This is a genomic window from Pseudomonas sp. Pseusp3, assembly GCF_047304225.1.
GTDB lineage: Bacteria > Pseudomonadota > Gammaproteobacteria > Pseudomonadales > Pseudomonadaceae > Aquipseudomonas > Aquipseudomonas fluorescens_CD.
The window spans coordinates 1-53760 of the sequence record NZ_JBGLYV010000030.1 but is presented as its reverse complement, the minus strand read 5'-3'; the positions used below and the strand labels follow the sequence as shown (position 1 = coordinate 53760).

The window sequence follows — 53760 nt, the reverse complement described above, 5'->3', positions numbered from 1 at the left end:
GAGCTTTCACTTTGGCCTGCCGGAAAAAGCCCTGCTCGACCGGGTCAAGGCCACGGGTGCCAAAGTGCTGTCCTCGGCCACTACCGTCGCAGAAGCGGTGTGGCTGGAGCAGCATGGCTGCGATGCAATCATTGCCATGGGCTCCGAAGCCGGGGGCCATCGCGGGATGTTTCTCAGCGATGACCTGAGCAGCCAGGTGGGGACGTTCGCCCTGGTGCCTCAGGTCGTCGATGCAGTGAAAGTGCCGGTGATTGCCGCCGGCGGCATCGCTGATGCACGAGGTGTCGCCGCCGCCTTCATGCTGGGCGCTTCGGCGGTACAGGTCGGCACGGCCTACCTGTTCACGCCAGAGGCCAAGGTCAGCCCGTCCCATCACAAAGCGTTGCGTACCGCCAAAGAAAGCGAAACGGCGATTACCAACGTGTTCACCGGTCGCCCGGCCCGGGGCATCCTCAATCGGGTGATGCGTGAACTGGGCCCCATGAGCGCCAAGGCACCGGCCTTCCCCCTGGCCGGTGGCGCGCTGATGCCGCTGCGGGCCAAAGGTGAAGCAGACTTCAGCAACCTCTGGGCCGGCCAGGCATTTACCCTCGGGGTCGAATTGACCACCGCGGCACTGACTCGACAACTGGCTGAAGGAGGATTAGCGAGACTGCTGCGGCGCCCCTGAGCATCACTTTCGTTAAAATTGTATACAATTTTTTCGACAGCACATTCCGTTTAAAGGCAATTCGCTATATATTTCTGTACATAACGATTCACCCCTGCTGCAATTGCCTTTAACGGAGCCGTTTCATGACCATTCGTGCCTCACGTTTTGCCCCTGCCTGCCTGGCAAGCCTTGTCGCTGTATTTGCCTTCGGCTCAGCCCAGGCGGACGAAGTCCAGGTGGCGGTCGCTGCCAACTTCACCGCGCCTATCCAGGCCATCGCCGCTGACTTTGAAAAAGACACCGGGCATAAACTGGTCACCTCGTTTGGTGCTACCGGCCAGTTCTACACCCAGATCAAAAACGGCGCGCCGTTCGAAGTGTTCCTCTCGGCAGACGACAGCACCCCGCAAAAACTTGAAGCCGAAGGCGACTCCGTCAAGGGCTCGCGCTTCACCTACGCGGTCGGTACCCTGGCGCTGTGGTCGGCCAAAGAAGGCTACGTCGATGCCAAGGGCGATGTGCTGAAAAAGAACGAATATCAGCACCTGTCCATCGCCAACCCGAAAGCTGCGCCTTATGGCCTGGCGGCTACCCAGGTGTTGGCCAAGGAAGGGCTGAGCGACAAGGTCAAGGACAAGATTGTTGAAGGCCAGAACATCACCCAGGCCTACCAATTCGTCTCCACCGGCAATGCCGAGCTGGGTTTTGTCGCCCTGTCGCAGATCTACAAGGACGGAAAAATCACCAGCGGTTCGGCCTGGATCGTTCCGGCCAGCCTGCACGACCCGATCAAACAGGACGCCGTGATTCTCAACAAGGGCAAGGACAACCCGGCCGCCAAGGCATTGGTTGACTACCTCAAGGGGCCGAAAGCGGCAGCTGTCATCAAGTCCTACGGCTACGAAATCTGATGTCGCTATCGAGTGCCGATTATTCCGCCATTTGGCTGACCCTGAAACTGGCGTCCCTGACGACCGTTATCCTGCTGATTGTCGGCACTCCGATTGCGTTATGGCTTGCGCGCACCCGCTCCTGGTTGCGCGGCCCGGTCGGGGCGATTGTCGCCCTGCCCCTGGTGCTGCCACCGACGGTGATTGGCTTTTATCTGTTGCTGGCGCTCGGCCCTCACGGGTTCATCGGCCAGCTCACCCAATCACTCGGCCTTGGCACCCTCACTTTCAGTTTTGCAGGGTTGGTCATCGGTTCGGTGTTGTATTCGATGCCATTCGTAGTCCAGCCGCTGCAGAACGCTTTTTCCGCAATCGGCACGCGCCCGCTCGAAGTCGCCGCGACATTGCGGGCAAACCCCTGGGACACCTTTTTCAGCGTGACACTGCCACTGGCCCGCCCCGGTGTCATTACCGCCACCATTCTCGGTTTCGCCCACACCGTCGGCGAGTTCGGCGTGGTGTTGATGATCGGCGGCAATATTCCCGAAAAGACCCGCGTGGTCTCGGTGCAGATCTACGATCACGTCGAAGCCATGGAATACGCCCAGGCCCATTGGCTGGCCGGGGCGATGCTGGTGTTCTCGTTTGCCGTCCTGCTGGCGCTGTACTCCAGCCGTAAAACCAAAGCGGGCTGGAGCTGACCGATGATTCAAATGCGTCTGAAACTACGCTACCCGGGCTTCGCCCTGGACGTCGACCTGCAACTGCCGGGCCGTGGCGTCACGGCACTTTACGGTCATTCCGGCTCGGGCAAGACCACTTGCCTGCGTTGCATCGCCGGCCTGGAGCGGGCCGATCATGGCTTTATCCAGGTCAACGATGAAGTCTGGCAAGACAGCGAAAACAAGGTTTTCGTCGCGCCGCACAAACGCGCGCTGGGCTACGTGTTTCAGGAAGCCAGCCTGTTTCCTCATCTCTCGGTGCTGGCCAACCTGGAGTTCGGTCTCAAGCGCATCCCGAAGCCGCAGCGCCGGGTCGACATGGCTCACGCCACCGAGTTGCTGGGCATCAGCCATTTGCTGGACCGGCACCCACACAACCTTTCGGGCGGTGAGCGGCAGCGCGTCGGCATCGCCCGCGCCTTGCTCACCAGCCCGAAACTGTTGTTGATGGACGAGCCGCTGGCCGCGCTGGATGCCCAACGCAAAAGTGAAATCCTGCCCTATCTGCAACGCCTGCACGATGAGCTCGAGATCCCGGTGCTGTACGTCAGCCACTCCCAGGATGAAGTCGCGCGGCTGGCCGACCATATCGTGCTGCTGAGCAACGGCAAGGCACTGGCCAGCGGCCCGATCGGCCAGACTCTGGCGCGCCTCGACTTGCCGCTGGCGATGGGGGATGACGCCGGCGTGGTGATCGAAGGTCGCGTCAGCGCCTATGACGCCGACTATCAATTGCTGAGCCTGCAATTGCCCGACACCACCCTCAACATTCGTGTGCCTCATACGCCGCTGGATCCGGGCCAGGCACTGCGCTGCAAGGTCCAGGCGCGGGATGTGAGCCTGAGCCTGCACGGTGCCGGGCAAAGCAGCATCCTCAATCGCCTGCCGGTCACCGTGGTCAGTGAAATGAACGCCGACAACGCCGCCCATGTGCTGATTCGCCTGGATGCCGCAGGCACGCCACTGCTGGCGCGCATCACGCGTTACTCGCGCGATCAACTCAACGTCCACCCTGGCCAGCAACTCTGGGCGCAAATCAAAGCGGTTGCGGTACTGGCGTAAATCCGGCGACACGCCTGCACCGGGGCCGGCAGCGCCTGAACCGACGAATTGACCTGCCTGTTTTTTTGCACGATCACCAATGGCTTCTATAGTTGATCTGAACAGGAATCCGCTACGGAGTCGCCATGGAAGACATTTTCGTCGTGAAGCGTTGTAACAAGATCATCATCCATGCTCGCCGTGCGGGTGAAATTGGCCACCTGCCACCGGATACCGCGGCCTGGTATCGCATCGCCGATACCCGCACCCAAGGCTTCATCGGAGATGGCTATGCTGTTGAAGAGGACGCACTGCGTGTTTGCCGGCAGTTGAATGCCAGATCACGAGTGACAGCCCTGCAAGGTTGACGGCCTGTCACCATTTTTTAACGGGTCTATACTGAAAATGCCTGAAGGATCAGCGACCCCATCGGCAGATAGCTCGCTCCAGGCGGGCTTTTTGCTGCCACACCCAGGTTTCTTGAACGGAGGTGTCTCCCATGTCCGAAAAAGAGTCCATCACCACCCTGCTCACCTTGCTGGACTCCCGTCAGGTACGCTTGGCTGCGGCTTGCAAGGAAATCGCCGACTGGGTCGATCATCAAGGCGGGCATCCCACCGCCCTCAGAATTCGTGATCGCCTGAACGACATCGAGAAGGACACGCCGCTGATCCGGCACACGCTGTCGTCTCTTAAGCCTGACGACCGACCTCTGCCTCGGTTCAGATGATCCGTCACGGATTTGCGGTGCGAGGACAGGCCCGATTCGGGCAGCATGATCGGTGACGGTGACGTCTCCGAACGTTTGGCTGCCTGCCAGTTTTTCACCCTCTCCCACAACCCGGCCTGACGCCGGGATTTTTTGTTGCGCGAAACCTGCCGTCCACACCGCCAATAACTGGCGTTCAGCCTGGACCGAGCGACTGACCGCTTGCCCGCGCGAGGACTCAATCGGAGGAAAAATCCATAAACAGAGGCGTCATTTTATTGCCTGTCGGTGCCCTTGCGAGCCGGCTCCATGATCTCGCGCAGGGACATGCGCTTGAACGCCTCGACCAGTGCTCGCCCTTCCTCCGGTGCACAAGTGACCGCCAGGCGCATGGTCGCCTCGCCCAGGTGCCAGATCAAAAACGCCGACTCCTGAACCTGTTGTTCATCGATGTCGGGATACACGCGAAACATCGCCTGGGCCAGTAGTGCGCTGGCCACCCGGCTCTCCACCAGCTCCAGTTGCAACAACTGCTTGTCAGCCTGCATGCCGGACCAGATGTCACGCATCACCGGTGTCGCCATCACGATCTCGTAATACAGATCGAGCAACTGCGAATAGGCGGCACGCAAGCCCTGGGCATCCTCGACAGCTTCTATCGCCTCTGTAATGCAGCGACGACTCTCAGCGTTGTAGCGTTCGGCCAGCGTGCGGATGACGGAACTCTTGTCGGGAAAATACTGATAAAGAGAACCGATCGAGATCCCGCAGCGCTCGGCGATTTCACTCATCTTGAGTTGATCGCTGCCCTTTTCCGCGATCAATTGAGTCGCCGTCGCCAAAATCCGCTCCTGACGTTCGCGGCTGCGCTGTTGCGTGGGATTGCGTCGAACCGCTTGTGCAGCAGGCTGTTCGAGGGCTTCAGGAGTCTTTTTGCGCACGAGTGAATTTCCCGATCAATAACGTGACATGTACTCACCTTAGCATCGCCACTCCCAACGCCCAATAACAGATACCACACGTCGGGGAACTCGAACTGACGGGTTGACGGAAAAACATGAGGATCTATCATCTTTTAAACATGAGCATCACTCACATTAACCGATGGAGATGAACGCGATGAAAACCGATCAACCAATCACACTGGTCCTTGGTGCCACGGGCAAAACCGGGCGGCGAATCACACAACGACTCGAAGCTGCCGGCCTGGCCGTCCGCCGAGGCTCCCGTAACGCGAATCCCCCTTTCGACTGGGAAGATCGATCAACCTGGGACGCAGTGATAGATGGCGTGCATGCGGTCTACATTTGCTTTCAACCTGATCTCGCCGTTCCTGGCGCTCTGGAATCCATCCAGGCTTTCACCGACCTGGCGGTCAAAAGCGGAGTCCGCAAACTGGTTCTGTTATCCGGGCGCGGCGAAATCGAAGCGGAACAGGCTGAGCGTGTTGTACAGAACAGCGGGATTGACTGGACGATTCTGCGGGCCAGCTGGTTCTGCCAGAACTTTAGCGAGGCGCACTTTCTTGAACCCATTCTGCAAGGTGAACTCGCACTCCCCGTCGGCCAGGTCGCCGAGCCCTTTGTCGATGCAGAAGACATCGCCGAGTGTGCCATCGCTGCACTGACCCGACCCGGACACACCAACCAGCTCTATGAATTGACCGGCCCTCGGGCATTGACCTTTGCCGATGCCGTGACCGATATTGCCCGCTCCACCCGTCGCAACATCGAATTCGTGGCCGTACCAGCGGACGCCTATCGACAGGCCATGGAACAGGAACAACTTCCCCAGGAGTTGATCGACCTGGTGCTCTATCTCTTCACGACTGTGCTCGATGGCCGCAACACGCCAATTGCCGATGGCGTACAGCGGGTACTGGGGCGGCCGGCACGCGACTTCAGCGACTATGTGCAACGCACTGCCGCTACGGGCATCTGGGGAGATGGAAGCCCGACGTAACGCATTGGCGAGAACAGGATTCCTCGGCTAGGGTCTCTTGCGTATCGAACTGCGGCGCCTTAATTGGCAGGAGCCTGATCAAGGAGGAACCCATGTCACTCAATCGTAGTGCCGAACAAATCTACCGCCAGTGGTCCACCCCGATCCTGCTGGAGCTCAAGGAGCGAGAACATCAACTGACCCCGTCAGACCGCCAGGCACTGGAAAACGAATTGCTGGAAAGAAGGCTGATCAACACCGGCAATCCGACCGGCAGCGATCGCCGCAAGGCAGACCCGGCGTCCTGAATAGCATCAGGCAACCACGATCAAGAAAGAAATGATGGAGCAGAAACAAACAAGGGCTTGCATCCACTTTCGCTGCAAGCCCTTGATTTTTAGTTGACGCCCGACAGGCCTGTCAAACACATCAAAAGTCCAGATCGACGCATCCAGTCCGGTCGTACGAACTCACGTCGGGGCCGTCACTTTTTACCGCGCTAAAACCACCCACCACGATCATCTTCCAGTTCCTGGCGACACTGCTTGAGTTGGGCGTTGTAAATCTCTGACTGCTTTTGCACTTTCTGGGCAACCTGCATCAGCCACGGTTTACTGCGATAGGAATTGCGGCTAAAGCCCCCACGCCCCTCGTGATAAGCCAGGTACTGATTGTAGGTGTCCCATTTGGAGATTCCGAGCTGACGCTGAGTGCCAGCGGTGTACCAACCGATAAACATGATCGCGTCGTCGAAGCTGTCACGCGAACCGCCGTTGGCAGTATCGTTCTTGTACTCGCCCCACACCGGATCCTGAGCCTGCGCATAACCGTAAGCCGAGCTGACCCGCCCCCAGGGGATCACCCAGAGCAGGTAGTCACGAGGCGGCAATGCGTCAGCCACGAAGCTGCTTTCCTGCTTCATGATCGCCATGGCCACATGCAGAGGCGTCCCATATTCACTCTGCATCTCTAGCGAGTCCTCATACCAGTCGGGATACTCACGGTAAATGCTGCAGAGATTGCCTTGATCCCTTGGTGGTGTAGTCGTGCAACCTGTCAAAAAAGTAACCAACAAAGCCAACAGTAAAACTTGTCCTTGTTTCATTCATCATCCTCAAAAACAAGGGCATAAGGTGCCCTCCGTTTACTGCAAGGCGCCTGAGTCAGGCAGTTGCAGGCAAAAACCTCAGAAGACATCTTTCCTGGTGGCGTCACCCTTATTGAGGGACTGCTTTGTAAGTGCCTGTTGCAGACATTCGGATGTAGAACGGGATGAGTTGCGGGGCAGACTTTTGATTTTGCGATGCAAAGAAATAAGGACCACCGTCTGACTAGCTGCCTACTTCAGCGCCAGGGCCAGGGTCAGGCCGGGGTCCATGACGAACTATAATTTAGTGTTGGGGGACCGTCGGAGGTAGCGCTATGCGTATCTTCAAGCAGCTCCTGCTCCTGGTCGCGGGGCTTCTGGCAAGTAGCCTCTCGCTGGAGGCAATCAGCAGTGGCGGCCTAGGTCAAAATCCTCACCCGGCCGTTCTGGTCAGTGGGCAGCCACAGCAATGCGGGCAATTCCACCATTTCCACAGTGGCTCGTTTCATATGGGAAACCGGCATTTCGTGCCAATGGGAAACCGGCATTTCGTACAAATGGGCAACCGGCATTTCGTACCAATGAACAACCGGCATTTCGTACCAATGGATAACCGGCACTTCGTACTGATCCACCGGATAAACAGCTTCGAGGTGATCAGAGGGCCCGGGGTCAGCAATCAGCCCTTCGATTCCAGGCACGTTCACTTTGTGCGCCGCTTCGATCCGCGGACGGGGCTATTTCTGATTCAACCGGCAACATTCGGGAAGTAATGGACCAGCTTGGTCAAACCACTGTCGTGATGACTGAGCAATACATCCGCAACCGCAAGGGGAAGAAGGTGAAATCTACAAAATAGGGCGTGCGGCAAAAAAACTAAGGGCCTGAATGAGGTATCTCACGCAAGCCCTTGATATTCATGGTGCCCGAAGCCGGAATCGAACCGGCACGCCCTTACGAGCGGGGGATTTTAAGTCCCGAAAGAAAATCAATCAAACTGCGCCTTCTAATAGGTTTTTCGGACCGCAATCATCTCCTCAACGGTGCCATGCAGGCCAATGTTTTCAGATACCCCTAGAGGATTGCGGCCCGGAAAAGCCCCCTCCATAATGCTTGAAAATACGCGCACTGCGCAGCGTAAAACCATCGTCGGTATGCCGATCCTGCATACCTAAACGGAGCCATACTCGCACTATTGCGATGTGTGCAGTGCACCCTCTCCCGGCGTTCTGCCATTCATAAAAAATCCCTCATAGAACCTGGTGCTACGCTGACTTCATAGCTGAGGACTCGCGATGCCAAATTCAGATCTACTTCCTTCCTTACTGTTCAAGATCAACGAAAACCAACTCGCCCTCGAAGCCGCCATCATGGAGCTTTCGAACTGGGTCGAGCAGCGCGGGTCAGCAGAGGTCGCCGACAACGTGCGCAGCGCCCTGGAAGCAATCGATAAGAATGAAGAATTCATCAAAATGACCCTCGCAGTAATGATGACGCCGGAGTGACGGCTATCGGCTGTGGTCGTCAATGGCGGAGGGCTGCAATCGGCCACAAGCAGCCATCGATACATTCAGAAAATAGCCACTTCTTCCATTCCGATCACCCCGCACAATCGCACCCTGTATTGGGGGGGTATTCCCCATTATCGGGGGTCTTCACCCAGCTTTTGATACGCCCGCACAAAGCCCGCAGCAAGGGGAATGTGGCGTAGAGCCATTAATCATCTCCTTTCACTTTTGGCAAAAAAGTTGCCTCGTAAAAATCCCGGCTCGAAATAGAACCTTTCGCCAGCCGACCCGGAAGCCGTGGCCAGTTACCCAGGTATGCCACGCGCTCCGGGGGAATCCGTCAGAGGTGTTTGCGATGAAACTAGATACCGGAAGGTTGACTCCTAGTCCATTGTTCAAAACCAGGCTGGCGCTGAGCATCTCTGCTGCCGCGATCATGCTGGGGTTGGGCTTGTCCCACACCCAGGCAGCCCCTCTCGACAACACCGATCAACCGCCTCCTACCGATCCATCGGCGTTCACCAATCCACCCGCCGACCCCAATGCAGCCTTGAGGGACTTGCTCAAGCTGCCTCCGGCAAACGTCGGCGCCTTCGACTTGCCCAATGGAGTGGTCGGTAACCGAAAGACACCCTTGGCCGACAATGTGCTGCCACCCAATCTGCAGACCAGCTTCAATATCCCCACTAACGGTAATGCCAGCCCATTGTTCGGGGCTCAACCGTTTATACAGAAGCTATTACTTTTCGAGGAGTTCGGCCCAAACAAGCTGGATGCGACTGACCCGCCATCACCCGTGCCGTTTCCAGTCCCGACGGTAGGCCCCGCACCGGCGCAAGATCCATTGAATGTGGCGCGTAGCGGCCCGGCGCCGGATGCGCTGGATGCTTTTCTCAAGCAGCCGGCATTGACGCCCTTCCCCTCCGAGTTCTCCAATGTGCTGGACTTCAACCCCTGGAAGGCGCAGATCGAGGCCTTCCTCAATCGCCGGGTCGGTTCGCCCGCAGAAGGCCGGCCACCGGGAAAAGGCTGGTCGCACCAGCGCTTCAATGAGTTTTTCCCGCGCAACGCCTTCAAGACTGCGCAAGCCGGCGCGCACGTCAACAGCGGCTTGCGTGATCGAATGCAACGACATAACTACGCTGTAGGGGAATTTGCGCCAGGCGGACTCTATTACAACACCAATGGCAACCCGGCCAACAACGGTACAACCAAGGGTATCCAAGCGCAGTTTCACCCCAACCTCCCTGTCCAGGACCACAATGCGCTGTGGACCTTCGACGGCACCTTTCCGCCCAAACTGCTCCAGGTACGCTATGGCCAGGCGATGCTGATGCGTCATTACGATGCCTTGCCGATTGACCCGTCGGCCAACCGCGGTTTTGGCCTGCATACCCTCACCACCCATGAACACAACGGCCACACCCCGGCGGAAAGCGACGGCTTTACCAATGCGTTCTTCTTCCCGGGCCAGTACTACGACTATCGCTGGCCGATCCAGTTGGCCGGTTACGACACCATCAATACCAAGGCCGAGGACCCACGGGCAGCGTTCCCCTGCGACCCCGGTGAAACCCTTTTCGTCAATGACACCAGCCCCGGCTTCAAGACGTGCAACAACGGCACCATCAAGATCCGTGGCGACTGGCGCGAAACCATGAGCACCCACTGGTTCCACGACCACATGCTCGATTTCACCGCACAGAACGTCTACAAGGGCAACGCGGTGATGATGAACTACTACAGCGCCCTGGACCGTGGCAACGAGGCGGTCGACGACGGGGTCAACCTGCGCTTGCCCAGCGGTTCGGCGCTGGGCTGGGGCAACCGCGACTACGACGTCAACCTGCTGGTGGCCGACAAGGCCTGGGACCAGACCGGCCAGTTGTGGTTCAACCCGTTCAACACCGACGGTTTTCTCGGTGACCAGATACTGGCCAACTGGGAGTACAAGCCCTACATGGACGTACGTGCCCGCCGTTACCGTTTCCGCATTCTCGATGGATCGGTATCTCGCTACTTCAAGTTCGCACTGGTGCGTCAGGTCAGTGGTAATGGTGGTGAGTTCCCCGGCCCGGCAGGTTCCGGCGTGTCTTATAACCGCGTGCCGTTCCACATGATTGCCAACGACGGCAACCTCATGGAACACGCGGTGCCCTTCGATGGCAGCCTGGACCTCGATGGTGACGGCGACACACAGGACAACAACGCCATTCTGCCCATCCTGGGCATTGCCGAGCGCTATGACATCGTCGTCGACTTCGCGGCAAACGGTATCAAGCCAGGCGACAAGATTTACTTCGTCAACATCGAGGAGCATCAAAACGGCAAGCGTCCGAATCGTGACATTCCATTGGCGGATGTACTCTCCGAGAGGTACCTGCCCGTCGTCAGGCAAACCAGCCACGGGCCACAGTGGGTCAACGGTGACCCGGGCGTGGGCGTGTTCCTGCAACTGAACGTCCAGCCTTACAGCGGCCAGGATGTCAGCCTGAATCCGGTCGACTACGAGCCCGCCAAGCCTGGCAAGCCCGAAGGCAAGTTCATGATCCCCCTGCCCTTGCACCGTGATGACCCTGCCGATATCGCCCGGCTTGCCCAGGCGCGGCACCGCACCTTTATCTTTGGTCGCTCCGACGGCACCGATGAGACGCCCTGGACGATCAAGACCGATGGCGGCCTGGGCTTCAACATGGACCCGCGGCGGATTTCAGCCCCGCCACAACTGGCCAATGGCCCGACACCGGCCGGGTTCAAGGGTGAAGGCACGCTGGAAATCTGGAAGATCCAGAACGGCGGCAATGGCTGGAGTCACCCGGTGCATGTGCACTTCGAGGAAGGGGTCATTCTCAGTCGCGGTGGCAAACCACCACCCGAATGGGAAAAAGGCGCACGTAAAGACGTCTACCGTATAGGCGACAGCGCTGACAGCCTCGACAATGTCGAAATGGCCATACGCATCCGTGAGTTTGTCGGTACCTACATGGAGCACTGCCACAACACACAACATGAGGACACCTCGATGCTGCTGCGTTGGGACTCCGAGCACCCGGGCCAGTTCCAGTTGATGCCCACACCGTTGCCCAGCTGGGACGGCGTGAAATTCGTGAACTCGGTTGCGTTGCCAACCTTCCGTACCGGAGATGCCATCGGTCCACAGGTCAAGGTCAACAACAACTCGGGAGGCTAGCGTCGTCTATCAAACGGCTGATCATGTCGTCAGCAAACGCAAGGAACCACTTGCATGACCGTTTCAACCCAAAGCCGACATCACAGTCGGCTTTGGGTCGACTACTGCCCTTCGTCACGGGCAGCAAGCGGCCAAAAGCTGCCTCTCATATGGGCTCTACGATATCGGGACCGATTCATCCTGATCTGCCAGGCCATCGACTCCAATCTGGTGGTTCGTAAAGCTAGACTATGCTCGTGGAATCGTTCAATTAGGAGATATTCGTGGGATATCTTTTGAGAGGCCAGAGAATGTCTTCTATTGGCCGATTCTGCAGTTAAGAAAGGCGCTCCGAAGAGCGCCTCGTTTGCTGCTATCAGTTGATTTGTTTCAGATCAGACTTCCCCGAGCCATCAATGTTGATGCGCCGAGGCTTGGCTTCCTCTGGTACAACCCGCAGCAGATCAATGCTCAACAGTCCATTGGACAACGATGCATTTTGAACCTCAATGTGATCCGCTAAACGGAAAGACAGTCGAAATGCACGTTGAGCGATTCCCTGATGAAGGTAAATCGTCTCCTGATCGCTTTCTCGCTTGCCACCGGCGATGGTCAAAACCTCCTTCTCGACTTGAATGTCCAAATCCTCCTCACTCAGACCCGCCGCAGCTATGACGATTCGATAATGATCGTCACCGTGCTTCTCGACGTTATGAGGTGGGTAGGTAGTCGAGGCCGCCTCGCTGCGTAGCGCGGATTCAAAAAGGTCGTTGAAACGATCAAAGCCTACCGACTGACGGAACAGTGGGGCCAACGAAACGGTACTAGCCATAGCTAAATCTCCTGAGTTTTCTCCAAGTGATTTATGGCGCGACCCGGTTTCGGCATCGCGTACAAAAATATATAGCGATGTGAGAAAAACGATTCAAGAGGAGCAAAAATAATTTTTTATTCTCAAAAGACGAAGGCATCAACGAGGTCATTTATATTGGCCAAAGGCATCGGCTTGGCACGCCCTTTATCGCTTCGAAAGCTGACTGGTTGCCGGAAGGGCAAACACTACAACCGGGACGACCTCAATAAACAATACAGAGCTAGACAACTTACTGAGAAACGAAAGCCCCAAAGTCGCAGTTAAAGTTATTGACGTTTGCCAATCTGGACCCCCTACATAAAAGATGAATCGCCCCTGACTTTGTAGACGCAAATGACTGGCAGCAATGGGTCGGATGCTGCCCTTTGCGACAGGCAGAAAACAGCCAATAGCAGTCCTCAATCAATGTCACGGTATATAGCCGGTGGATATCCTGCATTTGCTACCTGCATCCGCTTGTCGATTCCATTCATCGGATGGTTGATGTAGCGGACATATGAACCACAATTATAAAGTATTGAGAAATCAAGGTGATGTGATGGCGTCGAGGTTTGTTGTCGTTCCGGCGATACCGACTGAGACGGGGGGATCGGTCCGGATAGGTGGCCGCTACTACTCCAGCATGGCTCCTTGTGGTTTCGATATTTTTGACGACAAGGAGAAATGCCGTCTTGGTCGGTCGTTTCCAACACGTGCGGAAGCGGAAGCGGAGTGCGATAAGAAAAATGCAGTGCGGCAGCCAACTCAATCTTTCGAACGTGGCCGTCACTCGGAAAACACTAAATTACGATGCGCCCGCTGAACGATTCAGCCGATCTGTTGCATCGACCGGTTGAATCCACAAGCGAAAGCAGTCATTTCAAAACAGACCTCCCAATGCTGCAGGCTCCCAGTTCATGATCACCAGTTCGCCACTGACCTCAGCTTTGCCCTGCCGCTGATTGGTCGTGGTGTAGCGGATGTCCAGCATCTCGAAGTGAAAGCCTTCGAACACCCGGCGGATGTCCGGGTGGTCGTTGATGCTGACCATCACCCTGCCCTTGCAGCGTCGCATGAAGTCGGCCATCCGCTCATAGTTCTCAAATGGAAAGTCCACCCCATAGCCGGCGGTCTGCCAATACGGCGGATCCATGTAGTGGAAGGTATGGGCACGGTCGTAGCGCTCGGCACATTCAAGCCAAGGCAGATTCTCGACGTAGGTGCCGGACAGGCGTTGCCAAGCGGCCGAAAGGTTTTCCTCGATGCGCAACAGGTTGATCGACGGGGTGGTGGTCGCGGTACCGAACGTCTGCCCGGAGACCTTACCGGCGAAGGCATGGTGCTGCAGGTAGAAGAAACGGGCGGCGCGCTGGATGTCGGTAAGGGTTTCGACGCGGGTCATTTTCTGCCACTCGAACACTTGGCGCGAACTGAGCGCCCATTTGAATTGGCGCACAAACTCTTCGAGGTGGTTCTGCACCACGCGGTACAACGTCACCAGGTCGCCGTTGATGTCATTGAGCACTTCGACGGGCGCTGCCTGGGGTCGCATGAAGTACAGCGCGGCGCCGCCGGCAAAGACTTCGACGTAGCATTCGTGTGGCGGAAAAAGCGGAATGAGGCGATCGGCCAGACGGCGTTTGCCGCCCATCCAAGGGATAATAGGGGTAGACATGGATAGCAAGACCTTTACTGTATAAATAAACAGGTGCTAGGCTCGCTCTGCTTTGTGCACAGAGCAGGAGCCTTGGCGGGACTTGCAGGGACAATCTGCGGGGACGGTGGCCAGTCTGGATGTTGACGCATCCAGACTGGCCGCTCCTTTACGTGATTAGTAATACTGTTTGGATGCAACCTACTTGCGTAAATGACGTTGAACCCTATGCTCACCCTTCTCATAGCGAAGGAGTCTGCACGATGTCTAACGGGATTTTTTCTGTGAATTTCAAGGCCAGCACAGGTGATTACGGTAGCGGTCTTGTTGTGGTGAAGGAAGGAAAAGCCAATGGTGGTGACCCCCATTATCTTTATCAGGGGGATGTTCCTAAGCAATCAGGTGCGTTCAAATCTCAATTTACAATCAGTAAATGGAGAGAAGGAAACACCAACGTTGTAGGAATAGACAACTACACATTGAATGCTGCCGGAACGGTGAATTATGAAGCCGGAACAATTGAGCTCAAAGGCTCGGTTGTCGGTGCATCTCATCTCTCAATGGAGATTATGGGCATCAAAATTTCGGATGCCGTTTAACCTTTACCCGCAGTCCCCGAACGCCATGAAGTAACAGGCGTTCGGATCACCATGCAGCGCTCTAAACGACCGACCCGGTGGCCTTATGTCCCTTAGGGCAATCAACCTGGCACTTCAAGCACGACTTTATGCGGCTTGCCGGAGGCCTTGGCCTTACCCTCCTTGCCGCCATTGCACTCGACCGACACCGTCCACCCGGACGGCGTGAACGTGTGATCGACCGACTCCACCAAGTATTCGCTATCAAGGCCGCGCTTGAAGCCTTCCGTCTTAATCATGATTTCGGCAAACAGATCGGTCCGGCCCGGCAGGTCGAGGCGCACCGAGGCGGTGGATCGGTTGAACGCGGCCAGACGTGCCTTGGCGGCCTCATCGGCTGCCGTGCGGTCCGGGTAGATATGGCGATCGGTGTGCACCGGTGGCATGCCTTCGGGCACGTTGGGATTGTCCAGGTGCGAGACCAGCAGTTCCCCGCTGGCGGGGTCCTGATACTGGGTGCTGACGCCTTGATGCGTACTGCGGTCGCTCAAGCGAAACTGCCAGCGGGTCACGTCATTGCGTTGCAAGGTGATCACACCCAAGGCCTTGCCACTGGCGCTTTGCCCTCCCTGGCGCGGCAGGACCAGCAGCTTGCCGTCGGCCACCTTGGCCGTACAGTCATGTTTCTTGGCCAATCGGGTGATGAAGTTGAAGTCGGATTCATTGAGCTGATCCGTGCGTGGCACCCGGGTGTCGACTGGGCACGACGGCTGCCAGCCATTGCGCGCGGCCACGTCACCAACGATCTGCGCCAGGCTGACGTCCTCCCAACTGCCGCTGCGCGTGGTCTTGCCGCTGCCGCGCATGTCGCTGGCCTTGCCGCTGATCACCAGCGTGTCCGGCGGGCCGGAAACGGCCACCTCGTCCACGGTATAGCGGCCCATGCGCGTCAGATCGGCGCCGGCATAACCCAGGTAGACCTCGATACTCGCGCCACGCACGGGCAGCGACACCGCGCCGTCGCGGTCATCAATGCGCAGCTCAAACGAATCCGAGGCCATCCCGGGCCGGTCGGATAGCTGCAGCGACACCAGCCGATCATTGATCAAAGTGGTGATGTCGGCGCCATCGGCGACGATGCGGAAAAGTGGTTGCATGGCGGCACCTCAGACAAGAAAAAGCCCGCACGCGGCGGGCTGGGTAACGGGATTACTCCCACAAAGAAATGACGCTGTCAGTTTCCACCACCAGTTCCGGCAGCGTGATCAGCACGCCGGCCCGAAACGGTTGTGGCTCATCCGCCAGGCCCTGATTGGCCGCCAACACCGCCTCAACGCTGCGGTTCAGGTGGCCGTAATAGTGGTGGCACAGAGTATCGAGCAGATCCCCATCAGCCGTTCTGCAGGTCATCGCCATAACGGACAAACTCCAATGAAAAGCCCTGCTTGCGCGGGATCGCCCCGGGCAGCAACGCGCTTTGTTCCTCGTCGATATTGGTCAGGCACCAGTTGCCCAGCACTTCGCCGTAACCGGTGGTGAGGTTCAGGGGCAGCAACTTGGCACCGATGCTGCGCAGCCGATCCAGCTGCTTCAGCCCACCTTTGAAGCTCGGGTAGATCGCGCCCTTGATGGTGATTTTTTCCTCACCCAGGCCCACCGCCTGCTGTGCCGGGCGCCGGGTCAGGCGCTCCTGCGCGGCCCAGCGAAACGCCGTCTGCCGGCGCAGTTCGTCAAACGCGGCGGTGTCCAGGTTGAAGTAGTACGGCCGCTCATTGGCTTTCAGCGGGTAGAGGATCAGCAGGTGCGGGAATGGCTTCACCGCGTCGGGAATCGGCGACATGTCACCGGCAAACCATTGCGTGGGGAAGATGTTGCCCAGCGCGGCATTGGCCTTGCCGGCGACCTTGTTGAACGCCGCACCAAAGCGGCCAATCTGCTCAGTCAACGCGGAAAAATGCTCATCAAACTGTGCCAGGGCGCGCTGGGTCTGGTTGTAGTAGCTGGCCACCTTGCCGATCTTGGCCTGCGCCGAGTTGATTGCACTTTGCAGGCGGCGGGTCTTGTCGCTCAGGTCCTCGCTGAGAAAGGGCAAGCCTTCCAGCGCATCGGCCGCCCCGCTGATTTCATTGAGCGCGCCATTCATGGGTCCGGTCATCGACTCGATGTCCGTGCGGCCGGCTTCGCCGGCGTCGACCATGTACTTCAGGCCACCCTGCAGCTGCTCCAGGTAGTTTTTTTCATCCGCCATAACACTTCCTTAGCCCACGTGGGGCGCATCAAACAACTGGCGGTCACGCGCCTCCCGGGCAAAGTCGTCAAACTGGCGCCGCAGGTACGGCATCATTTCCTGAACGAACTGCGCCGGGTCTTTCACATCGCCATGCACCTGAAAAACCGGGGCCGGGGCGAAGGTGAATTGCTGATCGACCTTCGGCCATTCGGGCGTCTTTGCCACCGTGGTCGACATCAATGCCGCCGCCGTGACCGGCACAGCGGGGGCGTTTTCCATCGAGCGCACGACCGCGCCCACCCCTTGGCCGGCGGCCATGGGCAAGATGCCGATCGGTGCTTTGGCCGGCGTGTCCGGCCCGCCAAACAAGGCCTTGCCCATGGTCGCGCCCACGTCACCGCCGCCCCACGCGCCGACCATGCCACCGATCGCTCCGCCAATCGCGGTTCCAATTAGTGGGATGATCGAACCGATGACCATGCCGGCCGCTGCACCCGCCATGCCTCCGGCCAAGCTACCCGCCGCCCCGCCGTAACCTTCAGCCTTCTCATCGCGCGTGGTCGCATTCTGATAAGTATCCAATACCTGAATGCCGGCGCCGACCGCCGCCAGCGCCCCACCAACTTTCATAAAGCGGGAACCACGGGACACCCGACTTCCGGCACCTTTTCGTTTTCGACCTTTATCTTGATCCAGCCCGTCGTCATCAACGTCATCCGCGTTGGTCACGAACACCCGCTGTACGATGTTGGACCGGTCGCCGGCCGAACCACGGGCGATGTTCACCAACCCCCGCCCGATCTTCAGTGCGGCCCAGGCCTTGCCCAGCATTAACGCTCCGGCAGTGAGTGCCGCCAGGCCCAGCACCGCTTTGGGCGTTTCCTCAGACAACGCGGTCAAGCCACGCGCTGCCGCACCAATCCCGGTGGCCAACGCATCCGTCGCCGGACGCAAGGCATCCCCGATGGCCCGCAGCGAATCGTTGAACGCCTGACCGGTTTCGGCCCAGCGTTGTGATGAGGCTTCGCGACGCTCGCTCAGGTTTTTGTCGAGAATGTCCTTGCGTTGGCCGTTGGGGTTCGCAGCATCCCTTTTCAGGTCCGCATAGAGTTTCTTGTTCTGGGTGTAGGCCATCAGCGCGGTCTTGACCTGCATGTCGGCAAACAGATCGCCGGTACGCAGGGTCGCAGCCAGGGCATCGGCCATCGCTTGTGCCTTGGCCGGGTCGGTCTCCTGGCTGATGTTGGTCAGGCCCTGATCCAGCTGTTTGGCCTTCTTCGGGTCGGTCTTTTCCACGTACCGGCGAGCCAGTTCAAAACTGGCTTCAAAGGTCGACAGGCCTTTGCCAATCGCGGCATTCATCGAGCCCTGATAGTCAATCCCGGCATCGGCATAACCTTTGACCGTTTCCCCTGAACCGATTTTCGCGATCCAGTTTTTCAGGTTGTTCGCCGCCTCATCCGCACTGCCGGCGCTCTTGATCTGTACCTGCAGCATGGCGCCCAATTGCGTCACCGCGTCCTGACCGGTGATGCCGCTGCTGGCCATCTGTGCCAACAGTTCCGGAAACCACTTGGCCATGTCGGCCGCCTCGAAGCTGCCTTGCTGGCCCAGCAGCGCGACCGATGCCAGGGCCTGTTCCATGCTTTTGGGGTCAGTGAGCTTGGCGTTGTTCTGCATCGCCAGAATCATCTTCGCCGTGTCGGTGCCCGACGCGCCCTGCCCGACCGAAAACTTGGCGGCCACCGGTGCGTACTTCAGTGCCTGGGCTAACTCCATGCCGCCACCGACCAGCTGGTTCACCAGCTCGGCCACCTGGGTGTTGGCCATGCCGGTGTCTTTCGAAGTCTGCACAATGTCCCGCGCGGTGTTCACTTCCTGCTGAGTATTGGCGGTACCGGACTTGATCGCGATGTCCCGAATGATCGCCTGAAAATCCGCACTGACCTTGGTTGGCACGGCCGCCAGGGTGGTGCCGGCCATTGCCGTGCCAAATCCGCTGCGTAAACTTTCCCGCCCCTCCTCGACCTGGCCCATCCCTTTGGCCTTGAACTCGGCGCTGCGCACCACCTTGGCCAGCGCCAGGTACTCCTGACGCAGGCGGCCGACTTCGACTCCCTGCTTGCGCAGGCTGCTGGTGTTGGTCTCCAGTTTGCGTAGCAGGGCATCGGCGTTGGCCGCGCCGCTGTCGTGAGCCTTTTTCCATTCATCGCGCAGGCGTATGGTTTCGCCGATGACTTTCTGCAAGCCCTTGGCGCGCGTGGTTTGCGCCTCGAGCTTTTTCATTTCGCCGCTGACGTTCTTGAAGGCGGCGCCGAGCGAAGAATCGACGGCGCCACCAATCACCAGCCCGAGCGAGAGTTTGTTCGCCATGCTTATCACCTACGTGCGACGGGGTGGGCTCAATCCGTGAGCCACCAGACCATCTCGGAAAACGACAGCCCCTGGATCTCGGCCGCCGAAAAATTCAGCTCGACGGCCAAGCGTTTAGCCAGGGCCTTTTGCAGGCGGGGGTTAAACCCCGTCGTCTGCTCCCAGACGAAAATAGGCGGTCTGCAGACGACGGTAATCACGCATCAGCAGCCCTTCCAAATCCGCGCGGCCGATACTTGCCAGGCTGCAGAACAAGACCATTTCCTGTTCTTCTTCGTTGCTTCCACCCTGCAGGGTCGCGGCGCGCATCTCGCGCACCGTCGGCTCGCGCAGGGTCAGCTTGTCGACCTTGATGCCATTGGCCTCGCTCGGTTTGGATAAGATGACGGTGGCAATGCCATCGCCCAGTTGCAGCCACTTGGGCAGAACATTGTCTTTTGCGTTGCTCATGGTGGTGCTCCTTACATGCCCAGGGCGGACCGCACGGCGGCCAGTTGGTCGACGCCATCGATGACGCGGATCGAGTTGAGGGGATCGATTTCAAACATCACGCTGCCGTCGATCTCCAGCTTGTAATAGGTCACGGCGACGGCGTACTTGAACTCGCCTTTTTCACCCGGTTTCCAGTCCCCCGGATCGACTTCCTTGAGGCTGCCACGCAGGGTGGCAACCACCGACTTGACCACACCTTTCTGGCCCTTAAAGGCACCGCGGAACGAGGCGTTGAACCCGGTCAAGTCGGACTGGCCGAAGAACTTCAGCACCTCGCGGCGCACACCATTGGTGAGGAAGCTGGCTTCCAGTTTCTCCATCCCCATGTCGAGTTCGACCGCCGCGTCCATGCCGCCCGCGCGGTATTCGTCAGTCTTGAGGGTCAACTTGGGCAGGGTCAGGCTCGGCACATCGCCTTGCAGGCTGATACCGTCGACGAACAGGTTGGTGTTGTAGAGCACTTCCGGAATCATAAAACGGCCTCCTTAGGCAGCGGTGTCCAGCACTTCAGTGATCCACTGATCGGTCACCTCCACGCGAAAATTCGGGTTTTCGGCCGGCGGCACATCGGTGAACCGGATGTTCCAGTACACCTTGCCGTCGCTGATTTCGCTGGAGCTGTTCAGCTCTTCGTCGGCATAGACCTCAAAGTTGATGATCGCGCCCTGATTCTTCAGGTCGCGCATGAACGCCTGCAGGCCTTCGGTCACGTCCTTGACGTAGGTCGCGGTGATCGAGCGGTCGACGGCCCACTTGTGCGCGTAGAGGATGGCGTCCATGACGATATCCAGCGTGCGCACTCGGGTGACGAACTTCCATTTCGGGTCACTGGACAGTGTGCGGTTGCCCCACAACCGATACCCGTCATCACGGATGATCGTGGTGATGTTCGCGTTATTGAGCAGGTTGGCCCGGCAGGACGCATCGCCGTCGAGAAACTCGATCGGGCGCGTGGTGCCAGTGATGCCGACAAACTCCTTGTTCGACGGCGAGGCCCAGAAACCGTAGGTGGCATCGGTCCAGGCAAACAGGCCGGCGGTCCACGCCGAGGCTGGTGCGTTGACGGTAGCGCTGGTTCCGGTGTCCCAGAACTGCACGCCCGGGTCGACCATGTAGGCGTGTTTGCTGCCGAAGTTTTCGGCATAGGCGATCGCCGCTTCGTCGGTGGTGTTCGGCCCGTCGAGGATGGCCATCGCCCGCATCTTGTCGCCCAGTGCCACCAGCTCGGTGGCCACCGCCAGCGTCGCCGAGTACCCCGGCGTCACCAACAACCGTGGCTGGGCGTTGAACTTGCTTTTGCCGTTGAGCAGCGCCTGCATGCCGGTCCGGCTACCATCGGCCCAAACTCCGCCGATGATCGCTGACAGCTGCTCAGCCGGATCCTCCAACACCGGCACACCGACGGCGACAATCACCGCCTTCGACCGCTTGAAAATAGCCTTGCAGTCCTGGGTGATTGCCGCATCCGGGCCCCAGGCGGCGACCGCTTCGCTTTCGCGGGTGATCAGCAGCAATTCGTTGGCCGCCGCGGTCGCCGGCGGCGCCACGGTGAAGGTGTTGCACAGGCCGATGATCGACGCGGACGGGGTGGCGATATGCCGGGCGCCGGTGTCCACCAGGGTCACGGTGACGCCGTGAAAGAAACTCATAGAGTGATGCTCCAGAAACGAAAAAGCCCCGCATAAGCGAGGCTGTGAGTGACGTGACGCGTAACGGAAAAGAAAACGCCCCGACAATGCGGGGCGTCAGGACGGGGTGTTGGTCAATCCGTCCGGCTTTAGCGGCCGTTTATCACTGGCCGGAAAGTCTGGCGAAGTTGGCCAGGCCCGCAGTTCATTGCGGTAGGTGCGCCAGGCGAGTTCGGTGTTAAGCGCGGCCGGGTCAGCATCCAGATGCTTGTCGATCTCTCGGCCAGCCCAGTGCAGTTCGTTTTCGATCCACGATCGTTCTCGCCGGCTCTGTAGCGCCAGATCGCGTGCGGCATCGAGCACCCAAACGAGACCATCCCAAATATAGGCCGCACTCGGTCGCGGCATAGCCGTCAGCTCGGCCGGCAACTCGCCCGGCATCGAGTGCGTCACCTCGGCACCGTCAGTGGTGCGAAAAACCACGCCCCGGAAGTCAGGCACGACACCCCATGCATCCTGCTGTCTAACGACCACCTGTTGTTCCGGAGCTTGTGGTGGTTCATCCAGCGTTGCGCCAGCCGGCAGACCGCAGCCAGCGCTCACATAGATTTCGTTCTTTCCGAGGTATTCACCTGTGGATTCACTGAACGTGTAAACCTCGATCCAGCCGCTCTCTTCAAAAAAACCATTCACTAAAGTAGTCATCAGTACATCCTGCAGATGTAGTTGTACGCCACGTTACGCATACGGGTTTCGGTGCTCACACGGACAACTGCCGATGGATTAAAAGTTGCAGACATATAGCCCGTTGTAGTCATGCTTGGTGCAGCAGGGATATTGGCCGTCGTATAACCAGTAGCCGTAAATACGCCGGTCGCGGTATTCACCAGCAACATCGAATCATCGTCCTGTAGCCTGAGTTCACCCGTCATGTTTTGTAGCGTGTCGAGTTGAAGGCTCAACACGGCGCGCCCAGAGTCGGGGTCGATTCCGCGCCCGCCATCCAGACCACGAATCGATTCCCCGCGTAGGTCTGGCAAGAAGCCGCTGGGGTACACGGCTGCCAATATCGGGTACCACTCGACATTGAACGGCTGCCCTCCCATCAACACGCATTTCTCGGGTGGCGTAGCTGTTGGCCATGGAAACGGCACGCCGATGGGGACGGAAAAAATAGAAGCAGGATCAAAATTGGCCTGGGTCCAGAGATGCCCGAAGTCAGTCGCATCAACCTGTATTTTTATTTGGCCCGTGGCGTTGTTGTAGCCGATGTGGATTTTATTGGGGTCTTGATCCACACCCCCGCCTTGCTGCACGGGAACGAAGCCCAACGCAGGTTGGTAATTACCAGGGTTAAAGTTATTAGTGTCCCAACCGGTTGCCCACGGAGTGAATACGTATCTACCCTCCGCTGGGTTCATAACGGCACCACGAGTAAAAGTTGAACCGGATTGATAGCCGACGATTTGTTGCCAGAGGGTGTCTTGACTGACCGTAACCAGCATGGGGGAGAATTGCCCGCCTTCTGGAACGTTCGGGCCGGGGTTCACCCGGTACATACCCACGGTGGTGACTGTGTTTAGATCGGTGCCCTCGGGAAGGACAATCCCCCCGCGACCGATGCCATAAGCACCCGCGAGCAATACACAGCCTGGCGTGTCATCTTGGGGAGTGGTTTGTTTAACCAGATTGGTTGAGTCCCAGATGTTTTCCCATACGCCCCAAACACCGGCAATCAAGGCCCGGCGGTATAGGGTGTGGTTGCCAACCCCAAAAATCTCCTGAAAGGCGTACTGACCTGGTGTAATCGCCGAGACGCGAACCCAACCCTCATAAGCCCCGCCACCTGGCCCCCCAATACCTCTAACGATGTAATAGAGGGCCGTAGTCGCGTTTAGACCACCTATATCAACATCGCTGACCATATAGGCGGCACCGCCCCAGCCGAACGCTCCGACCTTCATGAGCGCATCAGGCGTTAAATCGTGCAGTTCGACCTGCACATTAGCGGTCGCGGCGGTGCCCAGCCCGAGGTTATCCCGAGCCTCGACCACATCCGTCAGGTCGGCAAGGTTTTCACTCACCGTCAGGGCATCGGTGATGCCGTAGCCGTCCAGGGTGGTCGGGTTGGTGCCAGCGATCACACGCCCAAGGGCATCAACGGTGACACTGCGAAAAGTGCCCACACCGCCCCCACTACCACCCGCGATCATTTCAAACTGCAAACCGGTGGTACCGAGGGTGATCGGCGCGTCGGTGACCAACTGCCAGAGGCTGTCGCCGTTGGTCGTGCCCTGCTCGACGTGGATAAACAACCCCGGTGTCACTTCCAGGCTGTTGTCGGCATCGGCGGCCCGCGTCCAGCCTTCGGCGCTGACGACATAGACACCGTTGTTCTGGGCCTCTGCCTGGGCGGTCACCAGCACGCGATCACCGGCGGCAACGGCCACGTCATCGATGGTCTGCACATTGCTCAGGGTGATGGGAACCGTGGCCGCCACCAGCGCTGACTGTTTGTGATCCAGCTTGGCCAGCGCCTCACTGATAGCCAGGTCGACATACTCACGCGTGGCCAGCACTACCGCCGGGTCAATCTTCAGCACGATGTTCGCCGAGCTGCTGACGATGAAATTCATCCGCACCACTTGGGTTTTGCCACTGCCCTGGTCCAGCAATGGTTTATAGCTCGGTGCGCAGTTGGCCACCGCCACCAGATCACCGTCGACATCGTACAGGCCGATCTCGCGAATCCACTCACCGCCCACTTCCGGCGGAATGATCTGCTCAGTGATCACCGTGTTGGGATTGGCCGGATCGACCCGGATCTGGTTGATCGGCGCCCGGCGCCATTCGTTGATCAACTGGGTCTGCAGGCGATCGGGAATCGGGTCGGTGCCGTTGGCATCGCCCAGGCCCATCTCGGTGAACATCCAGTCCAGGCCCATAGCGATGGCATTGGCGTGTTTGGCTTCACCGACCGCCGTGAGAATGGCAAAAAACTGACTGGTCTTATCAATCATAGGGATAAACGTCCAAAGTATCGGTTTCATCGACGCAGAGCGCCGGGCCAAAAGTGCCGGTCACGTCGATGTCTTTCGGGGCCGGTGGGTACACGTCGATCTCCTCGCCTTCTTGCACGCACACGGCAATGCCCAGCACCCCCTCGGTCTGCAGGCTGAGCGCCAGGTTGGTCATGTGCCGGCTGACCGGGCGGGCGTCGTCGATCAACCACGCCAGTTCCTCGTACAGTTCCTCGGTGATGCCGGCGTCATTCAGGCCGACCTCTAGGGCGAAGGTGCCGGGCACGCCTTCAGGCACGGTGTCGAACCACTCGACCACGTCGATCAGGTAGCCCAAAGGCTCGACCACCCGACGCAGCGCACCGATGGTGCCTTTGCGTGCATGCACGTCGTACGCCGAACGGATTGCCGTGCGCTTGGCCTCCTGCGTCCAGTTGTTGTTCCAGCGGTCCACCGACCAGGCCGACGCCAGATACGGCAACAGGTGTTCAGGGCAGGTATCGGCGTTGTACAAACTGCGCAGCGGAATCAGTGTGTTTTCATAGTTGGCCGCCTCGACGGCCAGCTCTAGCGGCGTGCTGTTGAGGGGCAGCTGACTGCTCATGTCAGACTGTCTCCCAACACCACGTTGTAGCTCGTGCAGTACGCCGCCTCGGCCTTGCTCGGTCTGACGTCCGTCCAGTCGAGCAGCTCAACCCGGGCAATGCCGGGAACGTGCAATTGCGCATCGATCCCCGAGCGCGCCACTTCCAGACCGAGGCGACGGCGTGGGTTGATCCACTCGCTCAGGCGTTTCTGGCTTTCGGCCAAGTAGGCTTCGTTTTCCGGCCCCGGTGCCTGCGGGTACAGCACCGCGTCAATGTGGTAATCGATGACCACAGCGCTCTGCACCGTGAGGCGGTCGGCCACCGGTCGCACGTCTTCGTCATTGAGGTGCAGCCGGACCTCTTCCAGTAGTTCCGGCGAGGCGGCGCCGCTGCCTTCCAGGCTGAGCACGGTGACCACCACTACGGCCGGTGACGGACTTTCCGCCGTGGCATCGGCCACCAGGCCCGAGGCGTTGCGCGCATGCAGGATGTAGCTGTTTCGCGGTCCCGCCGTGGTCAGCCCCTCATACGACAGCTGCACTCGCTCGCGCAGGGCATCGTCCTCTTCGAGCACCTGCGGCGTCGGCGGCACCGTGCTCGGGTCTCCCGCCTGAATCACCAGGCGCTGCAGGTTGACGTTGGCGGCGAGGTGATCGAGGTCGGCCCGCTCGGCATGGGCCAACAGCAAGGCCTTGCCCGCGTCGTTGACCCGCGCCCGGTTCTGCAAGGCGCCATACGCGGCCTGCTCGATCAGCTTGAGCACCGGGTCGCTTTCGAGCTCCGCACTCCAGTTGTCGCCCATGCTCAGGCGAAAGGCTTCCAGCTTCTCCTGGTAGACCACTTCAAAGTCGAGGTCTTCGAGCACTTGCGGCGGCGGCAGGGCCGCCAGTTCCATAGTCATGCGGACACCTCCAAAGTCACGTCGCTACCCAGGTACTGCCCGGTCAGCTCAAAGGTGATACGCCCGTCGAGAATGGCCACGGCGCGCACACGGCCGAGTTTCAGCCGTGGCTCCCAACGCCCGAGCGTACTGGCCACTTCGGCCTGCACGGCACTTTTCCAGCCGTCATTGACCGGCAGGTCGACAAACCGCCGCAGCTTGCTGCCGTACTCCGGGCGCATGCGCCGGCTGCCCAAGGGAGTGGACAAGATGTCCTCGATGGACTGGCGCAGGTGATCGAGGCCGGAAATGAGTTGGCCGGTGCGGCGGTCCAGTCCGATCATCCCGATCATTGGATCAGCCCTCGACCGCGACAAAATCCTTGCGGCCATGCAAATAGTCGAGCGCGACCGTGTCGTCCGACGCCACCGCGACTTGTCCTTTTTTGACTTTCAAGGTGCGCCCGGCGTCCAGCAGGATCAGCACCCGTGAGGTGTACAGCGTGTCGCGAAAGATGCTCAGCGTGGCCGGCTCGGGTGCATCCGTGGCGGCGGGAGCGGCCTTGGTTTTACTCGTCATGCTTTTCTCCAGACATGAAAAAGCCCGCGCGCGGCGGGCTCAAAGTGAATGTGCACTCAATGCGAGTGGTTGCTGCTGTTACCGCCGGCATCCATGATCGTGCCGGCACCGCTGATGTCGCCGGACACGCTCAGCGATCCGTCGATAGCCACCTCACCCGCAAGGATGATTTGTCTGGCCGTCACCCGCACTTGTTCCGGCGCCACTTCAAACTGCGAGCCACCGACCGTGATGGTCGCGCGACTGCCCTCGGGCAGCGCAATGCTGTAGCTGCCGGCTTCCCAGTCGTAAACCAGTGAACCGCCATCGTCGAAATGCCAGGCCTCGACGTGATCGCGGTTGTCCGGTGGCGTCCCGGCGTTGCCATACAACCCCGGGATAAAGGTGCCCATGGCCGGATCACCGCTGGGGCTGAACAGCACGCCCTGCTCCCCCGTACTCGGCGCACGCCAATGACGGGCCTTACCGGCGGCCAGGCTATGCCAGCGCACCCAGGCACTGACCCAGGTCCCGGCCTTGACCCGCACCCGCCCGGCCATCAGATCGACGCCGACCACCACGCAGGGCAGCAGCATGGCGGCGATCATTCGGTCGTGTTCGGCGCTGGCGTATCCCATACCAGATCCTCCGGTTGAAAGTAGTGATCTTCATTGCCGGTACCGGTGCAGCCATCGACGTTCAGGTACAGAGAACCCGGCGGCTCGACTGGCCATAACCATTCGGTTTCACCGATCTGGAATATCTGCTTCCACTCAACGATCCACACCACAAATTGCGCCAGCTCCGGCATCGAGTCGTCCGGGAATGCACGTACGTCCTGCACCTCTTCGACAAAGTCCAGCCCCCAATACTGCCCACGCAAAATCTTGCTGATCTCGGCGGCCAGAATGGCGGCCTGCAAGGCCGCTTTGCTGATGGTGGAATCGACCATGATGCACACCTGAAAGCGGCCGCTCAGGGAAGTTTTGCCGCTGCCATTGTCGGGTGCTTCGCCGATTTCCGTCAGGGCGAACAACACCGCCGGCAGACCGACTTCAGCATTCAGCTCGGGAAACGCCTCGACGCTCACCACCGACGGCAAGCCGGCGCGGAATGTCGCCTCGATCGCATTGTGTAAGGTCGTCAGCTCATCCATTGTTCAAACTCAGTATGAAAGTGACCATGCCGGCGCCGTCCGGCTCGCGCTTGCTGACCTTGTAGCGACCACCGCCCTGCTCCGCCGGTAGATCGATGGTAAGAAAGGAGTCTTTCTCGATGCCCACTGCCTCCACCACGCGAGCGGTGAAGGTGGGCGCCAGAACGTTATCCGTCACGATGGCATTGCCCAGGCGCACGCTTTTCGATTTACCGCCGACATCCGCACCGACAAAGGGCGAGAAGAACGCACCGGACAACGGTAGGCCGTCCGGCTTGATGGCGCGATCGCCGAGGCGATCGACCAGCACTGCATCCATCCGGGCTGTGACGTCACGAAAGCGGCCCAGCGTGGTCACTGAATCAACAACGCTTCGGCAATACCGCCGACCGGAGCACTCATCAGCTTGCCGAAGGGCACCGTGTCACCAGTGGCCGTGAGCGGATCAACCAGTACGCCTGCTTGCAGAGCCACCTTTTGCCCCTGCAGCAGCGCTGCATCGGCAGGCAGGCGCCAGACGCCGTCGAGATGGCCGACCAGGACATCACCCGCCACGCCACTGGCGATCGGGATGACCACCGTATCAACCAGCACCAACGGCACCCCCGCCGTCGCGCCACCGTCTGGCGCCACAAAAGTCAGCGTGCTGCCGGGACCCGAATAATTCTTGGACATGCGCATTTCTCCTGCACAGAAACAACAAACCCCGCTCGCGGCGGGGTGTTTAGGGGACTCTTCAACCGTTAACGGCTGGCTTTCGCAAGTGGCACGACACCGACTGACTTGTTCAGACCGCGATAATCCAGCGCCGCGACCCCGGCATCGATCCGCACCTTGCTCGTCACACCATCAATGGTGAAGCCCTGCTGCTGCTCCATGTAGGGCTGTTCAACGCCGTCCAGGTAAGCAACTTCGATGGTGTCAGCACCTTGGCGGGCGGCCTCATACCAGGTGACCGGCGAATCATCGTCCAGGCGTGGCTCGGCGATCACCGTGGCGAAATTGCGGATCGGGTTGTCGATGCCAGCATTAGTGTCGACGCCAGGCACCGACGCCGAGCGGATCAGTTGGTTGGTCTTGTCTTCCAGCGCCACCGGCACCAGGACAAACGCCGGACGAATGTTCAGGGTGCGGGCCTTGCCACCCTCGACCTCGGTTTTCTGCAAGGCCATGGCGGTCTTGGCCTTGCTCAGCGCCTCAATCGACATATTGGCGCCGGTACCGGAAAACAGGTTGTTGCGCTCGGCATCGAACAGCGCTTTGCCGTCGCTCATCACCGGCGAATGGATCAGCGTGTCATAGACCAGATCGCCGATGGTGCCGCGCGCGGCCAGACCCATGTTGTAAGGCACCGTGCTCAACTGGTCGAGGTCATCGTTGATGATCGCCTGCCGGGTGATGCTGAACATCTCACCGTAGGTTGCCAGGCGGATTTTTTCGCCACGGTCATTGGTGGTGATGTACTTGTATTCAGCCCCTGGGCGAACTTCACGCAGGCTCGGAAACGCACCCATGCCGACCCGGGACGCCACCTTGAAGTCACTCAAGCGGCCCTTTTTGGTCCACAGGTGATAGGTCTCCGGCGCCTCGTCCCAGCCGAGCAGGACCGACTTGGCGGCGCTGTCCACCAGGATGTTGCCGAAGTCGCTGGAGTCATGGGTGAATGCCAAGCCGACCATGGCCATCGGATCAAGGGTGGCCACTAGAATGCCGCGATCATGCAGCGAGGCGCGGGCCAGCTCGCGCAGGCTCATGTGGTTATAGGCGTTGTCTTTCTGGTTTTCCGCCTGACCCAAACGACCGGCCAGCGAGGCGCGCACCGAATCGCCAACCAAGTTGCCGTTGCTAATGTGGCCATGGTGGTGAGGTCCACCCGTTGGGGTGGTGGTCGAGCCCAGCGCAACCAGCAGTTTTTCCCGCGCCATCTCGGCCGTGCAGCTCAGGTCATTGAGACAGGTGTTGAGCAGCTCGGTGTGGCTGGTGACCAGCGAGCCGCAGAACGCGGCATTGATTGCCGTGCGGCGCGCCCCGTCCGCCGCCATGACCTGGGCGCGCATCTGATCCAAGGTCAGCGCGACCGGCGCCGGATCGACAACCGGCGCAGGTGTCGAGGCTGGGGCCGGTGCTGGGGTTGGAGCGGAAGCGCGCGGATTGAACAGATTTTGTGCCAAGGTAGGCATGTTGGTGAACTCCTGCATGCGTTTTGAAGTGAGTTGAGCGGCCGCCTTGAACGGATCGAGCACCTTGTCAGCGAAACCGGCCGCCACCGCTTCGTTGCCATCCATCCAGGTTTCCGCCTTGAGCAGCGCCTGAATGTCCTCGATCGCCTTGCCCGACTTGCGCGTATACGCCTGAATCAGCGTGCTCTCGACCTTGTCGAGTAAGTCGGCGTACTCGCGCATGGCGTCGGCATCACCTACCTGACCACCCCATGGCTTGTGAATCATCATCATGGCGTTGGCCGGCATGTTGATTTCATCCCCGGCCATGGCAATCACGCTGGCCATCGAAGCAGCGAGACCGTCGATGTACACCACCACCCGCGCCGAATGGCCGCGCAGCAGGTTGTACATGGTGGTCCCTTCAAACACGTCGCCGCCCGGAGAGTGAATGTGCAGGTTGATCTGAGACACATCACCGATGGCGGCCAAATCGCGGGCGAACTGTTTGGCGGTAATGCCCCACGCGCCGATCTCGTCGTACAGCATCACCTCGACCACCCCGCGCTGCTGCGCCGCACGGAGCGAGTACCAGCTTTCACCGGGCTTATTCGTCGGGGTTATCGAGGCCCTCGGCCTCATCATCGGCAGGCTTCGTTTTGTTTTGCTGTTCATTGCTTTGCGTTTTTCCATAGGTCTCGTGATAGAAGTCCGAACTGAAGACCAGTCCCTGTTCCCGGTTGGTTTTGATTTCCGAAGCCCGGGAACGCTTGAGTTCCTGCGGATTGCGCTGCCGCGCCCGCGCCACTTCCGACTCATCGGAAAAGCCGGCCTCGACCAGAATTTTCCAGGCATTGGCCTCATGAATTGGGTTGATCCAAGGCATCACCGGCCCTTGGTAGATCGCGCCAAACACGGTGTCCGGATCAACGTCGACCGGTACCTTGATCACCCCGCTGGCAATCGCCATGTGCAGCCATTCGCGATAGACCGGGCGACTCCAGTAGTCGATAAATTCGTGTTGCAGCAAGTCATAACCTGCCTGCCCCTCGACCAGCTCCTGGCGCTGTGCGGAATAGGTGCCGTCATAACTGCGGGCCACGCTGGAATAAGTGCCCCGGGTACCGGCGGCCACAGCCTTGAGCTGGCCGTTGCGGAAGCCTTCGAGAAAGGGGTTGGGCCGATTGCTTTCGATCATGCCGACGTCCTCGCCGGGCAGCAGTCCGTCGAACACCATGCCCGGGCCGATGGGAATGCTGCGAGCAGCGGCAGCCTGACCATTCACCGCCGATGGCGTGGTGTAGTCGTCCGGTGTGCCTTTTTTGATGTACATGGCCAGTGCCGCACTGATACGTGCGGCAACCCGTTCGCTTTCCTCGTAATCCTTGATGTCCGCCAAGCGAATCAGCACGGCATGCAGCAAGGGTTGGCCGCGGTTTTGACCGATGCGCTTACGGTGCGCGATGTGAATCATCTGCTCGACCGGGACGCGCTTGGTGGTCAAAGTCAGCTGGAAACCGGCGGCATGTCCGGGGTGATGCTTGACCAGGTGATAAGCCCGGACCCGCCGCCACTGATTGCGCTCGATCCCCTGCACAATGCCCTTGGCTTCATCGTTGTATTCCCACGGCAGGTAATCCGGCTCCAGCAACTCCAAAGCGAAGGGCACCACGCTCAAATGCTCATAGCTGGGCACACGCCCCTTGAGCTTCTGCGCCAAGGCTTCGCCATCGCGCAGCCAAGTTCGGCACACCTGCCGCTCCATCTGCGGTCGGGACAGCTCGCCGGACGTTTCCGGGCGCAACGACCACTCGGCCCAGCGAGCCTTGATCTGCGCAGCAAATTCCAAATGCACTTCCCCGGCATAGCTCAACGGAAACGGCTCGACCGCTATGCCCATGCCGCCAACCACTCGCTCTTCCAGACGATCGAACAAGCCAGTGACGATGTCGTGGTCTTCGTCCAACTTACGGCACTGCTCGCGCAAAGAACGCGCCGAACGCTGCAGCGAGCGGTCCGCGCTGGCCGATTGTTTTTTGGCTTGGTGGGTGCGGGTCGCCTGCGCCGCTTCAAAGGCCATGATCGTGCTACGGGCACGCAGGCGCTCCGCTACCAACCCGGGGAACACCGGGGCCAGCACGCGATCCAGCATATTCATCGGAATGTCGCCAAGGCGTACAGTGGCTGCCCTGCCGCCGCAGCCTGTTGGGCTCGCACTCGGCGCTCCCATTCCAGCCGACCAGCGCGGATCTCCTCCAGGTCATCCATGATCAGCTTGCGACCGTTAAAGAGGATTTCCTTGCCCTGCAGGATGGCCAGCTCGGCCTCCAGATAGCGGTCCACCATGTCTTGAGCGGTTATAGCCATGCGCCTTGTCCTGTATTAAGCCAGCCGCCCGACTCGGCGGGCTGGTCGGGTGATTGTTCCGGCTCTACCTGAGGCACCGACACCGGGGCCGATGTCGGTGCGGCAACGGTGGCCGGTTTGCTTTCCTGCTCGATACTCACTGGCACAATCCAAGTGCCTGACGGCAACTGCTGTGCAAGCAGGTCGAGATTCATGCCAAAGCGCTGCTGTGTTATGCGTAGCGCTGCCAAGGCGTACACCAGGCAATCGAGCGCTTCGTTTCGGCGCCCACCGGCATCCCAACGTTGCACACGCTGATGCTTGACGATCACCCACTTGCGGCGCTCGGCGGTGAGTTGCCGCAATTCGTCTTCGCCGCAAATCATCTCGTTGGCAGGCAGGTGGATACAGCCAGGCACAGACGCCCCCGAACCGTCCGGCTGCATCTTGAGACGGCCGTAAATCAGCTCTTTGGCATTGTCGGTCCCCACTTCGACCAGGTACGCACGCCCGCCTTTGACCTTGGTTTTCTTACGCGGCCAGGTCGCAATCGGCTTGCCGTAGGTCGAGGCACCAAATACAGGGATCACCCACTGGGTGCCGTGCTTGATGCATTCCTCACGTACTTCATCGCAGTAGTGACCACCTTGGTCCCAACACCAACGCTCGACGCCCATCACCGTGCCATCCGCCCGGGTGAAGGTCTTATGGATCTCGATGCCGACCTTGGCCCGCAGCTCGATGCTGCCCGGGTCACCTTGCAGCACGAACTTATGGACCAGCCACGCTTCCTCACCCGCGCCAAACGCCCAGACCCGGCCTTCATAGCGGTCATCCTGGGTATCAATGCCGCCGAACAGGGCAACCGCTTTAGCCGGCACTTGCGGGTAAATCTCCCGGCGTGCGTGCAACTGCTGCCATTCCAGCTGCTCGCCTTGGTCCTCTTCCCACGCTTCGCCCAAGGTGGTGTTGACGAAGGTTTTGAGCTTTCCCCGATCCTTCTTGATCTTGAGCCATTCCGTGACAACTTCGGCCCAGGTCACAAACTCCGAGTACACCGTCCAGATATGGAAAGTCACCGAACGCGGCGACGGCATTGAAGTGTCCACATCGGTGAACCAGTCCATGCCGTCACGTGTCCAGATACCGGTCCGCTCGCAGATGTAGCGACCGTTCACCGATGCCGCGACCATTTCGTGGTATTCGAAGGTACAGCCATGGCCGGACTCGCACAGATACCAGGCCTTAATCACCTGCCCCAGTTCATCCACGGCCCACTTGATGCCGAACGGCGTAGCCGGGTCGCCCCACTTCAGGTATTGCTCGGTCCCGCAGCACGGGCACTTGATGTTGAAACGCAGAAAGTGCGGGGAATCATTGGCCGCCCTCGTGATCTGGCAACCCTCCCCCGAGGTTTCCTCATTGTCGTCAGCGACAACCACTGTCGTCGGGGTCGATCCGCGTATGGACTTTTTGAACGTGGCACCTTCCAGGCGCTTGTCGCCAAGAATGGTCGGAGCCCCCTCGCCCTCGATGTCCGCGTTGAACTTCGATAGCTCGTCATAGATCACTTCATCCGGGCTTTTCTCTCGGTAGTTCTTTGCCGCCGTACCACCCAGGCACCAAAGCATCTTGGCGTTATCGAACCGTTTTTCATCCAGTGTGTTATCGCGATGCTTCACCCCATACCAAGGCGCCAAGGCACGCACCACAGGACTGTCACGAATCATCGTTTCGATGTGCCGCTTCATCATCCCGTCAGCGTCGCCATCGGTTGGGCACCAGACGATGACGTTGCGCTTCTTGTGCTGAACCTTGTAGCCCATGTTGGCCACCAGCATTTTGGTGTAGCCAACCCGCGCCGACTTCAGCACGTTGACTTCACGGATCAGGTCGTTGCCCATCGCGTTGAGAATCGCGACCTGAAAAGGAGCTGTCGTCCAATCGCCTTCCTGATAGGACGACTCTGACGACAGATAGAAATGCTCATCGGCCCATTCAACCGCCGTGCGCGGCGGCTCTTTGTAGAGCCCGGCGAGCCCCTTGCGGACACCCTCAACCAGCGCCCTCATCCAAGGTGTCGACAAACTCATCAAGCAACTCCGGCAAAAGATCAGCCAAGCCGACCGCATCGTTACGCGTCACGGCGACTTCGCGCTGGATCGCCTCAAGGTGACGCACCTCGATGTCGGGACACTTGCGTTTAACCTTCAAGTGCACAGTGTCGAGGGTTGACCCGAGCTTTGCGCTCAGGCGAGACAATGCGAACAAACAAAAATCAACCGGTACCAGCTTCTTGGCCTTCACCTTGTTGCGCATTTCCTGAGCGTCCGCCTGCTCAGTTGTCAGCCGCAATTTTTGCTGCGCCTGTTTGTATTCAATGAGCGGATCGATCGGATCACCGTTGTCGTCGACAGGTTGGTCTTTTGTCACCTGATGCTTGAGCCGGTTATCCAGCACCGACCGGACGTCGTAGAAGACGTCGCGGCCGATCTTCGCAACAGGCTGCACGCCCCATTTATCAAAGGCCTGAGTCGTGATGCCGAGGCTCGTAGCCATGCGCGACTTGTTCAGCCAATGAGGCTCGCGGGAGATGGTCGGATTGGCCATGGACTAAACAACAACCTCGATTCAAAAATGGGTCATATATAGCGAAGCAGCGGGGCCCGAATTACCCCCTACCCCCCGCCCCCTCGGGAGGACCCGTTAAATTTGCGTCTGGGCAAACAAGTCGAGCATCACCAGCCAGAAACCGGCCTTTCTTGCCCGTTGTCAGGGCTTGGCAGTGGCCATTGCATCGGCAAATGCACCGCGGAACTCAGCGCTGTAGTTGGCCTTGCAGATGTTGTTGGCGATCTTGAAGAACGGAAAGATCGTGCGGTACATCGGCGCGGTGCGGCTGAAGACAAACATCGGCCGGATGGCATCGCCAAACGCTGTGTCTTTGCGTTCCCACACCCCGGCTGTTCCACCGACAATGCCGGAGAAATAGCTCTTGGCGTTGCCCTTGCGTTGACTGCGCTTGCTGTTGGAGGCATTGGCCTGATAGCCACGCGATGTTTCGGCGGCTCCCAAGCCCGACAAGATCCGGGTCATCGTCCCTCGGGAGACGTTGCCATGCTTGTCGAGCACGTTGGGATTGGGGATCGCGAACTGGCTGGACTTCATAAAGCCGCGTGCGATCAATGCCATTTCAAAGCGTTTATGCGGTCGTGGCCCGCCCCTGACGGTCTGTTGAAGGTAGGTATCAGCGGGAATGCCCGAGGTCCAAGAGTCTTTGAAATAGACTTCAGCCGGCTTACTCTTGGTGGCGATTTTGACGAACAAGCTGTTCATCGTGGTCCGGGTTGGCCGGTCCAGGCGCTGCGACATGACGGTCAGTTCGCCCTTCTTGACCCGCTGGGCCAAGCGGGTCGCGGTCAGGGCAAGCACATGCGGAATGTGCTTTTTCTCCAGCTCCAGCAGCGCTTCAGACACGGGCAGCATGTTGGGCGTGATCTTGATTTTGAGCATTTAGTTTTCCGCGATAGTCGAGACATAGCGGTCTGGCGGTCCGTTGAGCGGGCCAGGCTGCTCTATCACGCTATGAATTATGCGATCTGAAACCAGCTTTCCTGGCCAGAAACTGGGTGTACAAACCGCCGGTTACATCGGCACCGATGACCGCGATTACGATGCCTAGACCGGCGGCAAGATAGAAGCTGTTCCACAGCGCCATCGCGAGCAACAGCGTAGCCATGCCCAACAGGCCAGACGCAAGAAAACGCAGCGCTACACGCTGGAGGATCTGCCGAAGACCAAGGTCAGTACCTGATGCTCTCAACATCTCCCCAGACAAACCGGCCATGCTCAACAATACCAGTAGCCAAAGGGGCACATCGGCGAGCGCCTGATGCTCTGTGTTCATCTGTAGTCCTCGAATAGGTCCGGCCTCTATGTCACTGTCATCCGCTCGGAGCAAAGAGCCAGGCGTAGGGCCGAAAACGAAAAAGCCCCGCTCGATGGCGGGGCTTATAAAAGGGTACAAAAAACCCGACTCAATGGTCGGGTTCTTGAAGGGCGTCTCGCTGCGTTCACAGCAACACACGCTGCTATAAAAGCAGGTCTATTCCGTGCGGAAAAGGTCTTTCCGCAGCGTATGGGAAATTATCCCCAACTGACCACCGTGATTGCATTCGACCTAACCATCGGATGCATGAAATTCGCCAAATATGCTTTAACCATGATGGACAGCAAATAACGCACGTCATGCCTGCGCGGCTGGCTGCAATCGGCCAATAGTTGTCGGTGGTGACTGGTTGAACTGCAGCCAATAACAGCCATTCACCGCCAACGCCTACAGCTTGAGAACTTCCTTTCTGACACCGTCCACATCGATCAGTACCTATTGACCCTGCTTGCGCCCTCCCTTCTCCAGACGGTCTCGCCAGAGTCCTGGCACGGCTGCTTTCCAATCGTCAAAATCAAGAGTAATGTAGATTTAACTACAGAATAAATAGCTATCTCTACATGAAAAACTGGCTAACCCTGATTCTTGGCTTACCCACCGCCAATGCCACCGAACGCATGCGCGCCTGGCGTGCTTTGAGAGCTGCTGGTGCGGCAGTTCTGCGTGATGGTGCGTATCTGCTGCCGGATACCGATGCCTGTCGTGAAATACTGGCGTCTGTCGAGCGTGACATCCTGGCCATCAATGGCACCGCATTTATCCTGCCCGTCGTCGATCCTGACGGTGAGCGTTTTGTCGAGTTGTTCGACCGTAGCGATGACTACAGCAAGCTGCACACAGAGATCGAAGAATGCCGTGGGCAGCTCAATCCTGAAAACGCTTTGGCCATCACGAAACAGGTTCGCAAACTGCGTAAAACATACGAGCAGCTGAACAACATCGATTACTTCCCAGGCAAACCGAAGCAGCAGATTGACGCAACCTTGCAGGAGCTTGAGCTCGCCGTCAGCAGAGCCCTATCTTCAGACGAGCCACACAGCCGCAACCAACCCATAACGGTGCTCAACCGTGACGATTATCAGGGGCGTGTCTGGGCAACCCGCAAGCGTCCCTGGGTTGACCGCCTGGCCTGTGCCTGGTTAATCCGCCGCTTCATTGACCCTGACGCTCAAATCCTCTGGCTGGAGACTCCACGGGACTGTCCGGCCGATGCGTTGGGGTTCGACTTCGATGACGCGGCGTTCAGTCATGTCGGCAACCGCGTGAGTTTCGAAACGTTGCAAGCCAGTTTTGAGCTTCAAGAGTCTGGTCTGAACCGCATTGCGGCTTTGGTGCATTACCTCGATGTCGGAGGCATTCAACCGGTGGAGGCTGCCGGTATCGAGCGCGTGCTCGCAGGGCTACGTGAAACCATTCTCCATGACGACCACCTGCTGGCGGCTGCGAGCGCCATCTTCGACGGCCTGCTCGCCGGGTTTGTGAAAGAGGAACAACCCAATGAATAAGGTTTTGGCACCAATGGTTGAAGAAGAGTTGTCGAGGCCGCAAGCGATCAGTTTGCGGGAGGCGTTCTGGTTTTGGCTGAAGCTCGGTTTTATTAGCTTCGGTGGACCAGCGGGGCAAATTTCGATCATGCACCAGGAACTGGTGGAGCGGCGGCGCTGGATCTCCGAGCGCCGCTTTCTGCATGCCCTCAACTACTGCATGTTGCTGCCTGGGCCGGAGGCCCAGCAGTTGGCAACCTACATCGGCTGGCTGATGCATCGAACCTGGGGTGGCGTGATTGCGGGGGCACTGTTTGTGCTGCCGTCATTGTTCATCCTGATCACCCTGTCGTGGATGTATATCGCCTTCGGTGAAGTGCCCGTAGTGGCCGGGCTCTTCTATGGGATCAAGCCCGCCGTGACGGCCATTGTGGTGCAGGCGGCCCATCGGATCGGCTCTCGGGCGCTGAAGAACAATTGGCTGTGGGCGATAGCAGCGGCGTCGTTCACCGCCATCTTCGCGTTCAATGTGCCGTTCCCGTTGATTGTGCTGGGTGCGGCAGTGATCGGTTATGTCGGCGGACGTCTGGCGCCCGAGAAGTTCAGAGCCGGTGGCCATGGTGCTGCGAAAAAATCCTTCGGCCCGGCCTTGATTGATGATGACACCCCGACCCCGGAGCATGCCCGGTTCAGTTGGTTGAAATTGACGTTGCTCGCTCTGATCGGCGCGGCGTTATGGGCATTGCCAATGGGAATTTTGACGGTGGTTTTTGGTTGGGAAGGGACCTTGACCCAGATGGGCTGGTTCTTTACCAAGGCAGCGTTGCTGACCTTTGGTGGAGCCTACGCTGTGCTGCCGTATGTCTACCAAGGCGCGGTCGGTCACTATGGCTGGCTAACCCCGACGCAGATGATCGACGGCTTGGCGCTCGGGGAGACCACACCTGGGCCGCTGATCATGGTGGTGGCCTTCGTGGGTTTTGTCGGGGCCTATGTCTCGCAAGTGTTCGGAGCCGATCAGGTGTTTCTGGCAGGGGCCGTAGCCGCCTCCCTGGTGACATGGTTCACCTTCCTGCCTTCGTTCCTGTTCATCCTCGCGGGTGGCCCACTGGTGGAGACGACACACAACGAACTCAAATTCACTGCACCACTCACCGCCATTACCGCCGCAGTGGTTGGCGTGATTCTCAACCTGGCGTGTTTCTTCGGCTATCACGTGCTTTGGCCAAAGGGCTTCAGCGGCAACCTCGACTGGCCTTCAGCGTTGATCGCGATTGCCGCCGCAATTGCCTTGTTTCGCTTCAAGCGGGGTGTCATCCAGGTGTTGATGGCCTGTGCGCTCGTGGGCTTGGCAGTGCATCTGCTGCGCTAGAAAGCCCTCGTTGATTAGCAATCTCTGGCGGGCATTGGGCTCGCCCGATCACGCTGCCTACCGAGCTAGGCAGGAGGTGTCTCATGAGGTGGGTTACCCGTGAACGACCCAAGATTGACCGGATTGCCTGTCCTTGGTTAATCACCCGATTCATCGATCCACAGCCCGAGTTTCTATACGTACCCAGCGGCGATGTGCTGCGGATCGCAGCGGAGAAAGACGCTGCGCCCTACGACATTCCGGGCGTAGAGCTTAGCCACGAGGGCGAGCTATGCAGCTTCGACGCGTTCCTGAAAAAGTACCAACTTAATGAGCCTGCCTTGCAGCAGTTGGCAAAAATCGTGCGTGGCGCTGACACCTCTCGCCTGGATCTGACACCGCAATCGGCCGGGCTGTACGCGATTTCGCTAGGGTTATCGCGGCGCTTTGCCGACGACCATGAAATGCTGGCACACGGTCTGATCATGTATGACGCGCTCTACGCCTGGTGCAAGGAATGCCAAGGTGAATCACATAACTGGCCTCCACAGATGTGAGGAAATCCGCTAACTGAAGCCCAGCCTGGCGCTGGGCTTTCTACAGGAGTGACAGTGGATGAAGCGCAAGCGTTTGACCTGCTCCGGTAGATAGCACCGATAACCGCTGAGCGGCTTTGGCGGCCCATCCAGCAAGCCGCGTCGCTGGTAATAGCGAATAGTCTCGATACTCACCCCGGCAGCCGCCGCCAACTTGCCGATACTCCGCCCTGTCGCCATTACACGCCCCTTGATTCTGTACCCGGGTACGGGGTGTAGAGTAACTCTAGGTTAGATCGATTCAATGGAGAAAACGATGGCTCAACAAATCGGCGGATCCTGAGGCGTTAACTGAGGCGACAACGAATGCGGATTATCCCTTCACCGTGCACAAACGAGGCAACCATGAGCGCCGTCATCCTCGAGTCTGTGTTGATCTGCCCACATTGTGGTTTCGCCAAGCAGGAAGCCATGCCCACGGACGCCTGCCAGTTCTTCTACGAGTGTGGCAATTGCAAAACCCTGCTACGCCCGAACCCCGGGGACTGCTGTGTGTTCTGTTCGTTTGGTACGGTGAAGTGCCCGCCGATTCAGGAGCAGCACGGATGCTGTGGTAAGGGAATGGCCTGAGTTTATTCGGTTTATCAGACGCCCCTGACGCGCCTCAAACCGTGGTTATGGGAGGTCAGTATGATGTGGAATCATGCTCTGATGCTCGTGGCGGTCTACCTGATCATCACCCTCAGCATCGGCTGGTTGTATACCATTGCTCTACTGCATTGGCTTTGATCCAATTGGTAACGATCGGTCAGTCCGCATTTGGTACCGTTTTCGGCAGGTAGCTTTGTCCCGCTCACAGTCGCTGGGGGAGTGCCTGCAATGGGTCGACTTCGGCCCTTATGAAGCGGTCATTCGCTAAGACCCCATCAAAATCTCGCACTCCAAAGACAATCTGGCACTTTTTTGAGTTTGGCTGGCTCTAAACTCTGCGTTCGTCGATAAACGCGCCTTGAAGATGACATTTTTATTACAATTTAATGACATGCCTTCCGGGTGAAAAGATGAAAGTCAGAGCTACAGTCATATGCGAGAGAGATAGGCATATCTTGCTCGTTCGCAAACCGAAGTCAAAATGGGCTTTGCCTGGTGGCAAAGTAGAAACTGGCGAAGCTGTCGCTGGAGCTGCTGCTCGAGAACTCCAAGAAGAAACCGGACTGAATGTTGACCAGCTCCTGTACATTTTTGAGTTCGAAGCAGGCAACACACGCCACCATGTTTTTGAAGCCTCTGTCCCGGATGCCGAAAACGCCACGCCTCAAAACGAGATCATCGAGTGCATTTGGCATTCTCTGAACAGGTTTCATGACTTAGACACAAGCGATGCTACAAAATCGATTGTCAGGTCATTTCTACGCCGTTTGTAACTCCCCCTGGATCGTTCTGGCTCGCACAAAGATTCATCGTCTCTCGCGTCAATCTGAGTGTCCGCATGGTCGTTCTCTGCCTGTCGCGACAGGCAGAAATCGGTTAATAGCTTAAGCAGCTTTCCGCATTTCATCGACAGCACAATCGATCCACGCGACCCCTGCTCTCGCCAATTCCCGCGTTTTTCCTTCACTTATGCCGTAGTGCTTGCCAACCCGAACCATGGGCCATTTAGCACCGTAGTAAAGCCAAATAATATCGCCCATTTGGCGATCACGATGTGATAGCCGCGCCACTGCGCTATCAATAGCTCCGGCCCATTCATCTGTGATGCAATAGCTCTTGCTCGCCGATACTTGCGGCATCGCCTGACGCATTAGCGCAAAAGTCGGTGAGATATAGTTTGGGACACCAGCCCCATCCATCCGCCACCATCCCCACTGCTCTAGCAGGTATTCGGTATCACCCAAAGGTCGGCCTGCCGGCTTTCGAATCATCATGCTCTCAATCCCCTGTGTAATTTGTGCCGCCGGCACCGCGACGGTTGTTCATTTGGTAGTACTGGGCCTGGTCAGATATCGACGCGCCTTGCTGGAGCAGTTCAATTTCACGTTGAGCCTGCTGCAATTTGAAGCTCAACTGGGTGACTAACTCGTCGGAAGAAAGCACCAACTTACTCCCCTGAATAACCCAACCTGAACCGTTGCAAGCAGTACAAATCAGCTCATAAAACAGCCCATTCACTACCGCTTTTCCCTTGCAGGTCGGGCAAGGCTCTAGTTCGATCCGCCGCCTCTTAAAGCCATGTCCTTGCCCTTTTTGCATGTTTGAATCCTCTTGTAAGATTAATTTCTGTTTTCGGCTTCAGGCCAACCAGCCCGAGGGGTCCAGGGCAACCGGCTTACTCGCGCGTCTTGCTCCTGTCTTGTCCTGCAATGCATCAAAACCCTGTGCGTCGAGCCAGCCATGCCACCGCTCCAGGGCATTGCGCTTTACCACCTCGCCCATCGCCTGAAAGTAGGTGCGCTCCAATTCGGTCAGGGCGTGGTTGAGTAGCAGTTTTCCCACCAGTGAATCGACACCGAGGTTGGCCCAGATGGAAGGCGCCAGCTTGCGCAGGTCGTGACTGGTCCACTCGCCCGCCCCCAATCGGGCAAAAATGGCAAAGGCCTGGCTGCGTGAGATCGGGCGCCCCGCACGTGAAGTTGCCGGAAACAGGTACGCCCCGTCGTAACCCTGGGCCCGCTGCTGCGCACGGTAACGTTCCAGAAAAGCCACGGCCTGCGTGGTCAACGGCAACAGGTGGTCGCGCTTGGATTTGGTGTCATCGGCCGGGATGAACCACTCCCCCGCATCCAGGTGGATGTTTTTCCACTTGGCCAGACGGGTTTCGGTGATCCGCGTGGCATGGGTCAGCATCAACACCAGCAGCGTCACGGCCGCCGGTTCCGTGGTGAATGCTTCACCCCATTCGGCCAGCAGGTCCACCACGGCGACGTGTCGCAAGCGCGCACCCTTGGGCTTTATTTTGGCCTTGGTGAAGTGACTGAAAGACACCCCAAGCAGTGGATTCACAGTGATCTTTTTCAGCGTCAAGGCGGCACCGAACACCACCTTCAGTACGTCCAACACCGACTTGACGTAGGACAGGCTGTACTCGGCCTGCATGTGCCAGACCAAGTGTCGGTCCAAGGTATCGGCATTGAGTTTGCACAAAGGCAAATCACCCAGTGCGGGCAACAACTGGCAGCGAATCGCCGACAACGACGATCCCCGGCGGCTTTTGGACAAACTGTTATCGGTGTTCAGGCGCGCGGCATACCACTCCAACACCTGCCCGACCCGCTCCCAGCCATCCACCGTGGCAGCAGCCGACGGATCGGCCAACAACCGGGCCTGCACTACCGGCAAGCTGTCGAGCATGACCCGCGCCGGCACATCGGGCCAGTTGGCAGCCTTTTTCCATTTGGCGCCCTTGTCGAAACGCACCAGGTGCCAACTGCCTTTGCTGCGGTCGTGACGGTAACGAAAGCGCAGCGGGTGCCGAGGATCCTTCAGCTCGGTAATGGTCTGGTCGGCGGCATGCTGTTTGATGACGGCATCAGACAGTTTCACAGTCAGAGTTTTCAAAGGAGCAGTCATTGGTCATCGCCCCTTTTGCCAAGCAGGTCGACCACTTCAAATGTCGAAGGCCACATCCAAGCGCCGTAGCGCTCAGCCATTGCCTGGTCAACGAACAGCGCCAATGCGTGATCGGGGGTGCTGCCCAAGTCCACCTTGTACGAACAGCAGAACACGGCAAACCGATAGTTTGCCGAATCCGGAATAGCCAAACGGCGATCAGGCATCTCCAAGCTGATCCCCATGCGCTTGCCCATTAGCCCCCCTTCAGCAGAGATTGCAGGAGCTTGAATTTGTCGAGTGCTTCAGCATTGCCCTCGCGCTCTGCCTCAACGGACAACGCCACTTCCTCGATACGCGCGGCGAGCTTTTTCATGCGCTGACCGACCTCCTCGGCAAAGCTGATTACCTCGCCAGACAGCACCGCCAATGTATCCAGAGCGCTACCCTCGGGTTTCTTGGTGATAGCCACGACCGGCTTGGTTTCTTTCGACATGCTCTGTTCTCTCTGGGGCGTGATGGTGATGGCGGTGCGCTGGAAGTGTCCGTTAACGGGTTCGCGAATGAGACCTGCGTCCTTCAACTCGCCCAAGCCGCGACGTACGGCCGGAAACTGGGCACCCGTGGTTTCGGCAACCATCAACGAATTGAAAATATCGTGAGCACTCCAGCGCTCCTGGATTGGCACGACTTGAAATACTTTGCGGGCGAGCGACGATTGCCCGGCGAGCATGTTTTGTTGCTTGGCGGCGTTCATCAGAAGCCCTCCTTACCGCGTTGAGATTCCCACTCGAATGCCACACCAATGCAGCCGTTTTCGCGGATGCGGTCGACACAGCGCGCACCAATGGCGTCGTTCAGTTCGGTGGGAGATAGATTGCTGACGATGATCGTCGGACGGCATTGCTCGTAACGACCATTGATGATGCTGAAAAGAGTGGCCAGCTCGAACTCGCTCTGCTTGGTTGCACCAACTTCATCGAGCACCAGCAGGTCCGCGCCAATCACCTCTCGCAAGATGTGCGCCTCGGAATCGCCTGAGCGATCATTGAACGTCGCCCGAATCTCGCCGATGAGCGTGCCCACCGTGCGGTAAATCGCCTTGACCATGCATTCGTTGATCAGGTGACTGGCCGAAGCAATGGCCAGGTGGGTCTTGCCGGTACCGACCTTCCCCAACAGCAACATGCAGCGACCTTCCCGGCGATGCTTCGAAAAGTTGTCGACGTAGTCGGTGCACGCATCCAAGGCAATCTGCTGGGCCGGATTCGATACGACGAAATCGGCGAATGTCTTTTCCGCGAAACGCTTCGGAATCCGGGCGCTTGAGTGCTGAACTATCCGAAACTGACAGCGCTTGCGCTCGAGCTCTTGCATGTCGCGCTTGTTGCTCGCGCATATGGGACAGCCAGACAGGTTGCCACCCTTGAGGATGACCGCCGAGTATTCGCCATGATCGAAACAGCTCGCTGGCTGACGGCCGATGACACCGAATTTGCGGTCCATGTGAGCGCCGAAGTTAGAGACGGAAGGTGCCATTGGCGTTCTCCTTGGTGCCAGCCTTGTAATCGCGAGTGTCAAAGCCGGAATGGCGACTGGTCGGAAGTGGTGCGGGGATGACTGCTTTGTCGGGGAAGATCCCCGTCCATCCGTTGCTGATCGAAAGGGATAGAACGGAATCGGGGGCTGGATGGTTCGCCAAGGCCTTGGCCTGTTGTTCGCAGCTCTTGGCGGTGAGGGGTTTGTGGATTTCCTTGCGGTGCTGGCACCAATCGCCCCAAACCTCGACGCTGACGTTTTCCGGTTTGGCGGTCAGCGGGTCGAATTTTGACGATTTGCCTGGCGCGTTAGCGCCCTGACTTTCCTGATTACTGGTTACCTGATTGGTACCCTGATTACTGGTACCCTGATTTGTCGGAAATTTTTCCGACCCTCCTCGGATTTTTTTCCGACCCTGTTCGGATATTTTTCCGACCTTGCTCGGAGATTTTTCCGAGGTAGATCGGATTTTTTTCCGACCCTCAAACGCCTCAGAGGTCGGATATTTTTCCGACCCGTCCAACTTGCGATTCCACTCTTTGGCCTTTTCGGTCAAACGAAACAAACTGATGTTGCAAGTGTGGGATAGCTCGATCAGCCCGGCGGTCTCGAGCCCTTTGAGAAGTCGGTACGCTGTATCTGGTTTGTCGGTGAGCAAGGGCAATTCCTCCACGATCTTTGCCTTGCTCAAGGCAAAGAAAATCCCGTTATCGGTCTTGATTGGCCTTGCCCAGCTAGGACACTCGTAGACAAACGAAAACAGCAGCGCCTGTTGGGAGTTCAACCCCCACTCCAGCGCTTTCACTTGGTTGATCGTGATGGTGAACTGCATATCAACCCTTCCCGCTTGGGATGCGGGCGGGGCCATTCGACTTGTACAGTTCAATCTGTGCGATCACCTCCTCGTGTCGCGCAGCCAAGTACTTGGCATGCCCGGCTAAAATGTCTGCCGCTTCCGCTCCAGAAATCTCGCCGTCATCCAGTGCCATGGCGAGAAGCTGGTCAACCCGGCCGCGTTTCACAGAGGTACGCAAAGAGCGCCGGTGGATGTCGACGTTGTCCAGATCGGCAACCTCAGGCAGGCGAACAAACACACCGCCATACATGGCGCAGATGTAGTCCGGTAAGAAGGTAGTTTTCGCTTCAGTCTCAAGCGTGCAGATCTCATCATCGGTGAGGGGTTTGACCCCTGCCGACTCGTAAATCCGGTTCTTGAAGCGCTTGAGATTCACCTCACCCAGGAAGTCAGAGGCGTATGCAAGTCCGCCGGGAAATGCATTGGCAGCGGCAATGACTGCTTTGCGGCGGGTGTCTAGTACTGGCAATTTCATCGTCTAGTTTTCTCTCGGCGCCATTGCGCTAAAAATGGCTTCAGTTAGTCGCTGTGATGTCCGTTAGGTACTCAGCTCGGCCCAAGGAAATGAAGGACAAAGGGTTTCTTTCTTGAATACACCGTTGGTCAAGGCTTCAGCCCGTTTGGCAACCACCGGAGACATCCCGTGCTTTTCACGAACCCAACCGGAAACGGTGCTTTGATCCACCTTGAGCTTCTCTGCGGTGGCCTCCTGCGTCCCGAAGAAAGCAACAAGGTCTTTAAAGATGGCGTTCATATTGCCCCTAATTATGTGAATACCCATATCGTAGATCATAGGCATACCACTTTGCAACGATATGGGTTCGCCAGTAATAATCGGAAGATGGAATATAAAGAACGAATCAAGGCCGCTCGACGACACGCCGGATTTACTCAGGCCCAACTAGCGAAGCTTGTTGGCATCGATCAAGCGTCTATTTCTGACCTTGAGAGAGGCAGATCACAGCGCTCCTCCTATAACGCCTCCATTGCGAAAGCGTGCGGAGTTTCGGCCATATGGATTGAGAGTGGGTCTGGCCCGATGGTTTCAGAAACCACCGAACAGTCCAACGTAAAGGATGCTGTCCAGCCTCAGATGCTTTATCGATATCCAGTGATCAGCTGGGTATCAGCGGGTTCCTGGGAGGAAGCTGTTCAGCCTTACCCAGATGGTTTTTCTGACAGGTATGAAATATCTGACTACGACTCCAAAGGACCTGCGTTTTGGCTTGAGGTTAAAGGTGATTCGATGACCGCACCTGCAGGCGTAAGCGTCCCAGAAGGGATGATGATCCTAGTAGACACCGAGGCAGATGTGAAACCCGGCAAGTTGGTTATTGCCAAGCTGCCCGCGAGCAACGAGGCGACTTTTAAGAAGCTGGTAGAGGATGGCGGTGTACGCTATCTGAAGCCGCTGAACCCAGCTTATAAAATGGTCGAGTGTGATGAAAATTGCCGCATCATTGGCGTAGCAGTACGTATGACTGGAAAGCTTTAGAGCGACACTCATGCACCGCCATTCATGTGATAAACCAGCCCGCACTAAGCGGGTTTTTTTTTGCTTCGACTCAAAAGAGTACAAGCGTGCTCTTTCCGGATTGTTGCTTTCCCTTCAACAAAATACTGTCTATCCACACAGAAAAAAACAAAGGAAGACAGATGAGCAATGGCAGCAACTCCCTCACGTTGAACACCTATGAACAAGTCGGCCGACGCATTCAACGAATGGTGTCCGATCCAAACGTGCAAAAGGTTCAGACAATTACGATCGCCAGGCGTGAAGACGAGTCACCCGATGCATGGGAGCGTGTCATCCAAGAGTTTGAGGAAACAGGTGGGATAACTGTCGAGCGGCTAGAAGACGACAGCGTGAGAATTGGCTGGCAGACATACGTCGACCTATAAGCGAAGCCCGCGATTTGCGGGCTTTTTATCGCCGATTATAAATTTTATGGGTTTACCCATTGACACAAAATATGTGTACACCTATATTTTATCCATATCAACACATAATCAACTCAGCAGCGAAAGCCGCGCCGCTCTTTAACAGTCAGCGCAACAAACAACAGTCCACATTGCCTCTACCGACGACCGGCGAGCAGACAGGCCCGAAAGTCTGTCAACGACAGGAACCACCTGTGCGGCTGCTCGATGGTGAAACGCCAGAACCGTGAAATGACCTGGCAAGCAATGCGCTGCGCTCCTCCGGCGGCAATAGGACGGACAGCATCACTGCTGCACCTTGGCAACAGGGTGCATTGGGATGTAATCCCACCAGAGGAAACACCATGCTCGGAATGAAAAAACTCTTCGGAAAACAAGTAGGCAACGCCCAGGCCGAAATGAAGAAGGTCGTTAACCGCGACTTGATGCAGGCCATTGTGGGTGGCGGCCTATTGGTCGCTGCGGCTGATGGTGAGATTGAAGCCAGCGAGGTTTCCAAGCTGGATGAGTTGATTCGCTCCAACCCGAATTTGACGCACTTCGGCAGCGAGATCACCGAAACCATCAATCGTTTTACAGGCCAGTTGAACGCCAACTTTCAAGTAGGTCGATTGGCGATCAAGCGGGAACTGGCCGACATCAAAAACGTTCCCACCGACGCGGAGGAAGCCTTCGTTAACATTCTTGCCGTTGCCCAGGCTGATGGTCGGATCGAGCCAGCAGAGTTGGTGGTGCTGAAGGAAATAGGCATGCACTTCGGTCTGCGCCTGGCTGACTACGGTATCGAGGTGTGAAGTATGCGACAAAGGTTCTGCTGATCCTGCTGGCACTGATCATCGGCTGCATGTTGCTGAGCAACGTAGCCTCTCGGGCCACTTGCTCCTACTACGGCTTCCAGACTGACCGAGAGACCCGCTACGCCGCCTTTGTTGGCTGCATGGTTCTGGTTAACGGTGCGTGGTTCCCTCGTAACGAAATCCGCGCAATGCCGTGACGTTTCACTGATGCCGCTTCTTACAAGGCGGCATTGGGAAACTAACTCACGCAAGGAAATGGACAATGCTGATTTTGACTCGCAAAGAAGGCGAAAGCATCAACATAGGCAACGACATCACGATCACAGTGTTGGGTGTTAGCGGCAAACAGGTACGTATCGGAACAAGCGCACCAAAAGATGTCCTGGTAAATCGAGAAGAAATCACCCAGCGCATTCAGGCAGGTTCATCGAAGCCCGCGATGGCAACACCTGCGATCACTTAAGCAGGTCTTTGTGACGCAAACAATGGCCCGGTTCCGATCGGGCTTTTTTACGCCTGCCTTTTATCAATCAGCACCCTTCCCTGCCCAATGGCCACCAGCAGGTGGTCGGAGTGCTGATGAATACACCTAACCTACTCCGAGGGATCAACCATGCATCCATCATTTCAAGAGCTCATCGATGAAGTCGGTGAGCTGCTGCAACGAACAAAGGCCGCCCGCTCCGGGTTCTACAGTCGTATTGATCGACGAGCCCCAACCAAACCGGTGCGCTACCAAGTCGCCGGCGGAAGCTTCGGCATGTATCAGATTAAAGACCTCACCACCGGCAAGACTCGCGCCTTCCGTAACGACTACAAGACCGCTCACGACCTTGCCATACAGTTTGAAGCCAAGGCCAATCGCCAGATTGCAGTGACGCTATGAAAAAGCGAAAGCCCAACAACATGCGTACCCGGATAGAGCGAGCGAGCCGGGCACTGCTCAATGCCAATCACGTCGCGGTGGTCCACATCGACCCCAGCGGATACCAAGGGATGATCAACAGGAAGAACTGCAAGGGCATCCCACCAGGACAGCGCATGGCCGAAGCAGTCTGCGACGTTGCCCATCGCTGGACGATCTATGTCAGTGTCCAGTGTCGCGATCAGCGCGGCCACCGCTACACCAAATCAGTAGAAGTCGCCCCTCAAGGCAATTATCTGGCCGCCCACCTCGAAGACGTGATCGAGGACACCTACAAAGCCCTGGTCACCGAGAGCAACCCGAATCATCGAGTCGCGTTGGGTTGGATCGCCATTCCCGCCGAAATCTCGCTAACTGAAGAACAGGCCGCCCGGATGTTCGACGCCGTGGGTGTCTGGAACCAGCAGAGGGCGGCATGAGACGTATCCGAGGCGGTTCAGCAAGCGCTACGTCAGAAACAGCAGCAGGTGACCGCATGATCCTCCGACCGATGGCAGCGCCGCTCTACATGCTCTGGCTCATCTACAAGGGACCACGGTGAAAGAAAGAGTTCACCCCGCCGGTTGCCCGAGGGTAGGGAGCAGCATGCGAACGTCGCCCCCCCCAGCGGGGTGAACTATTAGACATTAACTCATACGCCAAAATATAGCTTCCCAGCTTCAAACTTCGCCGGTTCGAAGCCACGGTATTGAAGTAAGGGTCCACCCCACCAGTCACCTCAGGGGAGAGAGCGTGTACGCAACTGGCGAGGTGAACCAATAAACCGTAGCTCACGCGTTCAGCTCGCCTGACGCCCCTCATCTGATTTCACAATCCACCTACCAGCCTGCCGATGAACGGCGGGCGAGGAACTCTCATGCCTCTCGAAAACATGTCCGTCATGAAGTGCATCAACATCAAATTAATCCCCATGCGCTTGCTCATGCCTTACGAAAAGCAGGCACTACGCAATCACAGCCAATCTCTGCAGCGCCTTGCCAAGCGCGGCGGTATGGCCGCCTGCGAAATTCTCGGGATCATTCGAGGATTGCGTTGGAGCCAGCTAAAGGTCACACCAGACGACGAAGCAGAGCTGATCAAGTGGGTCGCCAGCGAATCCTAACCACCTTCTGCCGCCACGCGCGGCATGGAGCAGCTCATGAATATCCAATTTCTTTCCCATGAGGAGGTCTGCGAGCTTACTGGCGCGCGGACCAAGGCAGGCCAGATCCTTAACCTGAAGAAAAACGGCGTCAGGCACACCATTAAGGTGAATGGCTGGCCAAGTGTTACGGCGTTGGCTGTGACGGCGGTCGGTATGTTTGAGCCAGAGAAACTCGTATGGAAACCACGCAAGGCTAGCTGACATGGGACGACGACCAAGTAAACCCGGATCAATTGCCCGGTTTAGAGAGCGAAAGAAAGCCAGCGGTCGGGTTTTCTATTATTACGATACCGGCGGCAAGGACCGCAAAGAGATTCCGTTAGGCAGCGACTACGGCCTGGCGATTATGGAGTACGCGAAACTCGAGCGTGATCGCACCGCTACCGACCTGGTGGCCAAGGTGATTACCTTCCGCTACGTGGCCGAGAAGTACTTAGTCGACGTGGTGCCGTCAAAGAAACCAGCAACGCAAAAGGACAACGTCAGGGAGTTAAAAAACCTGATGTCATTTTTCGACGACCCTCCGGCCCCTCTCGAAACAATCCAGCCGCTGCACGTCCGCCAGTACCTGACCTGGCGTAAGGCCGCGCCGGTGCGTGCCAACAGGGAGAAGGCCCTGCTCAGTGCAATCTGGAACTTCGCCCGCGATATTGGCTATACCGCACTCGCCAATCCTTGCGCCGGGATAAAGGGCAACAAGGAGACGGGGCGGGACATCTATATCGAGGATGCACTGTTCAAACGCGTGTACGAGAAAGCAGATGTGGGTCTTCGGGATGCGATGGACCTTGCTTATTTGACTGGTCAACGAGTGACCGATACACGATTGATGGATGAGCGAGATGTCCGCGAAGGGCTGATATGGGTCCTTCAGGGCAAGACAAACGCCAAGCGGCGAATTGAAATCACTGGTGAGTTGAAGGTTTTGATTGATCGAATTATGTCCCGGAAGTCAGGACACAAGGTCCGCTCGACGCGGCTGATCGTTACAGAGGATGGCACACCAATGTCGGTGGCGATGTTGCGGGGAAGATTTGACTTAGCCAGAGAAGCTGCCGGGGTCGCAAAGTCCGAGTTCCAAATGCGCGACTTACGCGCTAAAGCTGGCACTGACAAGGCCGAATCAAGCGGCGACATTTTGCAGGCCAGGGATCAACTTGGGCATACGACCGTCGTAATGACTGAACAGTACATCCGAAACCGTAAGGGGAAGAAAGTCTCACCAACCAAGTGAATTGCGGACCAATTCAATAATTGCGGACCAGAAACGAACAAGGGCCTGCCTAGCTTTCGCTCGCAAACCCTTGATTTATATGGTGCCCGAAGCCGGAATCGAACCGGCACGCCCTTACGAGCGGGGGATTTTAAGTCCCATGCGTCTACCAGTTTCGCCATTCGGGCGGTAGCGCGGTGAAGCGTCCAGGCTCTGCCAAATAACGATCTGGCAATTCTGACGCCTGTGCAGCAGAGGTGGAAATATATACATCCCGCCCCGGTGAAGCAAGTTCGCAAATACCCTTTTCAAGACTAAATCTTGCAGGCTACTGCAAATAAAAAAGCTCCGTAAATCAAAGATCTACGGAGCTTGTTTATTAGTGGAGGCCGAGGTCGGAATCGAACCGGCGTAGGCGGATTTGCAATCCGCTGCATAACCATTTTGCTACTCGGCCTCAAAACATTTGGTGTCTAGTAGCGCGACATCAAATGCGTACAAACTTGGAGCGGGAAACGAGACTCGAACTCGCGACCCCGACCTTGGCAAGGTCGTGCTCTACCAACTGAGCTATTCCCGCGTCTTGGTGTGGCGCATTCTATAGAATCCAGAAGCCCCGTCAACCCTTTGATTCAAAAAAGTTTTATTTCTTTTCAACGTCGGTCTTCAGATGTGGCCAGGCAGCCCGCAGGTACTGGACCATCGACCACAAAGTCAGGCCAGCCGACACCATCAGCAAGGTGTAGCCCAGCAAGACCCAGAAACTGAAATCCTTGGTATTGGCCAGCAGGATCACCAACGCCAGCATTTGCGCGGCGGTTTTCCATTTGCCCAGGTTCGACACGGCAACGTGGGCACGAGCGCCCAGTTCGGCCATCCATTCGCGTAGTGCCGAGACGACAATCTCGCGCCCGATGATTACGGCAGCAGGCAGCGTGAGCCACAGGTTTCCGTGTTCCTGCACCAACAATACCAGTGCAACCGCCACCATCAGCTTGTCGGCAACCGGATCGAGAAAAGCCCCGAACGGTGTGCTTTGTTCCAGGCGGCGGGCCAGGTACCCATCCAGCCAGTCGGTGGCGGCAGCGAATGCGAAGACCGAGGCGGATGCCAGGTAGCTCCATTGGTAAGGCAGGTAGAACAGCAAAATGAAGATCGGTATGAGCAGAACGCGTAGAACGGTAATCAGATTAGGGATATTCATCGGCACAACTGGCTACGAGGTGAGGGGGCATTCTACTCGCTGTGCAGATTTGCATAAATCAACTCTGCGAGCTTTTTACTGATCCCGGGGGCTTTGGCAATTTCTTCGATGCTTGCACGAGACAGCTCCTGCAATCCACCAAAATGTTTCAACAAATCCCGCCGACGTGTTGGTCCAACGCCGGCGACGCCTTCCAGTGTAGACGTCCGACGGGTTTTTCCACGTCGGGCGCGGTGCCCGGTGATGGCAAATCGGTGTGCTTCGTCGCGAATCTGCTGGATCAGGTGCAACGCGGGAGAATCGCCGCGCAACGTGAACTCATGTGCAGCGTCGTTCAGGTACAGGGTTTCGAAACCGGCCTTGCGCGTCGCGCCTTTTGCCACGCCCAGCAGAATCAGATCAGGTACGGCCAATTCATCGAGCACATCGCGGGCCATGGACAACTGGCCTTTACCGCCATCCACCAGCAGGATGTCCGGCAACTTGCCCTCCCCGTCCTTCAGCTTGCTGAAGCGTCGGGTCAACGCCTGATGCATCGCCGCGTAATCATCACCGGCGGTAACGCCCTCGATGTTGTACCGACGGTAATCGGCCTTGATCGGGCCCTCGGGGCCGAAGACCACGCAGGACGCCACCGTCGCCTCGCCACTGGAATGACTGATGTCGTAGCACTCAAGTCGTTGCGGCGGCTCATCCAGCTTCAGCACCTCTGCCAGCGCATCGAAGCGTGCCGTAATGTGCTGACGATTCGCCAGGCGCGCACTCAGTGCCTGCTCGGCATTGGTCACCGCCAATTGCTGCCAACGCGCCCGCGTACCACGCACGCGATGGCTGATGGTCAGTTCACGACCGCGCAGCTCGTCGATGGCGGCGATCAGTGTTGGAAAGTCATCGTGAACCACATTGACGATCAGTTCGCTCGGCAAGTCGCGCTCAGGACTGCTGATGAAATATTGGCCGAGAAACGCGGCCATGACTTCGGAAACGTCTTCCTCAATACCAACCTGAGGGAAGAAGTTCTTGCTGCCCAGTACCCGCCCGC

The 53760-nt window shown here is 58.0% G+C and carries 65 protein-coding genes, 4 tRNA genes and 1 pseudogene (1 of these 70 only partly in view); 27 read left to right on the top strand and 43 right to left on the bottom strand.

The genetic code is table 11. The features are described 5' to 3' along the window. The 6 genes from ACCD00_RS12875 to ACCD00_RS12850 all read left to right on the top strand — a co-directional run. Positions 1-670, top strand: partial view of an NAD(P)H-dependent flavin oxidoreductase gene (locus ACCD00_RS12875; protein ID WP_413424969.1) — the 3' portion only. 398 nt of this gene lie to the left of the window's left edge; the window shows 670 of its 1068 coding nt (coding positions 399-1068); its start codon lies beyond the left edge, outside the window; the stop codon is at positions 668-670. A gap of 125 nt (positions 671-795) precedes the next feature. Then, positions 796-1563: a molybdate ABC transporter substrate-binding protein gene (gene modA, locus ACCD00_RS12870; protein ID WP_413424967.1), complete on the top strand. Its 768-nt coding sequence runs from the start codon at positions 796-798 to the stop codon at positions 1561-1563. Continuing rightward, positions 1563-2243 (top strand): molybdate ABC transporter permease subunit, encoded by a 681-nt coding sequence (gene modB, locus ACCD00_RS12865; protein WP_413424965.1) that lies wholly within the window; start codon positions 1563-1565, stop codon positions 2241-2243. The genes modA and modB overlap by 1 nt, the downstream gene beginning before the upstream one ends. 3 nt (positions 2244-2246) lie before the next feature. Beyond that, a complete protein-coding gene (gene modC, locus ACCD00_RS12860; RefSeq protein WP_413424963.1) occupies positions 2247-3326 on the top strand; it encodes a molybdenum ABC transporter ATP-binding protein in 1080 nt (359 codons plus the stop codon). Positions 3327-3451: 125 nt separating this feature from the next. Then, positions 3452-3673: a hypothetical protein gene (locus ACCD00_RS12855; protein WP_413424961.1), complete on the top strand. Its 222-nt coding sequence runs from the start codon at positions 3452-3454 to the stop codon at positions 3671-3673. 131 nt (positions 3674-3804) lie between these two features. After that, complete coding sequence (locus tag ACCD00_RS12850) at positions 3805-4035, top strand: hypothetical protein (protein ID WP_008020792.1); 231 nt, start codon at positions 3805-3807, stop codon at positions 4033-4035. Positions 4036-4289: 254 nt separating this feature from the next. Here ACCD00_RS12850 and ACCD00_RS12845 read toward each other — a convergent pair whose 3' ends face one another. Further along, entirely contained in the window at positions 4290-4955 is a 666-nt protein-coding gene (locus ACCD00_RS12845) for a TetR/AcrR family transcriptional regulator (RefSeq protein WP_413424959.1), read from the bottom strand. Positions 4956-5133: 178 nt separating this feature from the next. On the opposite strand from ACCD00_RS12845, the gene ACCD00_RS12840 reads away from it, so the two are divergent. Both ACCD00_RS12840 and ACCD00_RS12835 read left to right on the top strand, forming a co-directional pair. Further along, positions 5134-5976 (top strand): NAD(P)H-binding protein, encoded by an 843-nt coding sequence (locus tag ACCD00_RS12840; RefSeq protein WP_413424957.1) that lies wholly within the window; start codon positions 5134-5136, stop codon positions 5974-5976. Between the two features lie 92 nt (positions 5977-6068). Next, complete coding sequence (locus ACCD00_RS12835; RefSeq protein WP_413424955.1) at positions 6069-6263, top strand: hypothetical protein; 195 nt, start codon at positions 6069-6071, stop codon at positions 6261-6263. A gap of 191 nt (positions 6264-6454) precedes the next feature. On the opposite strand, the gene ACCD00_RS12830 is transcribed toward ACCD00_RS12835, so the two are convergent. Continuing rightward, a complete protein-coding gene (locus tag ACCD00_RS12830) occupies positions 6455-7060 on the bottom strand; it encodes a hypothetical protein (RefSeq protein WP_413424953.1) in 606 nt (201 codons plus the stop codon). A gap of 317 nt (positions 7061-7377) precedes the next feature. Here ACCD00_RS12830 and ACCD00_RS12825 point away from each other — a divergent pair, with 317 nt between their 5' ends. Continuing rightward, the gene (locus ACCD00_RS12825) at positions 7378-7815 is read left to right on the top strand and encodes a hypothetical protein (RefSeq protein ID WP_413424951.1); all 438 of its coding nucleotides are present in this window, start codon (positions 7378-7380) and stop codon (positions 7813-7815) included. A gap of 147 nt (positions 7816-7962) precedes the next feature. On the opposite strand, the gene ACCD00_RS12820 is transcribed toward ACCD00_RS12825, so the two are convergent. Beyond that, a tRNA-OTHER gene (locus tag ACCD00_RS12820) sits at positions 7963-8066 on the bottom strand. 271 nt (positions 8067-8337) lie between these two features. Here ACCD00_RS12820 and ACCD00_RS12815 point away from each other — a divergent pair. Both ACCD00_RS12815 and ACCD00_RS12810 read left to right on the top strand, forming a co-directional pair. Continuing rightward, on the top strand, positions 8338-8547 hold the full coding sequence (locus ACCD00_RS12815) for a hypothetical protein (protein ID WP_413424949.1): 210 nt from the start codon (positions 8338-8340) through the stop codon (positions 8545-8547). Between the two features lie 358 nt (positions 8548-8905). Continuing rightward, complete coding sequence (locus tag ACCD00_RS12810) at positions 8906-11740, top strand: multicopper oxidase domain-containing protein (RefSeq protein ID WP_413424947.1); 2835 nt, start codon at positions 8906-8908, stop codon at positions 11738-11740. Between the two features lie 355 nt (positions 11741-12095). Here ACCD00_RS12810 and ACCD00_RS12805 read toward each other — a convergent pair whose 3' ends face one another. Both ACCD00_RS12805 and ACCD00_RS12800 read right to left on the bottom strand, forming a co-directional pair. Further along, positions 12096-12551, bottom strand: coding sequence for an Hsp20 family protein (locus ACCD00_RS12805; RefSeq protein WP_008020769.1), 456 nt, complete (start codon positions 12549-12551; stop codon positions 12096-12098). A 901-nt stretch (positions 12552-13452) separates the two neighbouring features. Continuing rightward, positions 13453-14247, bottom strand: a complete 795-nt coding sequence (locus ACCD00_RS12800) for a DNA adenine methylase (RefSeq protein ID WP_151213726.1) — start codon at positions 14245-14247, stop codon at positions 13453-13455. Positions 14248-14489: 242 nt separating this feature from the next. Between ACCD00_RS12800 and ACCD00_RS12795 the strand changes: the two genes are divergently transcribed. Then, positions 14490-14825: a GrlR family regulatory protein gene (locus tag ACCD00_RS12795; RefSeq protein ID WP_413424944.1), complete on the top strand. Its 336-nt coding sequence runs from the start codon at positions 14490-14492 to the stop codon at positions 14823-14825. 101 nt (positions 14826-14926) lie between these two features. Here ACCD00_RS12795 and ACCD00_RS12790 read toward each other — a convergent pair whose 3' ends face one another. From ACCD00_RS12790 to ACCD00_RS12675, 24 genes are all read right to left on the bottom strand, one after another. Next, on the bottom strand, positions 14927-15961 hold the full coding sequence (locus tag ACCD00_RS12790; protein WP_413424942.1) for a phage late control D family protein: 1035 nt from the start codon (positions 15959-15961) through the stop codon (positions 14927-14929). A 52-nt stretch (positions 15962-16013) separates the two neighbouring features. Next, positions 16014-16220, bottom strand: coding sequence for a tail protein X (locus ACCD00_RS12785; protein ID WP_090455551.1), 207 nt, complete (start codon positions 16218-16220; stop codon positions 16014-16016). Then, the gene (locus ACCD00_RS12780; RefSeq protein WP_413424940.1) at positions 16195-17052 is read right to left on the bottom strand and encodes a phage tail protein; all 858 of its coding nucleotides are present in this window, start codon (positions 17050-17052) and stop codon (positions 16195-16197) included. The genes ACCD00_RS12785 and ACCD00_RS12780 overlap by 26 nt, the downstream gene beginning before the upstream one ends. A 9-nt stretch (positions 17053-17061) precedes the next feature. Further along, a complete protein-coding gene (locus ACCD00_RS12775) occupies positions 17062-19407 on the bottom strand; it encodes a phage tail tape measure protein (RefSeq protein ID WP_413424938.1) in 2346 nt (781 codons plus the stop codon). Between the two features lie 141 nt (positions 19408-19548). Continuing rightward, entirely contained in the window at positions 19549-19857 is a 309-nt protein-coding gene (locus tag ACCD00_RS12770; RefSeq protein ID WP_008020753.1) for a phage tail assembly protein, read from the bottom strand. Between the two features lie 11 nt (positions 19858-19868). After that, positions 19869-20372, bottom strand: a complete 504-nt coding sequence (locus ACCD00_RS12765; protein WP_322617139.1) for a phage major tail tube protein — start codon at positions 20370-20372, stop codon at positions 19869-19871. 12 nt (positions 20373-20384) lie between these two features. Further along, complete coding sequence (locus ACCD00_RS12760) at positions 20385-21548, bottom strand: phage tail sheath subtilisin-like domain-containing protein (protein ID WP_413424936.1); 1164 nt, start codon at positions 21546-21548, stop codon at positions 20385-20387. 96 nt (positions 21549-21644) lie between these two features. Continuing rightward, positions 21645-22232 (bottom strand): hypothetical protein, encoded by a 588-nt coding sequence (locus ACCD00_RS12755; RefSeq protein ID WP_413424934.1) that lies wholly within the window; start codon positions 22230-22232, stop codon positions 21645-21647. Continuing rightward, entirely contained in the window at positions 22232-24547 is a 2316-nt protein-coding gene (locus ACCD00_RS12750; protein ID WP_413424932.1) for a phage tail protein, read from the bottom strand. The genes ACCD00_RS12755 and ACCD00_RS12750 overlap by 1 nt, the downstream gene beginning before the upstream one ends. Next, complete coding sequence (locus tag ACCD00_RS12745; RefSeq protein WP_159390091.1) at positions 24540-25151, bottom strand: phage tail protein I; 612 nt, start codon at positions 25149-25151, stop codon at positions 24540-24542. The genes ACCD00_RS12750 and ACCD00_RS12745 overlap by 8 nt, the downstream gene beginning before the upstream one ends. Next, complete coding sequence (locus ACCD00_RS12740) at positions 25148-26035, bottom strand: baseplate J/gp47 family protein (RefSeq protein ID WP_413424930.1); 888 nt, start codon at positions 26033-26035, stop codon at positions 25148-25150. The genes ACCD00_RS12745 and ACCD00_RS12740 overlap by 4 nt, the downstream gene beginning before the upstream one ends. Beyond that, positions 26032-26358, bottom strand: coding sequence for a GPW/gp25 family protein (locus tag ACCD00_RS12735; protein ID WP_043302559.1), 327 nt, complete (start codon positions 26356-26358; stop codon positions 26032-26034). Before ACCD00_RS12735 ends, ACCD00_RS12740 begins: the two co-directional genes overlap by 4 nt. A gap of 13 nt (positions 26359-26371) precedes the next feature. Next, entirely contained in the window at positions 26372-26593 is a 222-nt protein-coding gene (locus ACCD00_RS12730; protein ID WP_413424928.1) for a hypothetical protein, read from the bottom strand. 56 nt (positions 26594-26649) lie between these two features. Next, on the bottom strand, positions 26650-27210 hold the full coding sequence (locus ACCD00_RS12725; protein WP_413424926.1) for a phage baseplate assembly protein V: 561 nt from the start codon (positions 27208-27210) through the stop codon (positions 26650-26652). Further along, on the bottom strand, positions 27177-27728 hold the full coding sequence (locus tag ACCD00_RS12720) for a hypothetical protein (protein ID WP_413424924.1): 552 nt from the start codon (positions 27726-27728) through the stop codon (positions 27177-27179). Before ACCD00_RS12720 ends, ACCD00_RS12725 begins: the two co-directional genes overlap by 34 nt. Further along, the gene (locus ACCD00_RS12715) at positions 27721-28047 is read right to left on the bottom strand and encodes a hypothetical protein (RefSeq protein WP_256355916.1); all 327 of its coding nucleotides are present in this window, start codon (positions 28045-28047) and stop codon (positions 27721-27723) included. Before ACCD00_RS12715 ends, ACCD00_RS12720 begins: the two co-directional genes overlap by 8 nt. A gap of 35 nt (positions 28048-28082) precedes the next feature. Beyond that, on the bottom strand, positions 28083-28403 hold the full coding sequence (locus ACCD00_RS12710) for a capsid cement protein (protein WP_057714287.1): 321 nt from the start codon (positions 28401-28403) through the stop codon (positions 28083-28085). A 68-nt stretch (positions 28404-28471) separates the two neighbouring features. After that, positions 28472-30532 carry a ClpP-like prohead protease/major capsid protein fusion protein gene (locus tag ACCD00_RS12705; RefSeq protein WP_413424922.1) on the bottom strand — a complete coding sequence of 687 codons (2061 nt, stop codon included), beginning with the start codon at positions 30530-30532 and terminating at the stop codon, positions 28472-28474. After that, positions 30495-32045, bottom strand: a complete 1551-nt coding sequence (locus ACCD00_RS12700) for a phage portal protein (RefSeq protein WP_413424920.1) — start codon at positions 32043-32045, stop codon at positions 30495-30497. The genes ACCD00_RS12705 and ACCD00_RS12700 overlap by 38 nt, the downstream gene beginning before the upstream one ends. Further along, positions 32042-32254: a primosomal replication protein PriB/PriC domain protein gene (locus ACCD00_RS12695; RefSeq protein ID WP_413424918.1), complete on the bottom strand. Its 213-nt coding sequence runs from the start codon at positions 32252-32254 to the stop codon at positions 32042-32044. The genes ACCD00_RS12700 and ACCD00_RS12695 overlap by 4 nt, the downstream gene beginning before the upstream one ends. Beyond that, positions 32245-34326, bottom strand: a complete 2082-nt coding sequence (locus ACCD00_RS12690) for a phage terminase large subunit family protein (protein ID WP_413424916.1) — start codon at positions 34324-34326, stop codon at positions 32245-32247. The genes ACCD00_RS12695 and ACCD00_RS12690 overlap by 10 nt, the downstream gene beginning before the upstream one ends. Next, entirely contained in the window at positions 34289-34843 is a 555-nt protein-coding gene (locus tag ACCD00_RS12685; protein ID WP_008015854.1) for a terminase small subunit, read from the bottom strand. The genes ACCD00_RS12690 and ACCD00_RS12685 overlap by 38 nt, the downstream gene beginning before the upstream one ends. A 162-nt stretch (positions 34844-35005) precedes the next feature. Then, a complete protein-coding gene (locus tag ACCD00_RS12680) occupies positions 35006-35746 on the bottom strand; it encodes a hypothetical protein (protein WP_413424914.1) in 741 nt (246 codons plus the stop codon). Positions 35747-35816: 70 nt separating this feature from the next. Then, a complete protein-coding gene (locus ACCD00_RS12675; RefSeq protein ID WP_413424912.1) occupies positions 35817-36140 on the bottom strand; it encodes a phage holin family protein in 324 nt (107 codons plus the stop codon). Between the two features lie 602 nt (positions 36141-36742). Between ACCD00_RS12675 and ACCD00_RS12670 the strand changes: the two genes are divergently transcribed. The 3 genes from ACCD00_RS12670 (at position 36743) to ACCD00_RS12660 (ending at position 39574) form a co-directional block, all read left to right on the top strand. Then, positions 36743-37687 carry a chromate resistance protein ChrB domain-containing protein gene (locus ACCD00_RS12670; RefSeq protein WP_413424910.1) on the top strand — a complete coding sequence of 315 codons (945 nt, stop codon included), beginning with the start codon at positions 36743-36745 and terminating at the stop codon, positions 37685-37687. Further along, positions 37680-39038, top strand: a complete 1359-nt coding sequence (gene chrA, locus ACCD00_RS12665; RefSeq protein WP_413424908.1) for a chromate efflux transporter — start codon at positions 37680-37682, stop codon at positions 39036-39038. The genes ACCD00_RS12670 and chrA overlap by 8 nt, the downstream gene beginning before the upstream one ends. Positions 39039-39121: 83 nt before the next feature. Beyond that, the gene (locus ACCD00_RS12660; protein WP_413424906.1) at positions 39122-39574 is read left to right on the top strand and encodes a chromate resistance protein ChrB domain-containing protein; all 453 of its coding nucleotides are present in this window, start codon (positions 39122-39124) and stop codon (positions 39572-39574) included. 12 nt (positions 39575-39586) lie between these two features. On the opposite strand, the pseudogene ACCD00_RS12655 reads toward ACCD00_RS12660, so the two are convergent. Further along, positions 39587-39793, bottom strand: a pseudogene (locus ACCD00_RS12655) (MerR family DNA-binding transcriptional regulator); the annotation flags it as partial. A gap of 165 nt (positions 39794-39958) precedes the next feature. Here ACCD00_RS12655 and ACCD00_RS12650 point away from each other — a divergent pair. Together ACCD00_RS12650 and ACCD00_RS12645 are read left to right on the top strand one after the other, a co-directional pair. Beyond that, positions 39959-40183, top strand: coding sequence for a GDCCVxC domain-containing (seleno)protein (locus ACCD00_RS12650; protein WP_413424904.1), 225 nt, complete (start codon positions 39959-39961; stop codon positions 40181-40183). Positions 40184-40614: 431 nt separating this feature from the next. Further along, positions 40615-40977: an NUDIX hydrolase gene (locus tag ACCD00_RS12645; protein WP_413424902.1), complete on the top strand. Its 363-nt coding sequence runs from the start codon at positions 40615-40617 to the stop codon at positions 40975-40977. A gap of 111 nt (positions 40978-41088) precedes the next feature. Here the strand turns inward: ACCD00_RS12645 and ACCD00_RS12640 are convergent, their stop codons facing one another. The 8 genes from ACCD00_RS12640 to ACCD00_RS12605 are packed head-to-tail and all read right to left on the bottom strand — an operon-like array spanning position 41089 to position 45969. Next, complete coding sequence (locus tag ACCD00_RS12640) at positions 41089-41478, bottom strand: antiterminator Q family protein (RefSeq protein ID WP_413424900.1); 390 nt, start codon at positions 41476-41478, stop codon at positions 41089-41091. A gap of 4 nt (positions 41479-41482) precedes the next feature. Further along, on the bottom strand, positions 41483-41803 hold the full coding sequence (locus tag ACCD00_RS12635) for a hypothetical protein (RefSeq protein ID WP_413424898.1): 321 nt from the start codon (positions 41801-41803) through the stop codon (positions 41483-41485). A gap of 39 nt (positions 41804-41842) precedes the next feature. Continuing rightward, a complete protein-coding gene (locus ACCD00_RS12630) occupies positions 41843-43108 on the bottom strand; it encodes a tyrosine-type recombinase/integrase (RefSeq protein ID WP_413424896.1) in 1266 nt (421 codons plus the stop codon). A gap of 8 nt (positions 43109-43116) precedes the next feature. Then, the gene (locus ACCD00_RS12625; RefSeq protein ID WP_217838397.1) at positions 43117-43326 is read right to left on the bottom strand and encodes a hypothetical protein; all 210 of its coding nucleotides are present in this window, start codon (positions 43324-43326) and stop codon (positions 43117-43119) included. Positions 43327-43355: 29 nt separating this feature from the next. After that, entirely contained in the window at positions 43356-43856 is a 501-nt protein-coding gene (locus ACCD00_RS12620) for a hypothetical protein (protein ID WP_413424894.1), read from the bottom strand. Continuing rightward, the gene (locus ACCD00_RS12615) at positions 43856-44638 is read right to left on the bottom strand and encodes an ATP-binding protein (protein WP_413424892.1); all 783 of its coding nucleotides are present in this window, start codon (positions 44636-44638) and stop codon (positions 43856-43858) included. Before ACCD00_RS12615 ends, ACCD00_RS12620 begins: the two co-directional genes overlap by 1 nt. Continuing rightward, a complete protein-coding gene (locus ACCD00_RS12610) occupies positions 44619-45470 on the bottom strand; it encodes a hypothetical protein (protein ID WP_413424890.1) in 852 nt (283 codons plus the stop codon). The genes ACCD00_RS12615 and ACCD00_RS12610 overlap by 20 nt, the downstream gene beginning before the upstream one ends. A gap of 1 nt (position 45471) precedes the next feature. Then, positions 45472-45969, bottom strand: a complete 498-nt coding sequence (locus ACCD00_RS12605) for a YmfL family putative regulatory protein (protein ID WP_151213754.1) — start codon at positions 45967-45969, stop codon at positions 45472-45474. 168 nt (positions 45970-46137) lie between these two features. Here ACCD00_RS12605 and ACCD00_RS12600 point away from each other — a divergent pair, with 168 nt between their 5' ends. From ACCD00_RS12600 to xerC, 10 genes are all read left to right on the top strand, one after another. Continuing rightward, a complete protein-coding gene (locus ACCD00_RS12600; protein WP_413424888.1) occupies positions 46138-46989 on the top strand; it encodes a LexA family protein in 852 nt (283 codons plus the stop codon). Between the two features lie 161 nt (positions 46990-47150). Next, on the top strand, positions 47151-47396 hold the full coding sequence (locus ACCD00_RS12595) for a DUF1654 domain-containing protein (protein WP_413424886.1): 246 nt from the start codon (positions 47151-47153) through the stop codon (positions 47394-47396). A gap of 383 nt (positions 47397-47779) precedes the next feature. Then, complete coding sequence (locus ACCD00_RS12590) at positions 47780-48229, top strand: tellurite resistance TerB family protein (RefSeq protein ID WP_413424884.1); 450 nt, start codon at positions 47780-47782, stop codon at positions 48227-48229. Continuing rightward, on the top strand, positions 48226-48429 hold the full coding sequence (locus tag ACCD00_RS12585) for a hypothetical protein (RefSeq protein ID WP_413424882.1): 204 nt from the start codon (positions 48226-48228) through the stop codon (positions 48427-48429). The genes ACCD00_RS12590 and ACCD00_RS12585 overlap by 4 nt, the downstream gene beginning before the upstream one ends. 65 nt (positions 48430-48494) lie before the next feature. After that, positions 48495-48695, top strand: coding sequence for a carbon storage regulator CsrA (gene csrA / locus ACCD00_RS12580; RefSeq protein ID WP_413424880.1), 201 nt, complete (start codon positions 48495-48497; stop codon positions 48693-48695). Positions 48696-48845: 150 nt separating this feature from the next. Next, on the top strand, positions 48846-49118 hold the full coding sequence (locus ACCD00_RS12575) for a hypothetical protein (protein ID WP_413424878.1): 273 nt from the start codon (positions 48846-48848) through the stop codon (positions 49116-49118). Then, positions 49115-49576: a hypothetical protein gene (locus ACCD00_RS12570; RefSeq protein WP_413424876.1), complete on the top strand. Its 462-nt coding sequence runs from the start codon at positions 49115-49117 to the stop codon at positions 49574-49576. Before ACCD00_RS12575 ends, ACCD00_RS12570 begins: the two co-directional genes overlap by 4 nt. Positions 49577-50013: 437 nt before the next feature. Further along, on the top strand, positions 50014-50259 hold the full coding sequence (locus ACCD00_RS12565) for a hypothetical protein (RefSeq protein WP_413424874.1): 246 nt from the start codon (positions 50014-50016) through the stop codon (positions 50257-50259). A gap of 36 nt (positions 50260-50295) precedes the next feature. After that, positions 50296-50502, top strand: a complete 207-nt coding sequence (locus ACCD00_RS12560) for a DUF4224 domain-containing protein (RefSeq protein WP_413424872.1) — start codon at positions 50296-50298, stop codon at positions 50500-50502. Between the two features lies 1 nt (position 50503). After that, on the top strand, positions 50504-51535 hold the full coding sequence (gene xerC, locus ACCD00_RS12555) for a tyrosine recombinase XerC (protein WP_413424870.1): 1032 nt from the start codon (positions 50504-50506) through the stop codon (positions 51533-51535). A gap of 80 nt (positions 51536-51615) precedes the next feature. On the opposite strand, the gene ACCD00_RS12550 is transcribed toward xerC, so the two are convergent. From ACCD00_RS12550 to ACCD00_RS12530, 5 genes are all read right to left on the bottom strand, one after another. Beyond that, positions 51616-51702: transfer RNA gene (locus ACCD00_RS12550), tRNA-Leu, on the bottom strand. A gap of 195 nt (positions 51703-51897) precedes the next feature. Beyond that, a tRNA-Cys gene (locus ACCD00_RS12545) sits at positions 51898-51971 on the bottom strand. 47 nt (positions 51972-52018) lie between these two features. Then, positions 52019-52094: transfer RNA gene (locus tag ACCD00_RS12540), tRNA-Gly, on the bottom strand. 63 nt (positions 52095-52157) lie between these two features. Further along, positions 52158-52718, bottom strand: coding sequence for a CDP-diacylglycerol--glycerol-3-phosphate 3-phosphatidyltransferase (pgsA, locus tag ACCD00_RS12535; protein ID WP_085717653.1), 561 nt, complete (start codon positions 52716-52718; stop codon positions 52158-52160). A 32-nt stretch (positions 52719-52750) separates the two neighbouring features. Beyond that, a partial coding sequence (locus tag ACCD00_RS12530; RefSeq protein ID WP_413424868.1) for an excinuclease ABC subunit UvrC occupies positions 52751-53760 on the bottom strand: 1010 nt, incomplete at its 5' end.

Excerpts from the sequence above, each read along its gene's own strand:
- ACCD00_RS12565 (WP_413424874.1), top strand. The coding sequence starts at position 50,014 with ATGCCTCTCGAAAACATGTCCGTCATGAAGTGCATCAACATCAAATTA.
- ACCD00_RS12765 (WP_322617139.1), bottom strand. The coding sequence starts at position 20,372 with ATGATTCCGGAAGTGCTCTACAACACCAACCTGTTCGTCGACGGTATC.
- ACCD00_RS12675 (WP_413424912.1), bottom strand. The coding sequence starts at position 36,140 with ATGAACACAGAGCATCAGGCGCTCGCCGATGTGCCCCTTTGGCTACTG.
- ACCD00_RS12775 (WP_413424938.1), bottom strand. The coding sequence starts at position 19,407 with ATGGCGAACAAACTCTCGCTCGGGCTGGTGATTGGTGGCGCCGTCGAT.
- ACCD00_RS12685 (WP_008015854.1), bottom strand. The coding sequence starts at position 34,843 with ATGGCCAATCCGACCATCTCCCGCGAGCCTCATTGGCTGAACAAGTCG.
- ACCD00_RS12735 (WP_043302559.1), bottom strand. The coding sequence starts at position 26,358 with ATGATCGGACTGGACCGCCGCACCGGCCAACTCATTTCCGGCCTCGAT.
- ACCD00_RS12660 (WP_413424906.1), top strand. The coding sequence starts at position 39,122 with ATGAGGTGGGTTACCCGTGAACGACCCAAGATTGACCGGATTGCCTGT.
- ACCD00_RS12730 (WP_413424928.1), bottom strand. The coding sequence starts at position 26,593 with ATGACGAGTAAAACCAAGGCCGCTCCCGCCGCCACGGATGCACCCGAG.
- ACCD00_RS12740 (WP_413424930.1), bottom strand. The coding sequence starts at position 26,035 with ATGACTATGGAACTGGCGGCCCTGCCGCCGCCGCAAGTGCTCGAAGAC.
- ACCD00_RS12710 (WP_057714287.1), bottom strand. The coding sequence starts at position 28,403 with ATGTCCAAGAATTATTCGGGTCCCGGCAGCACGCTGACTTTTGTGGCG.
- ACCD00_RS12640 (WP_413424900.1), bottom strand. The coding sequence starts at position 41,478 with ATGATGATTCGAAAGCCGGCAGGCCGACCTTTGGGTGATACCGAATAC.
- ACCD00_RS12690 (WP_413424916.1), bottom strand. The coding sequence starts at position 34,326 with ATGAGTTTGTCGACACCTTGGATGAGGGCGCTGGTTGAGGGTGTCCGC.
- ACCD00_RS12800 (WP_151213726.1), bottom strand. The coding sequence starts at position 14,247 with ATGTCTACCCCTATTATCCCTTGGATGGGCGGCAAACGCCGTCTGGCC.
- ACCD00_RS12610 (WP_413424890.1), bottom strand. The coding sequence starts at position 45,470 with ATGCAGTTCACCATCACGATCAACCAAGTGAAAGCGCTGGAGTGGGGG.
- ACCD00_RS12760 (WP_413424936.1), bottom strand. The coding sequence starts at position 21,548 with ATGAGTTTCTTTCACGGCGTCACCGTGACCCTGGTGGACACCGGCGCC.
- ACCD00_RS12810 (WP_413424947.1), top strand. The coding sequence starts at position 8,906 with ATGAAACTAGATACCGGAAGGTTGACTCCTAGTCCATTGTTCAAAACC.
- ACCD00_RS12620 (WP_413424894.1), bottom strand. The coding sequence starts at position 43,856 with ATGAACGCCGCCAAGCAACAAAACATGCTCGCCGGGCAATCGTCGCTC.
- ACCD00_RS12595 (WP_413424886.1), top strand. The coding sequence starts at position 47,151 with ATGAGCAATGGCAGCAACTCCCTCACGTTGAACACCTATGAACAAGTC.
- ACCD00_RS12560 (WP_413424872.1), top strand. The coding sequence starts at position 50,296 with ATGAATATCCAATTTCTTTCCCATGAGGAGGTCTGCGAGCTTACTGGC.
- modC (WP_413424963.1), top strand. The coding sequence starts at position 2,247 with ATGATTCAAATGCGTCTGAAACTACGCTACCCGGGCTTCGCCCTGGAC.
- ACCD00_RS12770 (WP_008020753.1), bottom strand. The coding sequence starts at position 19,857 with ATGAGCAACGCAAAAGACAATGTTCTGCCCAAGTGGCTGCAACTGGGC.
- xerC (WP_413424870.1), top strand. The coding sequence starts at position 50,504 with ATGGGACGACGACCAAGTAAACCCGGATCAATTGCCCGGTTTAGAGAG.
- ACCD00_RS12575 (WP_413424878.1), top strand. The coding sequence starts at position 48,846 with ATGCATCCATCATTTCAAGAGCTCATCGATGAAGTCGGTGAGCTGCTG.
- chrA (WP_413424908.1), top strand. The coding sequence starts at position 37,680 with ATGAATAAGGTTTTGGCACCAATGGTTGAAGAAGAGTTGTCGAGGCCG.
- ACCD00_RS12840 (WP_413424957.1), top strand. The coding sequence starts at position 5,134 with ATGAAAACCGATCAACCAATCACACTGGTCCTTGGTGCCACGGGCAAA.
- ACCD00_RS12625 (WP_217838397.1), bottom strand. The coding sequence starts at position 43,326 with ATGCCTGATCGCCGTTTGGCTATTCCGGATTCGGCAAACTATCGGTTT.
- ACCD00_RS12785 (WP_090455551.1), bottom strand. The coding sequence starts at position 16,220 with ATGGCGATGACCTGCAGAACGGCTGATGGGGATCTGCTCGATACTCTG.
- ACCD00_RS12815 (WP_413424949.1), top strand. The coding sequence starts at position 8,338 with ATGCCAAATTCAGATCTACTTCCTTCCTTACTGTTCAAGATCAACGAA.
- ACCD00_RS12830 (WP_413424953.1), bottom strand. The coding sequence starts at position 7,060 with ATGAAACAAGGACAAGTTTTACTGTTGGCTTTGTTGGTTACTTTTTTG.
- ACCD00_RS12670 (WP_413424910.1), top strand. The coding sequence starts at position 36,743 with ATGAAAAACTGGCTAACCCTGATTCTTGGCTTACCCACCGCCAATGCC.
- ACCD00_RS12590 (WP_413424884.1), top strand. The coding sequence starts at position 47,780 with ATGCTCGGAATGAAAAAACTCTTCGGAAAACAAGTAGGCAACGCCCAG.
- ACCD00_RS12795 (WP_413424944.1), top strand. The coding sequence starts at position 14,490 with ATGTCTAACGGGATTTTTTCTGTGAATTTCAAGGCCAGCACAGGTGAT.
- ACCD00_RS12835 (WP_413424955.1), top strand. The coding sequence starts at position 6,069 with ATGTCACTCAATCGTAGTGCCGAACAAATCTACCGCCAGTGGTCCACC.
- ACCD00_RS12755 (WP_413424934.1), bottom strand. The coding sequence starts at position 22,232 with ATGACTACTTTAGTGAATGGTTTTTTTGAAGAGAGCGGCTGGATCGAG.
- csrA (WP_413424880.1), top strand. The coding sequence starts at position 48,495 with ATGCTGATTTTGACTCGCAAAGAAGGCGAAAGCATCAACATAGGCAAC.
- ACCD00_RS12680 (WP_413424914.1), bottom strand. The coding sequence starts at position 35,746 with ATGCTCAAAATCAAGATCACGCCCAACATGCTGCCCGTGTCTGAAGCG.
- ACCD00_RS12700 (WP_413424920.1), bottom strand. The coding sequence starts at position 32,045 with ATGAATATGCTGGATCGCGTGCTGGCCCCGGTGTTCCCCGGGTTGGTA.
- ACCD00_RS12725 (WP_413424926.1), bottom strand. The coding sequence starts at position 27,210 with ATGGGATACGCCAGCGCCGAACACGACCGAATGATCGCCGCCATGCTG.
- ACCD00_RS12805 (WP_008020769.1), bottom strand. The coding sequence starts at position 12,551 with ATGGCTAGTACCGTTTCGTTGGCCCCACTGTTCCGTCAGTCGGTAGGC.
- ACCD00_RS12645 (WP_413424902.1), top strand. The coding sequence starts at position 40,615 with ATGAAAGTCAGAGCTACAGTCATATGCGAGAGAGATAGGCATATCTTG.
- ACCD00_RS12780 (WP_413424940.1), bottom strand. The coding sequence starts at position 17,052 with ATGGCGGATGAAAAAAACTACCTGGAGCAGCTGCAGGGTGGCCTGAAG.
- ACCD00_RS12695 (WP_413424918.1), bottom strand. The coding sequence starts at position 32,254 with ATGGCTATAACCGCTCAAGACATGGTGGACCGCTATCTGGAGGCCGAG.
- ACCD00_RS12720 (WP_413424924.1), bottom strand. The coding sequence starts at position 27,728 with ATGGATGAGCTGACGACCTTACACAATGCGATCGAGGCGACATTCCGC.
- ACCD00_RS12615 (WP_413424892.1), bottom strand. The coding sequence starts at position 44,638 with ATGGCACCTTCCGTCTCTAACTTCGGCGCTCACATGGACCGCAAATTC.
- ACCD00_RS12570 (WP_413424876.1), top strand. The coding sequence starts at position 49,115 with ATGAAAAAGCGAAAGCCCAACAACATGCGTACCCGGATAGAGCGAGCG.
- ACCD00_RS12605 (WP_151213754.1), bottom strand. The coding sequence starts at position 45,969 with ATGAAATTGCCAGTACTAGACACCCGCCGCAAAGCAGTCATTGCCGCT.
- modA (WP_413424967.1), top strand. The coding sequence starts at position 796 with ATGACCATTCGTGCCTCACGTTTTGCCCCTGCCTGCCTGGCAAGCCTT.
- ACCD00_RS12750 (WP_413424932.1), bottom strand. The coding sequence starts at position 24,547 with ATGATTGATAAGACCAGTCAGTTTTTTGCCATTCTCACGGCGGTCGGT.
- modB (WP_413424965.1), top strand. The coding sequence starts at position 1,563 with ATGTCGCTATCGAGTGCCGATTATTCCGCCATTTGGCTGACCCTGAAA.
- ACCD00_RS12745 (WP_159390091.1), bottom strand. The coding sequence starts at position 25,151 with ATGAGCAGTCAGCTGCCCCTCAACAGCACGCCGCTAGAGCTGGCCGTC.
- ACCD00_RS12790 (WP_413424942.1), bottom strand. The coding sequence starts at position 15,961 with ATGCAACCACTTTTCCGCATCGTCGCCGATGGCGCCGACATCACCACT.
- ACCD00_RS12650 (WP_413424904.1), top strand. The coding sequence starts at position 39,959 with ATGAGCGCCGTCATCCTCGAGTCTGTGTTGATCTGCCCACATTGTGGT.
- ACCD00_RS12715 (WP_256355916.1), bottom strand. The coding sequence starts at position 28,047 with ATGGATGCAGTGCTGGTCGATCGCCTCGGCGATCGCGCCATCAAGCCG.
- ACCD00_RS12855 (WP_413424961.1), top strand. The coding sequence starts at position 3,452 with ATGGAAGACATTTTCGTCGTGAAGCGTTGTAACAAGATCATCATCCAT.
- ACCD00_RS12705 (WP_413424922.1), bottom strand. The coding sequence starts at position 30,532 with ATGATGAGGCCGAGGGCCTCGATAACCCCGACGAATAAGCCCGGTGAA.
- ACCD00_RS12825 (WP_413424951.1), top strand. The coding sequence starts at position 7,378 with ATGCGTATCTTCAAGCAGCTCCTGCTCCTGGTCGCGGGGCTTCTGGCA.
- ACCD00_RS12635 (WP_413424898.1), bottom strand. The coding sequence starts at position 41,803 with ATGCAAAAAGGGCAAGGACATGGCTTTAAGAGGCGGCGGATCGAACTA.
- ACCD00_RS12850 (WP_008020792.1), top strand. The coding sequence starts at position 3,805 with ATGTCCGAAAAAGAGTCCATCACCACCCTGCTCACCTTGCTGGACTCC.
- pgsA (WP_085717653.1), bottom strand. The coding sequence starts at position 52,718 with ATGAATATCCCTAATCTGATTACCGTTCTACGCGTTCTGCTCATACCG.